We start from the raw sequence: 55,577 nt of genomic DNA on the forward strand, positions 1-55,577 counted from the left end.
TATGACGACCGATCGCCTGCTCGGTATGGTCCCCGATGGTCAGGGCGGGACGCCCGAGGGGCAGGGCAGGCTCGTCGGCCGCCGCTACCGGCTCTTGTCGCCGGTCGGCCGTGGCGGCATGGGAATGGTGTGGCACGCCCACGACGTGCTGCTCGACCGCGACGTCGCGGTCAAGGAGCTGATCCTCCCCTACGGCCTCGACCAGCAGGGCCGCCAGACCGCCCACACGCGCATGCTCCGCGAGGCCCGTTCGGCCGCGCGGCTGAGCCACCCGGGCATCGTGACCGTCCACGACGTCGTCGAGGAGGACGGCCGCCCCTGGATCGTGATGGAGCTGGTCCGGGCCTGGTCGCTGGAGCAGGCGGTGCGCCAGAGCGGGCCGCTGCCGGTCGTCCAGGCCGCCGAGATCGGCATAAGGGTGCTCGACGCGCTGCGCCACGCGCACGCCGCCGGCATCCTCCACCGCGACGTCAAGCCGGGCAACGTGCTGCTGACGGCCGACCGCGTGGTCCTCACCGACTTCGGCATCGCCGCCATCGAGGGCGACGTGTCGATCACCCACCCCGGCCTGCTGATGGGCTCCCCGGCGTACATCCCGCCGGAGCGGCTCCAGGGCCGCCCGATCACGTTCGCGGCCGACCTGTGGTCGTTCGGCGCCACCCTCTACGCGGCGGTGGAGGGCCGGCCCCCGTACGAGGGCCCCGACGCCGTCGCCGTGCTGGGCGCGGTGCTGACCCAGGAGCCCAACCGCCCCGGGCGGGCGGGCGCGCTGATGGGCGTCATCGAGGGCCTGCTGCGCAAGAACCCGGCCGACCGGCTGCCCGCCGCGCAGGTGTCCGACATGCTCGAGCACGTGCTGCGCCAGCACGGTCTCGGCGTGCGCCCGACCGCCCCGCCGCAGAGCCCGGCGCAGGCCGCGCCGCAGGGCCCGGCCACGCCCTCCCCCGCGCCGACCCCCGCCGACCAGACCCCGGTTCAGATGCTGCCGCCACTCGACCCGCCCTCCGGACCGATGCCCTCGCGCATCATCGAGACCCCGTCGGGTCCGGTCCGGGTGCCGTACGACCCCAACAGCCCTTCGGGCGGCTACCCGATGGGCGCCGCCAAGCCCGACCCGATGAGCAGCCCGACCGGCGACCTCTCCTCGACGGGCGGCGTGTCGTTCTTCGCGCCGATCACCCCGTCGAAGCCCGGTGGCCCGAGCCGTCCGGCCCCCGCCGTCGCTGCGCAGACCCCGGGCGGCTGGCCGATGCCCGACCAGAAGGACCTGCCCGAGTTCGGCGACCTGGGCAAGGACACCCGCGCCGGGAAGTCGTTCGACGGGCCGGCTGAGAAGGCCCCCGAGCGCAGGCCCGCCGCGCCTCGGCCCTCGCGCCGCCGCAAGGAGCCCGACGACGAGCGCGGCAGCCGCAGCAGCCTGCTCGCGGTGGTCGCGGCCATCGCCGTGATCGCGGTCGTGGTGCTGGTGTTGTTGATCATGGTACCGGGCGACGACGCGCCCGCCGACCCGCGCAACCAGGCGGTGGCGACCGGCCCCGCCGACGGCGGCGCCGACGTGCCGGCCGTGCCCGCGACACCCGAGGGCGAGCTGCCCGAGGGGTTCCGCAACCACACCGTCGGCAACGTCACGGTCGCCGTCCCCGACACCTGGAAGGTCGCCGCGCAGGACGGCGCGGTCGTGCTGACCGGCCCGAAGGACAGCGGGCAGAGCGGCCTGATCGAGGAGATCCCCGACGGCGGCCTCGACGCCCTGAAGACGGCCGAGGGCAAGGCGTCGTTCGAGGAGTACACCCAGTTGCAGCTGGCCGAGGTGGAGTACCGCTGGCCGGCCGCCGAATGGGAGTACACCCACCGCGACGCCGCGAACGTGACCGTGCACACGGCCGTCCGCTACGTCACGGTCGACGGCCGCTCCTACGCGATCACCTTCACCGCGCCCGACTACGACTGGACCGAGAGCGCCGCGAGCGTGCGCGCGACCCTGTGGAACTCCTTCACCCCGGCATAAAACCCGCTTTTTACGCTGTCATGAGCCATGCCAGACTTCGCTCATGACAGCGATCCCCCTCACGTCCCACCAGAAGGTGCAACGCCGGACTCTCGGAGTGCTCTCCCTGGTGCAGATCGTGTCGGGGATGGGCATCGCCGTGGTGCTCGCGCTGAGCTCCCTCATGGTGTACGACCTCTCGGGCTCCGAGGCGATCAGCGGCCTGGCCGGCACCGCCACGGTGCTGGGCACCGCGTTGATGGCGCTCCCGGCGGCCAGGGCGGCCGACGGCGGCGGCCGTAGAGCGGGGCTGTCGCTCGCCTACGGAGCCGCGTTCCTCGGCTGCCTGGCGGCGGTGGCGTCGATGGAGCTGGGATCGTGGCCGCTGCTGCTGCTCTCGCTGATCCTCATCGGGGCGGGCAGCGCCGGAAACCTGTCGGCCCGCTACGCGGCCACCGACCTGGCCCCACCGGGCCGCACCGCCCGCCACCTGTCGCTCGTCGTCTGGGCGGCCACGATCGGCAGCGTCGCGGGCCCCAACCTGGCCGACCCGGCCGACGCGCTCGGCGTCGAGCTGGGGCTGGCGCCCACGGCCGGCCCGTTCGCGCTGGCCGCGACCGCGTTCGCGGTCTCCCTGCTGGTGATCAACGCGGGGCTGCGGCCCGACCCCCTGCTGCTGGCCCGGCAGGCCCGCGCGGTGCCGGTCGCCCGGCGGCGGCAGCCGCTGCGTGAGGCGGTGGCGACGGTGCGGGCCACCCCGGCGGCCCGGATCGGGCTGCTGACGATCGCGGCCGGGCACACCGCGATGGTGTCGGTGATGTCGATGACGCCCGTCCACCTCGCGCACGGGCACGCCGAGATCTCGGTCATCGGGATGGTGCTGAGCCTGCACATCGCCGGCATGTTCATGTTCTCGCCGCTGGTGGGCTGGGCCGCCGACCGGCTCGGCCGGGCCGTGGTCGCGACCGCCGGGATGGGCATCCTGGTGGCCGCCGGGCTGCTGGCCGCGTTCGGCGGGCACAACGTGCCGGTGATCACGGCGGGCCTGATCCTGCTCGGCCTGGGCTGGTCGTGCTCCCTGGTCGCGGGGTCGGCGATGCTGACCGAGGCGGTCGACCTGGAGCGCCGCCCGGCCGTGCAGGGCCTCTCCGACCTGACGATGAACGTGTGCGGGGCCGCCGGCGCGCTGCTGGCCGGCGCGATCGTCGGCACGATCTCCTACCTGGCCCTCGGCCTGATCACGGCGGCGCTGACCGGGCTGACCGGGGTGGTCATTTGGCGTCGGCGTAGCACCGCACCGGCGTCGCGCCCATCGGGAACCTGACCGGGGTCGCGCCGAACAGCAGGCGGGTCGCCTCCTCGGCGCTGGCCGCGATGGCGGCGGCCACCTCTCCGGCCTGGTCTTCGGGGCAGTGCACCATGACCTCGTCGTGCTGGAAGAACACCAGCCGCGCCGCGCCGGTCAGCCGCCCGCGCAACACGGCCATCAGGGTGAGCGCCCACTCGGCGGCGGTGGCCTGGACGACGAAGTTGCGGGTGAACCGCCCCCGGTCGCGGGCCGCGCGGCCCCCGTCGGGCCCGGAGACCACCGCCCGCCAGCGGTCGGACGGCGGCGGGCTGGTGCGGCCCAGCCACGAGCGCACCACGCGGCCCTCCTCCCCGGCCCGCGCGGCGTCTTCGACGAAGGCGTAGGCCTGGGGGAAGCGGGAGCGCATCACGGCCAGCAGTTTGGGGGCGTCGCCGCTGGTGCCGCCGTACATGGCCGACAGCATGGCGATCTTGGCGGTGTCGCGCTGGCCGCCGAACGCCTGGGCCAGCGCGGCGTAGAGGTCGATCTCGCCGGCGGCGCGGGCCAGCCCCCGGTCGCCGGCCATCGCGGCCAGCACCCGCGGTTCGAGCTGGGCGGCGTCGGCGACCACGAGCGTCCACCCGTCGTCGGCGACCACCGCCTTCCGCATCACCTTCGGGATCTGCAGCGCCCCTCCCCCGCTGGTCGCCCACCGCCCGCTGACCACGCCGCCGACGACGTACTCGGTCCGCAGCCGGTCGTCGCGCACCCACTGGTCGGCCCACGCCCACCCGTGGGCGCTGAACAACCGCGCCAGCTCCTTGTACGCCAGCAGCGGCGCCACCCCCGGGTGGTCGACCTGCTTCAGCACGTGGGACCGGGTGGACGGCACCTCGACCCCGGCCGCCTTGAACGCCTTCACGAGCTGCTGCGGCGAGTCGGGGTTGACCGCCCGCCCGAACGCCGCCGCCACCTGGTCGGCGAGCGCCTGGAGCCGGGCGGGCCGCATGCCGTGGGCGGGCCGGGGCCCGAGCAAGTCGGTCAGCAGCGCCTCGTGGACCGACTCGCGCCAGGGCATGCCCTCGTGGCGCATCTCGGCGGCGACCAGCCCGCCGGCCGACTCGGCCGCCACCAGCAGCCGGAACCGCCCGGGTTCGGGCAGCGCCGCGATGCGGGCGGCCTGCGCGGCGGCCACCTCGTCGACGAGCGCGGCCCCCGGCTCGGCCGGCGCGGGCGCGGGGTCGAACAGCGACCCCTGGGCGGCCTCGGGGGTCTCGTGGCGGTCTTCGGGCACCGGCAGGCCGTGGAGCCGCGCGTGGGCGGCCTCGGCCGACCGGGGTTCGCCGTAGCGGCCCTCGGCGGCCAGCAGCAGGTTCTCGGTCAGCGCGACGTCGTGGCAGCGGCCCACCCGCACGCCCCGGGCCAGCAGCCCCGGGTAGATCCGCCGCGTGTCGGCCCACACCCACCGGGGCGCCTCCCGCGCCTCGACCTCGGCCACCGCCGCCGGAAGGTCGGCCACCGGGCCTCCGGGCAGCAGCTCACCACTGCCGTCTTTCAGCCCGGAGACCACCACTTGCACGGTTCCACCCTGCCAGGCCCCACCGACAGTTCGTCGTCTGCCAGGCGGGCCCGGCGCCGGAGGACGGCCGGAGGTCGGGCGGGAGCCGTAAAGGAAGCCGGCATGAGCGGGACCTAAGCGGCCGAGCGGACCGGAGCCGAGCGGACCCCGGAAACGGAACCACCCGGTTCAGGCCAGCGGGATGATCACTTCGTCCTCGACCGGGGGTTCGAGCTCCTGGGCCAGGCACCCCGTCGCGGCGAAGCAGCGGATGCGCAGTTCGGTCGGGGTGACCGAGACGTGCAGGAAGCTCTTGAAGAACGGCGGGGTGTCCCAGTCGGTCAGCTCGGAGATCCAGCGGTGGAAGAAGCGGCCGACCGGCAGGTGGAAGGGCATCGGCCAGCCGCCGAGGAACCGGGCCGCCCACTTCATCCGGGCGGTGATCTTGACGGGCGGGGTGTCGCGGACCGGCTCGTTGCCGATCTGCCGCGACATCAGCGCCACGGCCTCCTCGGGCGTCAGGTAGAGCCACTTCATCCGCAGCTTGCGCGAGTAGAGCAGGCTGTAGAACGACAATGAGTCGCCGCGCAGCGGATAGCAGCGGAAGTCGTCTTCGTGCACCTTGTCGACGCGCGGGATCGTGTGGGTGGCGTGCATGAACGCGCCGCCGCCGCCCGAGACGAGGTACTGGATCACCCGCCCGTCGACGTCGACCGGGAAGCGCTGGTAGTTGTGCACGTCGCCGCCGATCGCCGCGACGTAGTTGCAGGCCGGGTCGCGCACGATCTCGTCGACGGTGCCGCCGCCCTCGATCGGGCAGGGTTTGTAGTCGTTGCGCACGTAGATCGGCTTGCCGGTGATGAGCACCTTGGGCCGGGTGTCGGCCGACGAGACGTGGCGCAGCCACTCGCCCTGCTCGCGGTCGAGCGAGCCGGTGATGCCGGTGTCGATGCCGACCAGCACGAGTTCGCCGAGGTCGAGCACCCAGTAGGGGGCCGGCTGCCGGGCCTCCTGGGTGGGCCTGCCGCGCATCTTCCACGCCTCGGCCAGCGCGGCCTCGTCGATCGCCTCGGGCTTCTTCCAGAGCAGGCCGCGCAGCCCCGCCGGGGAGAGCCGGAAGCCCTCGCGCTCGACCTTGAGCGGCTTGGCGCCGCAGAAGACCCGCATGAAGCCGCCCAGGCCGTCGTACCAGTCGTGGTTGCCGGGGATGGCGTAGATGGGGGCGTCGTAGTCCTTGAACGGGCGGAAGAACTTGTCGCAGTAGTCGCTCGCGGCGCCCGTGGGGTAGATCACGTCGCTGGCGATGACCGCGAAGTCGGTCGCGCCGCCCACCTTCAGCAGGCCGGGGACGACGGCGTACTGGGAGGCGTCGCCCTCGCCGGTGTCGCCGATCACGACGAACGAGTACTCCGGGCCCATCAGGCGGGTCATCCGGAAGTCGGGCTCGGCGCCGTTCTCCCGCATGGACGCCACCCAGCGGCGGCGCACCTCCGCCGACGGATCGCCGAACAACCCGGCGAGGATCTCGTTGCGCGACCGCCACAGGGTCTTCGGGTGCAACCACGTGAAGGTGTTCTTGTTGGGGCGCAGCGCCTGGAAGGTCCCGATCTCCTGGCAGTGCCACCCGGCGCCGTGTTCGGAGACCCGGGAGGAGACCTGCTTCCCGCGCGCGGCCGCAGCCTCGACGCCGATGTCCGCCATACGGTCAATCTTGCTCGGTTTCAGGGGACGAGGACACCGGGGTTGAGAATCCCCATCGGATCGAGACTTTTCTTGATCGCCCGCATGACGCCGACGCCCACCGGGCCGATCTCGGTGGCGTAGGCGGCGCGGTGGTCGCGGCCCACCCCGTGGTGGTGCGAGATGGTGCCCCCGGCCAGCCCGATCGCCTCCGACGCCTTGGCCTTGGCGGCCTCCCAGCGGGCCAGCGGGTCGTCTCCGGCGGCGGTGACGACGGTGAAGTAGAGCGACGCGCCGGTCTCGTAGAGGTGGGAGACGTGGCACATCACGATCAGCCGGCCGAGCGAGGCCTCCAGGGCGAGCCTCACGGCCTCGTAGAGGCGGGGCAGCACCGACCAGTGGGCGGCGGTCTCCAGCGTCTCCACGGTCGCCCCGGCGGCGATGAGCGCGTCGCGCAGGTAGGGGCCGCCGAACCGGCCCTCGGCCCAGCGCTCGGCGGGCTCGGCGCCCAGGTGCTCGGCGTCGGCGAACCGCGGCGGCTCGTCCTCTTCCCAGCCCACCACCATCAGGCAGCCGGAACCGCCGCCGATCATGGTCTCGGTCTCGTCGGACAGGCGCAGCACCGCCGGCAGCCGCCGCTCCTGGGCCAGGACGCGCATCGCGTCGCGCCCGGCCGCGAACGACGGGAACCGCCAGGCGTCCCAGCCGCGCCGCGCGGGCAGCCGGCGCACCCGCAGCCGCATCGAGGTGATCACCCCGAACGCGCCTTCGGAGCCCAGCACGACGTGCCGCAGGTCGGGCCCGGCGGCCGAGCGCGGCGCCCGGCCAAGCTCCCAGTCGCCGACCGGCGTGGCCACGGTCAGGCCCTCGACCATGTCGTCGAACCGCCCGTAGCCGGCCGACGCCTGCCCCGACGAGCGGGCGGCGGCGAACCCGCCGAGGGTGGCGTACTCGAACGACTGGGGGAAGTGCCCCAGCGTCAGCCCCCGGGCGTTGAGCAGTTCCTCGGCCTGCGGCCCGCGCAGCCCCGGCTGGAGCTCGGCCAGCATCGACTCCTCGTCGACCGAGATCAGCTTGTCGAGCCGCCGCAGGTCGAGCGCGACCGACCCGGAGTAGCCGTCCCACTCGCAGGTGACCCCGCCGACGACGGACGTCCCTCCCCCGAAGGGCACCACCGAGACCATCTCGTCGCCGCACAACCGCAGCACCTCGGAGATCTGGTGGTGGGAGCCCGGCAGCACGACGATGTCGGGGGCGTCGTCGGCGTCTCCCATGCGCATCTTCAGCAGGTCTGGCGTGGATTTGCCCCGCGTGTGGCGAATCCGGGCATCGGCGTCGGTACGCACGTTCTCTGCGCCTACGATGGTCCGGAGCGAGTCCAGCACGAAGGGTGACAGACCGGTCGCGGGGAGCCGGACCTCCCCGAACCCCGCCGGTTCCTCGGTGGGCGGCGTGACGCCCAGCGCCTCCGCGAGCAGCTCCAGCACTTCGGGAGCGAGCCCGGTCGCCCTGTCGGGGTCACCCCAGCCCGACCAGAGCATGGGCTGCACGGGGGTACGCGGAGTCTCCACAGGATGCCGGCCTCTCGATAGGTTACCCAAGGGTAGTGCCCGTCCCGATCAAGGAACCGCATGGAGTCTTCCCTCAACGCGGCCCGCCGCGCCCGTGATCTCGACGACGCGCGCGAGGAGGTCGCCGACCTCCTCGTCGTGGGCCTGGGCGCCACCGGGGCGGGGGTGGCGCTCGACGCGGCCGCCCGCGGGTTGTCGGTGGTCGCGATCGACGCCCACGACCTGGCGTTCGGGACCTCCCGCTGGAGTTCCAAGCTCATCCACGGCGGGCTGCGCTACCTCGCGTCCGGCCAGATCGGGCTGGCCAGGGAGAGCGCCGCCGAGCGCCACGTGCTGATCCGGCACACCGCCCCCCACCTGGTGAAGGCGCAGCCCTATCTGCTGCCGCTGACCCCCGGCGTCTCGGCGGCGACGGCCCGGAAGCTGATGACCGGCTACCGGCTGGGCGACCTGCTGCGCGCCGCCGCGGGCACCCCGAAGAAGCTGATCCCGGGCCCGGCCCGGCTGGGCGCGGCCGAGGCGCTCGACCTGGTCCCGGCGCTGGCCGCCGACGGGCTGCGGGGCGCGCTGCGGTCCTACGACGGCCGGGTGGTCGACGACGCCCGGCTGGTGGTCGCGCTGGCCCGCACCGCCGCCGGGCACGGCGCGCGGGTGCTGACCCGCTGCCGGGCGCTGGGCCTGGCCGGCGACGGCGCCGAGGCGCGCGACGAACTGACCGGTGAAACCTTCACGATCAGGGCCAAGGCGGTGGTGAACGCCACGGGCGTGTGGGCGGGCCTGCTCGCCCCCGAGATCACCCTGCGGCCCTCACGTGGCACCCACCTGGTGCTGCGCGAGGGCGTGCTGGGGCCGCTGCGGGCCGGGCTGCACGTGCCGATCCCGGGCGAGTCGAGCCGGTTCCTGCTGGTGCTGCCGCAGAGCGACGGCCACGTCCTGGTGGGGCTGACCGACGAGCCGGTCGAGGGGCCGGTGCCCGACGTGGCCGACGTGCCCGAGAGCGACGTGGAGTTCCTGCTGGCCACGCTCAACGGCGTGCTGGGCGTCCCGGTGACCCGCGACCAGGTCGCGGGCGCCCACGCCGGGCTGCGCCCGCTGCTGGACACCGGCTCCGGGCGCGGCACCGCCGACCTGTCGCGCCGCCACGCGGTGCTGCGGGGCCGGGACGGCGTCGTGACCGTCGTCGGCGGCAAGCTCACGACCTACCGCCGCATGGCCGAGGACGCGGTCGACGCGGCCTGCCCGCACGCCCGGCGCAGCACCACCGCGCGGCTCCCGCTGGTCGGCGCCGCCACCCGCGGCATCCGGGCCCCGTGGCGGCTGATCGAGCGCTACGGCGCGGAGGCCGAGGACATCACCGCCCTCATCGAGTCGAACCGGGCGCTCGGCGCGAGGGTCCTGCCGGGCGAGCCGACGACATGGGCCGAGCTCCTCTGGGCAGTACGCCACGAGGGCGCCCTCGACGAGGACGACCTGCTCGACCGGCGTACCAGGATCGGGCTCATCGCGGAAGACCGCCGGACGGCGCTGAAAGTCGCACGGCACGTTCTGTCACTTCAGCCCTGAACGTTTGACACCATCGTCTAAGGTTAGGATTACCTAACCGAAGATGATCACGAGGACGGAACGGGCACATGAGCAAGGGTTGCGACCACGCGGCGGGCTTGCACACCGGCGACGCGCCGGTGCTCGCCAGCGCCACGGTCGGCGCCCGCCGGTGGCTGCTCATCGAGCACAACGGCCCCTGGGCCGCGTACCTGCCCGAATGCCGCCTTCCGCAGAGCGTGCTGGCCCTCATCGACCGCGCCACCGCCCTCGGCATCCGTTCGCAGCTCATCCGCCGCCCCGACCGCGAGACCACGCCGGGCCCCGGTGCGCTGCACGTTTTCGTCGGATCGTCCACGGGGAGTGACCCCTGGCTGGCAGAGGCCTGGCTCGACCACCCCGACGATCTTGACCTGGGCGCACTTGTGGACGGAGCGCTTCCGGAGTCCTGCATACTTGTCAGTGAGCCGGTATTTCTGGTCTGCACGCACGCCAAGCGCAACGCGTGCTGCGCCCGCTTTGGTCTCCCGATCGCGAGATCACTATCCCGGAAACACCCCGGGAATGTGTGGGAAACCACACATGTTGGCGGCGATCGATACGCCGCCAACCTCGTGTGCTTGCCACACGGGCTTTACTACGGCAGCATGTCTGAGGCTGCCGCGATCGCGGCGGCACACGCCTACCGTGACGGCAAGATCGTTCTTGACCGTTTCCGGGGGCGCGCGGGTCTCCCTGAGCCATCGCAAGCCGCCGAGCATTTTGTCCGGTCACACACGGGCGAGCTCTCGGTCGGCGGAGTGGCCGTGGAATCCTCCCGGTCGGAAGGTGACTCCACCGTGTGCGTTGTGCAAACCAACGCGCGTGGTGGAACGTCCCGTTTTCGGGTAGTGGTCGAGCCTTCGGTGTTCGCGGCACCGTGCGGTCTCGCCTGCGCCGAAGAGATCACGACCTACAGGTTGGCCGAGCTCAAGCAGCTCACCCCGGCTTTGACCTGAGGCTTCGCAAGAAGCCGGGAACACCACGGACGCTCCTCGCGTTGCAAAAGAGGAACCCATAAGCGTCCATTGCGGCACAAACACTGAAATACCTCTTCTCACCAAAGGTGGTTTCTCATGTCTCAGGTACGTCGGCAGCTCGCCCGCCCCCGCCCCAGTTGGGGTTGGCAGGATGATGCCGCGTGCCGGGGAGAGGACCTTGTGCTGTTCTTCGGCCCTGACGGGGAGCGCCAGCCTGAGCGCGACATCCGCGAGCGGAAGGCGAAGGCGATCTGCGCCGGTTGCCCGGTCCGCGCGGAGTGTCTTGACTACGCGCTTTCCCGCCCTGAGAAGTACGGCACCTGGGGTGGCCTGAACGAGGACGAGCGCGCCTCCGAGCGTCGCCGTCGGATGCGGCGCGCCGCGAGCGCCGGCATCAGCGCCGTCGCCTAGCACCACCCTCCCCGGCATTTCGCCAATCCTCCCTGGTCAGTGGCTTGCTGGGATGTTCCGCACACCGATGCGGCGGCGGAACACCCAGTAGGTCCACGACAGGAACACGACCGCGACCCACGTCATGATCTGCACGGTCTTCGACGTGGACGCGGCGTTTTCTGTGTCCGGCCCGTTCTCCGAACCGGCCGTCGACGGCAGCACCTCGGGATAGAGGGCCGCGAACAGGCTGATCGTGGCCGCCCCGATCGCGGCGGCCGAGCCGAGGAAGGCCCAGCACTCCCGGCCGAAGAAGTTGGCCGCCATCCCCGCGCCCCATGCCCCGATCGCGGCCACCGTGAGCAGAACACCTGCGAACGACCCTTCCATGGCCTGTGCCCAGGTCAGGAATGCGATGACCAGAACCGCCGCGACCACCCCGCTTTTCTCCGCGACGCCCTTCGCCTTCCGGCGAATCCTCCCCCGCGTCCTCAGCGCCAGGAACACCGCGCCGTGCGTGCCGAAAAGGGCCGTCGTCGTCAATCCGCCGAGTAGCACGAACGGGTGCAGCAGATCCCGGAATTCCGGCTTCTCGTCCAGGGCGATTCCGCGCACGACGGCGGCGAACATTACGCCCCACAGGAACGCGAGAACCAGCGAACTCCAGAAAAGGCAGCGGTCCCACTTTTTCCCGGGATGTTCGCCCCGGTAGACCAAGGCCACCCCGCGCACGATGAGCGCGAGCAGAATCACCAAGAAGCCGTCGGCCAGGGTGGCGCACCACTCGGGGAAGGCGGCGAACACCACGCCCCCGGCGGCGATGAGCCAGACCCCGTTGCCGCCCCACACGGGCTTGATCGTGCCGACCATCACCTGGCGTTCCCGCTCCTCCTTCGGCAGGTACGCCAGCAGCACCCCCACCCCGAGGTCGCAGCCCTCCCGGACGAAACAGCCCGTGAAGAGCACGGCCACGGCGGCGAACCAGATGTCGTCGAGCGTCACGGCGTCCTCTCAGCGGGCCGGGCCGGCTGCGTGGGGATGCCGAACCGCCACCGGGCCAGGTCACCGACGTCCATTCAGTCACCGTAAGTGAGCGTTGGTCACACGGAGCGGAGGCACGCCCGGGTTTCGTCGTCGGTGAGCTGCTCGAACCGTTCGTACCAGCCGCCGACGGAACCGAAGTCCTCGGGCGCCATGACCGCGATCACCTCGTCGGCCTCGTTTTCGAGTGATCTGACCGCCGCCGCGGCGCCCACCGGGACGGCCAGGGTGACCCGGCGCGGGTGCTGCGCCCGTATCGCCCGCAGGGCGGCGCGGGCCGTGCCGCCGGTGGCCAGGCCGTCGTCGACCACGATCACGTCGCGTCCGCGCAGGTCGGGAGGGGGCCGGCCGTCGCGGTAGGCGTCGACCCGGCGGGCCAGCTCGGCGCGTTCGGCCGCCACGACGTCGTCGAGGTCGCTCTCGTGGTAGCCGGTCCGGCGCAACATCGCCCGGTCGAAGACCGGTTCGCCGCCCTCGGCGATGGCGCCCAGGCCCAACTCGGGCTGGAGGGGGTGCCCGAGCTTGCGGGTCACCAGGACGTCGAGCGGCACCCCGAGCGCCCGGGCGACCACGGCGCCGACGGCCACCCCGCCGCGCGGCAGGGCGAGCACGATGTCGGCGGGCGTGCCCGCCAGCGCCTCCGCGAGGAGGGCGCCGGCGGTCGTGCGGTCCGGGAAGGAGTCCACCTTCCGGGTCCTACCCACCCGGTCAGGGACGGCTGCGGCCCCGCATGCCCTTGTGGATGATTTTCCACTTCCGGGTCTCCTCGGCCTGGAGCCGGGCGTCGCTGCGCCGCGCCATCCAGGCCGCCTCGCGCTGGAGCTTGCGCCAGCTCTCCAGCCGCCGTTCGGGCAACTCGCCGCTCTCCAGCGCCGCCATGACCGCGCAGCCCGGCTCCGACTCGTGGGAGCAGTCGCCGAAGCGGCACTGTCCGGCCAGGTCCTCGATCTCGGAGAAGACCCGGTCGACGCCGTCGGACATGTCGTACAGGCCGACCCGCCGGATGCCCGGGGTGTCGATGACGATGCCGCCGCCGGGCAGCGGGATCAGCTCCCGGTGCACGGTGGTGTGGCGGCCCCGGCCGTCGCCGGCCCTGACCTGCTGGGTCTCCATGACCTCGCCGCCCGCGAGGGCGTTGACGAGGCTCGACTTGCCCGCGCCCGAGGCGCCCAGGATCACGGCGGTCCGGGAGCCCATCAGGTAGGAGCGCACGGCGTCGACCCCGTCGCCGGTGAACGACGAGACGGCGTGCACGTCGACGCCCGGCGCGGCGTTCCCGACGTCGGCCAGGAGGTCGTCGAGGCCCTGGTCGAAGAGGTCGGCCTTGGTGATGACGACGACGGGCGTGCCGCCGCTCTCCCAGGCCAGCGCGGTCAGCCGCTCGATGCGGCCGAGGTCGGCGAAGTCGGTCGCGTGCATGGCCGGTTCGGCCACGAACACGACGTCGACGTTGGCGGCCAGCACCTGGCCCTGCCCGTCGCCCGACAACCCGCCCCGCGAGTCGCGGGAGACCCCGCCCCGGACGAACGCGGTCGCCCTGGGCAGCACCTCGTCGAGTTCGTGCCGGCCCTCGGCGAGCAGCCGCAGCGCCACCCAGTCGCCCACGCAGGGCAGCCGGGTGGGGTCGGCGGCGGATTCACGGCGCACGCGGGCGCCGTAGTGGGCCTGGATCTGGCCCTGTTCGGTGATGACCTCGGCGGCGCCGCGGTGCACCCGGGAGACCCGGCCCGGGATGGTGTCCGCGGGGAGGGTACGGGTGTCGTCCCAGCCGAGGAGAGAAAGATCGAAAACGAGAGGATCGAAGAACACTTCGGGTGAAACCCTTCAGGATGGAACAGGCCCCGCGTACGTCAGCGGGCGGCCCGGAGGTTGATGGACGGCATGCTCAAGAGAAAGACCCGCATGTTGTCGCCACCTCCCTGAAGGAAAGAACCGGTCGTTCCGGCCTCGCAGCACGATACGCACCCCCGGACGCCCCCCGCAACGGGATTTCCCCCCGCCGCGGGCCCGCCTTCCCCGGAACCCTGCGCGTCACCCATATCCCCACATACCCGGATACGCGAAAGCCCCGGTCACCGTGCGGAGACCGGGGCTTTCGCGCCGAAACGGGACTAGCTCAGGCCGGGGGCCGGGAAGTGGGTGGTCAGCTCGCGGACCTCGGCGTGGACGCGCACGATCGTGTGCTTGGCCTCGTCTTCGCCCTTGGCCAGGGCCGAGACGACCTGGTCGATCCAGGCGCCGATCTGCCGCATCTCGGTGACGCCCATGCCGCGGCTGGTGACGCCGGCGGTGCCGATGCGGATGCCCGACGGGTCGAACGGCTTGCGGGTGTCGAACGGCACCGAGTTGTAGTTGGTCTCGAGGCCGGCCTTGTCGAGCGCCTGGGCGGCCGGCTTGCCGCCGACGCCCTTGGGCGTGAGGTCCATCAGGATCAGGTGGTTGTCGGTGCCGCCCGAGACCAGGTCGAAGCCGCGGCCGAGCAGCTCCTCGGCGAGGGCCCGGCTGTTGACGACGACCTGGCGCGCGTAGTCCTTGAAGTCGTCGGTCGCGGCCTCGCGCAGCGCCACCGCGATGGCGGCGGTGGTGTGGTTGTGGGGGCCGCCCTGCAGACCCGGGAAGACGGCCTTGTTGAGCGCGGTGGCGTGCTCGTCGGAGGTGGCCATGAGCATCGCGCCGCGCGGGCCGCGCAGGGTCTTGTGGGTGGTGGTGGAGATCACGTCGGCGTGGCCGACCGGCGAGGGGTGGGCGCCGCCCGCGACCAGGCCCGCGATGTGGGCGATGTCGGCGGCCAGGACCGCGCCGACCTCCTTGGCGATCTCGGCGAAGGCCGGGAAGTCGATCGTGCGCGGGATGGCGGTGCCGCCGCAGAAGATCAGCTTGGGGCGCTCCTTGAGGGCGAGCTCGCGGACCTCGTCCATGTCGACCATGCCGGTGTCGCGGCGCACGCCGTAGCGGACCGGGTTGAACCACTTGCCGGTGGCGCTGACCGACCAGCCGTGGGTCAGGTGGCCGCCGAAGGGCAGGCCCATGCCCATGACGGTGTCGCCGGGCTGCACGAACGCCATGTAGATCGCCAGGTTGGCGGGCGAGCCCGAGTAGGGCTGGACGTTGGCGTGGTTGACGCCGAACAGCGACTTGGCCCGCTCGATCGCCAGGGTCTCGATCTGGTCGATGACCTGCTGGCCCTCGTAGTAGCGCTTGCCGGGGTAGCCCTCGGAGTACTTGTTGGTGAGGACGGTGCCGGTGGCCTGGAGGACCGCCTTGGAGACGTAGTTCTCCGAGGCGATGAGCTTGATGGTGTCGGTCTGGCGGCGTTCTTCGGCCGTGATCAGTTCGGCGATCTCTGGGTCGACGGCGTTGAGCGTGTTCTCAGACATTGAGCGCCTTCCTCGGAACTCGACGACAGCGTCGACCCAGGCGCACGGCCGACGCGGTTTCCGCTCCCCGGTGGTGACCCACCTCATAGCGCCAGTAGCGAGAACCCCACCTTATCGGCTGTCAGTGCTGCCGGGTGTTACCCGCGAGCGGCCACAGGCGGTCGACCTCGGCGTTGAGGGTGGCCCCGATCAGCACCGCGAGGGCGGTGATGTAGAGCCAGAGCAGCACCGCGATCGGCGCGGCCAGCGAGCCGTAGATGGACAGCGGGTCGAACCAGGCGGCCAGCACCTCGCGCAGCACGGCCGCGCAGATGATCCAGATCACCAGGGCCAGCAGCGCGCCGGGCACCTCGCGCCACCACCGGGTCCGCATCGGCACGCTCACGTGGTAGAGCAGCGTGAGCATCAGCACCGAGCCGGCCACCACCACCGGCCAGTAGAAGATCGAGATGAGCGGTTCGTAGTCGGGCAGGGCGGTGGCCAGCAGGGACGGCCCGACCACCAGGATCGGCATGACGACCAGGCCGATCAGCAGGGCCGCGAGGTAGAGGCCGAAGCTGAAGATCCGGGTGCGGATGATGCCGCGGGTCTCGCCCATGCCGTAGGCGATGGAGATCAGGTCGACGTACACGAAGAGGGCGCGGGAGCCCGACCACAACGAGAGCAGGAAGCCGACCGAGATCAGCGAGACCTCGCCGCCGTTGAAGACGTTGTCGATCAGCGGCTCGACCACCCGCTGGACCGCGTCGGGGGTGAACAGCAGGTCGGCGTGCTCGATCACCGACGTCTTGATGTCGGCGATCGTGTCGGGGCCGAGCAGCCCGGCGAGGTGACCGAGGACACCCAGGAGCCCGAGCACGAACGGCGGCAGCGACAGCAGGGCGAAGAACGCCGCCTCGCCCGCCAGGCCGGTGACCCGGTAGTTGACCCCGGCCATCGTCGTGGCCTTGACCAGCGCCCAGAAGCCGCTGCCGACGAAGCGCTCCATGCCCGCGCGGGCGCGCGCCATGCCGGCGCGGGACTGGTGCCCGAACCAGTGGCGGCGGGACCGGCGCCGGGGCGCGTTCGCTGAGGTCATCGGCGTTAACATTACGTGTCTCGCGAAGGGGTCCACACTGTGGACGCAAACTTGGACATCAAGTACCCGCAAGGTATTGTTACGGACATGCCAGTGGACCCGATGCTCGTCGTGCGCCGTCACGTCGACCTTCAGCGCGTCCGCAGCGCCATCTGTATCGACGCCCGTTGATCGCCGCCCCTTCTTTCTGTTAAGGGCGCGTGACAGGCGTCTTTTTTCATGCCCCCGCACTCAGCGCCGAGGCGGGAGGAAAAGCCTGGACGCGCGCGACCACCACTGGAAAGGTCCCGCATGAGCACCCCGGCCCGCCCGGCGAACCGCCACCACAAGCGCCCTCGCGGCGAAGGTCAGTGGGCTCTCGGCTATCGCGAGCCCCTGAACAAGAACGAGGAGAACAAGAAGAACGACGACGGGCTCAACGTCCGTCAGCGGATCATCGACATCTACTCCAAGCGCGGCTTCGACTCGATCGACCCCGCCGACCTGCGCGGACGCATGCGCTGGTACGGCCTCTACACGCAGCGCAAGCCCGGGATCGACGGCGGCAAGACCGCGATCCTGGAGCCCGAGGAGCTCGACGACCGCTACTTCATGCTCCGCATCCGCATCGACGGCGGCCAGCTCGACCTCAACCAGCTGCGGGTGATCGCGGGCATCTCCAACGACTTCGGCCGGGGCACCGCCGACATCACCGACCGGCAGAACGTCCAGCTGCACTGGGTCGAGATCGAGTCGGTCCCGGAGATCTGGGAGCGCCTCGAAGCGGTCGGCCTGTCCACGACCGAGGCGTGCGGCGACACCCCGCGCGTGATCCTTGGTTGCCCCCTGGCGGGCGTCGACGCCGACGAGGTGATCGACGGGCGCGAGCAGATCCGCGAGGTGTACGACCGGTTCATCGGCGACAAGGCGTTCTCCAACCTGCCCCGCAAGTTCAAGTCGGCGATCAGCGGCTGCGGCGCCCACTGCACCGTCCACGAGATCAACGACGTGGCGTTCGTGGGCGTGGTGAACGAGGCCGGCGAGGCCGGGTTCGACGTCTGGGTGGGCGGCGGCCTGTCGACCAACCCGATGATCGGCAAGCGGCTCGGCGCGTTCGTCCGCCCCGACCAGGTGGGCGACGTCTACGGCGGCGTCATCGGCATCTTCCGCGACTACGGCTACCGGCGGCTGCGCCACCGGGCCCGCATCAAGTTCCTGGTGAACGACTGGGGCGCCGAGAAGTTCCGGCAGATCCTCCAGGACGAGTACCTCGGCCACGCCCTGCCCGACGGCCCCGCCCCCGAGCTGGCCGACGAGACCCGGCGCGACCACGTCGGCGTCCGCCGCCAGAAGGACGGAAAGTTCTACGTCGGCTTCGCGCCCAAGGTCGGCCGGGTCGACGGCGACACCCTGGCGAAGATCGCCGACCTGGCCGAGGCCCACGGGTCGAACCGGGTCGCGATGACGGTCGAGCAGAAGATGGTCGTGCTCGACGTGCCGGAAGACCGGGTCGAGTCGCTGGTCGACGGGCTCGACGCGATCGGCCTGAAGGTGCGCCCCTCGACGTTCCGGCGGCAGACGATGGCCTGCACCGGCATCGAGTACTGCAAGCTCGCGATCGTCGAGACCAAGGCGACCGCGACGACGCTGATCCACGAGCTGGAGAACCGGCTGCCCGACTTCGAGCACCCGCTCACGATCAACGTGAACGGCTGCCCGAACTCCTGCGCCCGCATCCAGGTCGCCGACATCGGCCTCAAGGGCCAGCTCGTCGTCAACGAGGCGGGCGAGCAGGTCGAGGGCTTCCAGATCCACCTGGGCGGCTCCCTGGGCGCCACCCCGGGCTTCGGCCGCAAGGTCCGCGGCCTGAAGAGCACCGCCGAAGACCTGCCCGACTACGTCGAGCGGGTGGCCTCCAACTACGCCAAGCAGCGCAGCGACGACGAGTCGTTCGCGGCCTGGGTGCAGCGGGCCGACGAGGCTGATCTCAAGTGAGCGAGCGGGCCGCTCCGTACTACTGCCCGTACTGCGGTGAAGAAGATCTCGAACCGTACGTCTCCGAAGAGGAGCCCTACGGCTGGTACTGCCGGAGCTGCGCCCGGGCCTTCCGGGTGAAGTTCCTGGGGATAGGCGTTCGATCGTGACCCCCCGTGAGGAGAGCGTGATGACCCTGGTGGACATCGAGGTTGAGCTAGAGCGCCGGCGCGGCGTGCTCGACCTCCAGAGCATCGTCGAGTCGGCGGCCGAGTTCCTCGAGGACGCCCCCGCCCGAGAGATCATCCGCTGGGCGGCGGCGACCTTCGGCGACCGCATGTGTCTCACCTCCTCGATGTCCGACGCGCTGCTGATCGACCTGGTGAGCCGGGTCAAGCCGGGCGTCGACGTGCTGTTCATCGACACCGGCTACCACTTCGCCGAGACGATCGGCACCCGCGACGCGGTCGAGGCCGTCTACGACGTCAACCTGATCAACATCACCCCGTCGCGGACCGTCGCCGAGCAGGACCGCGACCTCGGGCCGCGCCTCCACGGCCGCAACCCCGACCTGTGCTGCTTCCTGCGCAAGGTCGAGCCGCTGAACCGGGCGCTGGAGCCCTACCTGGCGTGGATCTCCGGCATCCGCCGCGACGAGTCGCCGACCCGGACCAGCACGAAGGTCGTCGAGTGGGACGCCAAGCGCCAGATGGTCAAGGTCAACCCGATCGCGCGGTGGACCCAGGAGGACGTCGACAACTACATCGCCGACAACGGGGTCCTGATCAACCCGCTCCACTACGACAACTACCCCTCGATCGGCTGCGCCCCCTGCACCCGCAGGGTCGCCGACGGCGAAGACGCGCGGTCGGGCCGCTGGGCCGGACTGGGCAAGATCGAGTGCGGTATCCACCTTTGATCCCCATGGTGGCCGTGGCGCACGGGTCCCGCGACCCGCGCGCCGCCGCCGTGGCCGAGGCCCTGCTCCACCGGGTACGCCTGGCGCGTCCCGGCCTGGACGTGCGGGTCAGCTACCTCGACCACGTGCGACCGGCGCTGACCGAGGCGCTGGCCCCGCTCGCCGAGGCGGTCGTGGTGCCGCTGCTGCTGACGGCGGCCTACCACAGCAAGGTCGACATCCCGGGCGCGCTGGCCGGGGTCGGCGCCCGGGTCGAGGTCAGCCCCACGCTGGGCCCCGACCCGCTGCTGACGGCCGCCCTGGAACGCCGCCTGGCCGAGGCCGGGGCCGTCGTGGGCGACCCCGAGACGGCGGTCGTCCTGGTGTCGGCCGGGTCGAGCGACGCCTCGGCCAACTCGACGGTCCGCACGATCGCCCGCGAGTGGGCCCGCGCGCGGCCGTGGTGGGCGGTCACGACGGCGTTCGCCAGCGCCTCGGGCCCCCGTCCGGCGGAGGCGGTGGCGATGGTGCGCGCGGCGGGGGCGCCCCGCGTGGTGGTCGCCCCCTACCTGCTGGCGCCCGGCTTCTTCGCCGACAAGGTGGCCAGGGAGACCCTGGCGGCCGGCGCCGACCTGGTCGCCGACAGCCTCGGACCGGCGCCGGAACTGGTCCGGATCGTGCTCGACCGCTACGACGCGGCCGCGGCTCAGTCGACGTCGCAGCGGACCGGCTTGAGCGTCTCCTGCGTTCCGTCGGGGCGCTGAAGCACGAGGGGCTGCGCGCAGTCGGCGGGCGGGCTGTAGACGCCGGGGTAGCGGTAGACGTGCACCATGACGCCCATCCGGTAGTCCTTGGCCTCCTCCGCGCGGGCCAGCAGTTCCTCCTCGGTGAGCAGGCCCCCCTCGTCGTAGGGGAAGGCGCGGACCCGCACGTCGACCATGCCGTCGTCGCCGGTGGGGCGGTCGGCGACGGCGTGGTCGTCGTAGGTCAGCGCGGTCACCGGCCCGCACGGGCCCTGGGCGACCAGCCTGCCCTCGATCCACAAGCCCGCGTGCGCGGCGAACCCGGGGCAGTTCACGTAGATCTGCACCGGGCCCTCGCTCCCCGGGTAGAACAGTCCGTCGAGGATGCCGGGCGTGGCCACCGACCGCTCGGCCAGCATGTAGACGGTCTGCGGGGCCGGGGCCCGCTGGGCCATGGTGACGTCCGGGTCTCCGGGTCTCTCCATCGGCAGCAGCACGAACCCGGCGGCCACCACGGCGGTCGCGGCGGCGGTGGCCAGGGCGGCGCGGCCCCGCCTGATCCGCCCGGCCCGCCGGTCGATCTCCCGCAGGGAGATCCGGTGGGTGGGGGCGTTGAAGGTGTCGTCCTCGAAAAGCTCGCGGATCATCGCCTGCTCCAGTCCATGGCGGGGTCGACGCGCAGTTTCGCCAGGGCGCGACTGGCCTGGCTCCGGACGGTGACCTCCGAGCAGCCGAGGATCGCGGCGATCTCGGGGTCGGAGAGGTCCTCGAAGTAGCGCAGCACCAGCACCGCCCGCATGCCCGGCGGCAGCCCCGCCAGGGCGACCCGCAGCACGTCGCGGTCGTCGGCGGAGCGCTCGCCGTCGGGCGCCGCCGACTCGGGCAGCTCGCCCGTGGGCACCTCGCGCCGCCACATGCGGCGCCACCACGAATTGTGGGTGTTGACGAGGATGCGGTAGACGTACGCGTCGGGGTTGTCGCCGATCCGCCGCCAGGCGAGCCACGCCTTGGCGAGCGCGGTCTGCGTCAGGTCCTCGGCTGTGGCCCAGTCGCGGCACAACAGGTAGGCGGTGCGCAGCAACCGGGACGACCGCTGCTCGACGTACCGCTCGAAGTCGGCGCGGTCGCGCATGTCGGGGTCCTCACCGTCGGAGAAATCATGTCACCGACGATGACGCGGCGGCACCGGCGATCCGTTGCACCGGCCCTCAGCGTTCTTTGTGCCGCCGCAGGGAGTCGTTGACCATGCGGTTGGCGTCGCGGATCGAGTCGTTCACCGCCTGGTTGACCGCCTGGTTGATCGCGCCGTGCATGGAGCCGTGGCCGAGGCCGCGGCGGTTGAGCCACCACTCGGTCCAGGCCAGGGCGTTGCGCCGGATGGGCTGGGCGTGGGAGTCGCCGAGGATCTTGATGTCGCCCATGACGACGTAGCCGCGGATCCGGACGATCGGGGCGTGCTGGCCGGGCGGGGCCTCGACCACCTTGACCTTCTTGTCGCCCATGATCGTCACCCCGCTGAGCTGCACGTCGACGCCGTCGGGGACGATGATCTTGATGTCGCCCATCACGCAGGTCGCCACGATGTCGATCTCGTTGGAGCGCACCTCGGCCTCGCGCAGGTCGATGGTCACGTCGCCCATGACGGCCACCGCGCCGATCTCGTTGTCGACCCGCCACTTGCCCTTGCGCTTGGTGTCGCCCATCACGGCGACGAACCACTGGCGGGCCTTGCCCGGCGGCTTCGCGGGGGTGTACGCGGGAGCGGCCGCGCCGCCGGGGAGGTCGGCTGTCAGCTGGGCCAGCTCGCCCTGCGTCTGGGCCAGGTAGGCGGCCTCGGTGCGGTCGGTGAGTTCGGCGAGCGTCAGCCGGCCTTCGGTGGAGGCGACCCGCAGGCGCTCGACGACGGCCTCGCGCTCGCTGTCGGACGCGCGCATGCCGGCTGGTTCGGTCATGGCTACGAATCTAGCCCTCCGGGAGCTCCCGCTCGATCCTCCCTGGGGACGATTCCTACCTCACCCTGGCCCTCATCCTGGCCCGCACCCGCACCGCCACGAAGACCGCCACGGCGACGGCGCACACCGCGATCACCCCGTTGGTGAGCCAGCCCGAGTAGCGCTGGACGACCTCCCAGTTCTCCCCGAGGAGGTAGCCCGCCAGCACGAAGACGGAGTTCCAGATGAGGCTGCCCAGCGCGGTGAGCAGGGTGAACACCCCGATCGGCATGCGCTCGACCCCGGCCGGGATCGAGATGAGGCTGCGGAAGACCGGGATCATCCGGCCGAAGAAGACGGTCTTGCGCCCGTGGCGGGCGAACCAGTCCTCCGACTTCTCGATGTCGGCGGCGGTGACGAACGGGACTCGGGCCAGCAGGGCGACGGTGCGGTCACGGCCGAGGAGGGCGCCCAGGCCGTACAGGACCAGAGCACCCGCGACCGAACCGGCCGTGGTCCAGGCGATGGCGGCGACCAGGCTCATGTTCCCCTGGCTGGCGGTGAACCCGGCGAGCGGCAGGATGAGCTCGCTCGGGATCGGGGGCGCCAGGTTCTCGATCGCGGTGGCCAGCCCCGCGCCGGGCGCGCCCAGGGTCTCCATCAGACCGACGACCCAACCGGCGATTCCGTCTAGTTTCTCCATGGCGATCACGGTAGGGAGATCCTTCCGGCCGGTTGAGCCGGAAAGCCACCGTTTCGACCGGGGGACAGCCTCACCCCGCCAGCCCACAAACTGGACATATCACCATAAAGTACCCTGGAGAGGTGACGATCAGTGAGCTGATGCTCGCCGTGGCGCACGACGACCTGGAGCGCGCCCGCGAGGCGCTGCGGCGCGAACCCGACCTGAACCGCGGCCGCGGCACCCTGCCGCTCTACCGCGCGGCCCAGCGGGGCAACGCCGCGATGGTGACGCTGCTGCTCGAACACGGCGCCGACCCGAACCAGGCCTCCCACGGCGAAGAGGAGGGCCTGCCCCTGTGCGCGGCGGCCTCCTGGAACCACGAGGAGGCGCTCCGCGCCCTGCTGGAGGGCGGCGCCGACCCCGACCTGATCGAGTGCGACGAGTGGACCCCGCTGATGTGGACGGCCACCCTCGGCCACCTGGAGAGCGCCGACCTGCTGCTCGACTTCGGCGCCGACCCCGACCTGTGCTCGCCGCTGGTCGCCGCCGCCCGGTTCGGGGCCTACGGAGTGGTGTGGAGCCTGCTCGAACACGGCGCCACTCCTCTGTACGAGGCCCTGGAGGTCGCCCGCGCCCTCGCCACCCGCGACCTGACCGAGCTGGTCGACGGTTGCGACCCCCCGGCCGAGGTGTCACTGGCGGCCGACGGCACCACCCTGGTCTCCACGCCCTCCCCCGAGGGCGCCGAGGTCTCCCAGCGCGGCCACGCGGCCATCGCGACCCTCCTGGAGGACGCCCTCGGCGAGCGCCCGCCGGTCGAGGAGCTGATGCGGCGCGCGGTGCCCTACCGCGACGTCGACGAGGACGGGGAGACCTGGTGGGCGGCCGTGCACGCCATTCAGCGCCGCGCCGACGACGAGACCTTCGCCTCGGCGGTCGCCCTGGTCGGCCGCGACGACCCGATGGAGCGCGACTTCGGCGTGGACGTGCTGTCGCAGTTCGGCTTCACCGCCGGCACCCGCCCCTACCTCGACCGCACCCTGCCGGTCCTGCGCGACCTGGCCGAACACGAGCAGGACCCGCGCGTGATCGACTCGATCCTGCGCGCCCTGGGCCAGCAGGGCGACCCCCGGGTGCTGCCCGACGTGCTGGCGCTGATCGACCGCCCGGGCCGGGTGCACACCGTGCGCGACCCGGTCGCCCTGTCGGCCGTGCTGCCGGGCGAGGACAAGGACGGCCTGGCGGCGCTGATCACCCTCTCGCGCGACCCGTCGGCCGACGTGCGCGATTACGCGACCTTCGGCCTCGCGGCCCTGGACGCCGACGGCGACGACCTCCGCTCGGCCCTCGCCGCCCGGCTGACCGACCCCGACCTGGTCACCGCGGCGGAGGCGACGCGCGGCCTGGCGATCCGGGGAGACGACCGGGCGGTGCGGGGGGTGCACCGGGTGTTGTCGGAGAGCGCGGACGTCTACGCGCGCGACGTGGTCCTGCAGGCGGCCGGCACGCTGGGCCTGGACCTGTGAGAGCTCACGGCCCCGACAACGCGGGGGCCGCCGCCCTCAGGTCGGCCGCCAGGGCCTGGTCGCCCTCGGCCTCCCAGGTGTAGCCGGCTCCCCGCCCGCCCAGCACGAAGCAGTATTCGGCCGCGTCGGCCCGGAGCGTGAGGGCGACCTGCTGGCCCCCGTACCCGGAAGCGGGCCGCCCCGGAGCCAGGGGAAGGTGCCAGTCTCCTCCCCCGTCGCCGGTCAGGGTCAGCCGGATCGACCGGTCGCCCAGGTCGAGGCCGCTCAGCAGGGCCGTGGCCGGCAGCAGGCGGGCGCACAGGTCGGCCATCGGGTGGAGTTCCTCCGCCGTCGGCTTCGGGAGGTGCAGGCCCTCGGACACGGCGGTGTCGTGGGTGTGGATCCACGTCTCCAGGGCGCGGCCGAGGAGCTGGTCGCCGACGGGCAGGGGCAGGCCGCCCGGGGTGATCATCCGGGCCGGGTCGGCGCCCGACAGGGCGTGGCAGAGGGCGTCGGCCTGGTCGCGCCACGACCGGCGGGTCTCCAGCAGGGAGCGGGAACGTTCGTGGTCGTGGACGGCGGCCGTGCGGGCCATGGGCTCGTCGTCGGTGATCGGGGGGCCGTGGACGGGCGCGCCGACGGCCGCGGCGACCAGGCCGTCCTTGGCCATCAGGTGGCCCAGGAGCTCCTGGAGGTTCCAGCCTTCGACGATCTCCACGTCCCACGCGGTCGCCGAGGCGAAGACGGCGTCCATGGCGGCCACCCGGCCCGCGTAGGGGCGGGCCCACGCGACACAGGTCGCGGCGGGGCGGCGGCGGGCGGCGGCCGTGGCGAGCAGGCGGGCGCGCCCTCCCGACGGCGGGGCGACGGGGGCCTCGTCGAGCAGGTCGAGGTAGAGGCGGTCGAGGCTCACAGCGCCTCCTCGTTCAGCGTCTCGGCCAGGCGGCGCAGGGCCAGCCGGATGCGGGACTTGGCGGTCCCCTCCGGTACGCCGATCTCCACCGCCACCTCGCGATAGGTGCGGCCGCCGTAGTAGGCCAGCTCTACCACCTGGCGCAGGGCGTCGGGCAAGCCTGCCACCGCCTCCCTGACCCGTTTGATCTCGTCGGCGGCCACGACGCCCTCTTCGAGGTCGTGGGGGCGTTCGAACAGGCGGGGGGCCAGGGCGCCGACGCGGCGGCGCTCCTCCGACCTGACGTGGTCGACCGAGCGCCGGTGGGCGACGGTCGCCAGGAAGGTGCGCAGGCTGCCGCGGGCGGGGTCGAAGCCCAGCGGCCGCTCCCAGAAGGCGGCGAAGACCTCCTGGGTGATGTCCTCGGCGGCGACCCGGTCGCGGGTCACCCGCAGCGCCAGGCCGTAGAGCAGGGCGGAGAAGCGGTCGTACAGCTCGCCCAGCGCGGATTCGTCGCCGCTCACGACCCGGCGGTGGAACAGGTGGTCGTCCACGGCGGCTCCCCCACTCGTCGACCCGAGCATCGCATTATTCGCCCGGGATGGTCAGATGGATGACATGAGCCATGAAGTCATGAACCAGGTGCCGCCGCTGTCCGGTCACGACGTGGCGGCCGACCCGGCGCTGGCGGCGGCGCTGGCCCGGGAGGGCGCCGACTGGGCCGAGGGCGAGTTGCGGCAGCTGGGCATGCTGGCGGGCACCGCGAAGGCGCAGGAGTGGGGGCGGCTGGCCAACGAGCACGAGCCGATCCTGCGCACGCACGACCGCTACGGCCACCGGATCGACGAGGTGGAGTTCCACCCGGCGTGGCACGAGCTGATGACCGTCGCCGTGGAGCACGGGCTGCACGCCGCGCCCTGGACGATGGCCCGGCCGGGCGCCCACGTGGCGCGGGCGGCCAAGTTCTACGTGTGGTCGCAGGTCGAGGCGGGCCACGGCTGCCCGATCTCGATGACGTACGCCTCGGTGGCCGCGCTGCGGCACGCCCCGGCGCTGGCGGGCGAGTGGGAGGCGGCGCTCGCCTCCCGTACCTACGACCCCGGCCTGCGCCCCCTGGCCGACAAGCGCGGGGTGCTCGCCGGGATGGCCATGACCGAGAAGCAGGGCGGCAGCGACGTCCGGGCGAACCTGACGGCCGCCGAGCCGCTCGGCGACGGGACCTATGCCCTGACCGGCCACAAGTGGTTCAACTCCGCGCCGATGTGCGACGTGTTCCTGGTGCTGGCCCAGGCGCCGGGCGGGCTCTCCTGCTTCCTGCTCCCCCGGGTGCTGCCCGACGGGACCCGCAACGCCATCAGGCTCATGCGGCTGAAGGACAAGCTCGGCAACCGGTCGAACGCCTCGGCCGAGGTCGAGTACGACCACGCGGTCGCCTGGCTGGTCGGCGAGGAGGGGCGCGGGGTCCGGACGATCATCGAGATGGTCAACATGACCCGGCTTGACTGCGTGATCGGCTCGGCGGCGGGCATGCGGCTGGGGCTGACCCAGGCCGTCCACCACGCCCGGCACCGCACGGCCTTCGGCCGGCTCCTGATCGACCAGCCGCTGATGCGCAACGTGCTGGCCGACCTGGCGCTGGAGTCCGAGGCGGCCACGGTGCTGATGATGCGCCTCGCCGGGGCCACCGACCGGGCCGTCGCCGGCCAGGCGCACGAGGGGCTGTTCCGGCGGGTGGCCCTGGCGGCCGGGAAGTACTGGGTCTGCAAACGCGCCGCCGGGCACGCCGCCGAGGCGCTCGAGTGCCTGGGCGGCAACGGCTACGTCGAGGAGTCGGGCCTGCCACGGCTGTTCCGCGAGTCGCCCCTGAACGGCATCTGGGAGGGCTCGGGCAACGTCGCCGCGCTCGACCTGACGCGGGCCCTCACCCGCGAGCCCGAGGCCGCCGAGGCGTTCTTCACCGAGGTCGAGCTCGCCACCGACCCGCGCGTGTCCGAATCGGTGAGCCGGGTGCGCAAGACCCTGGCCCACGCCACCGAGGCCGACGCGCGGCGGCTCGCCGAGGAGATGGCGCTGGTGCTGCAGGCGTCGCTGCTGATCAGGTTCGCCCCGGCGAGCGTGGCCGACGCGTTCTGCGCCTCGCGGCTCGGCGGCGGCTCGGGCCGCGCCTACGGCGCCCTCGGGCCCGGCCCGGACCTCGACGCGATCCTGGCCCGGATCTGAGTCACCCGACCGCTACGCCCCGGAAACACGGAGGAAACGGCCCGGCGCTCTCATGAAGGGGACTCACCGGAGGGTGAGGCGCACCTAGGGTTCCGCTCGGGTTCCGAGGCTGGTCCGAGAGGTGCAGGCGGCCGTCAGGCCGTTCCACGGCGGGAGAAAAGCCCGGGAGACAGTCACGTGTCGGCTGCCTCCCGACGTGAGGCTTTTCCCGAAAAGGAGTGCCCGTGGGACACCTCCACGACAACTACGGCCCCGAGGCCCGGTCGGCCGTCGAGCGCGAGGCCGCGCTGCCCACCACCATGCACCGGCGCGAGATCGAGCGCGGCCTGGAACTCGGCCTCCAAGGGGCCGACTCGATCGTCGACCGGACCATCCCCACCTTCTCCCGGGGCGAGCTGCCGCACTTCGCCGGCATCAACACCTTCCTCAAGGCCCCGTACGTCGAGGACGTGCGCAAATGCGGCGACTACGACGTGGCGGTGATCGGCGCGCCCTTCGACGGCGGCACCACCTACCGGTCGGGCACCCGGTTCGGCCCCCAGGGCATCCGTAAGATCAGCGCCCTCTACGGCCCCTACAGCTTCGAGCTCGGCGTCGACCTGCGGGAGTCGATCACCATCTGCGACCTGGGCGACATCTTCACCATCCCGGCCAACATCGAGAAGACGTTCGACCAGATCAGCAAGGGCGTCTCCCACGTCTACGCGTCGGGGGCGTTCCCCGTCGTGCTGGGCGGCGACCACTCGATCGGCTACCCGACCGTGCGGGCGGTGGCCGAGCACCACACCGGGAACGTCGGGATCATCCACTTCGACCGCCACGTCGACACCCAGGAGACCGACCTCGACGAGCGGATGCACACCACACCCTGGTTCCACGCCACCGACCTGCCGAACGTGCCGCCGAAGAACCTCGTCCAGATCGGGATCGGCGGCTGGCAGGCGCCTCGGCCGGGCGTGAAGGTCGGCCGCGAGCGCGGCACCACCATCATGACCGTCACCGACTGCGTCGAGATGGGCATCGAGGCCGCCGCCGAGCGGGCCCTGGAGGTGGCCTGGGACGGGGCCGAGGCCGTGTGGTTGTCGTTCGACGTCGACTGCCTCGACGCCGCGTTCGTGCCCGGCACCGGCTGGCCGGAGCCGGGCGGCTTCCTGCCGCGCGAGGTGCTGAAGTTCATCCAGCTCATCGCCGACGCCCGGCCGCTGGCCGGCATCGAGGTGGTCGAGTGCGCGCCGCCCTACGACAACGCCGAGATCACCTCCCTCATCGCCACCCGCGTCATCTGCGACACCCTCGGGTGCCTGGTCCGCGCGGGTCACCTCCCCAAGAAGAAGGGAGCGGCGTGATGTTCCGTCGCGTGCTCTTGGTCTTAGTGCTCTGTACGGCCTGCGCCGCCGCCCCGGCCGAACCCGCCACGCCCTCGGCCGCGCCGATCACGCTCGGCTTCAGCGCCTGGCCCGGCTGGTTCCCCTGGCAGGTCGCCCAGGAGCAGGGCCTGTTCGAGAAGAACGGGGTGACGGTCGAGCTGAAGTACTTCGACAGCTACACCGACTCGCTGAACGCCCTGGCGACCGGCACGATCGACGCCAACAGCCAGACCCTCAACGACACGCTCGCCTCGGTGGCCGGCGGGGCGCAGCAGAGCATCGTGCTGGTCAACGACAACTCGACCGGCAACGACCAGATCATCGCCGCGCCCGGCATCACGACCCCGGCCGACCTGAAGGGCAAGACGGTCGCCGCCGAGCAGGGCACGGTCGACCACTACCTGCTGCTGCTCGCCCTGGAGAAGGCCGGCCTGTCGGAGGCCGACGTGAAGTTCACCCCGATGCTGACCGACGCCGCCGCCGCGGCCTTCGTCGCGGGCCAGGTCGACGCCGTCGGCGCGTTCGCGCCCTTCACCTCGACGGCGCTGGAGCGCGAGGGCAGCACGGCCGTCGCGACCTCGGCCGACTTCCCCGGCGCAATCCCCGACCACCTGGTGGTCACCCGCGACCTGCTCTCCCGCGACGAGAAGGCGGTCCAGGGCCTGGTGAACACGTGGTTCGACACGATCGAGTGGATCGGGGCCAACCGGGCGAAGGCCGTGGAGATCATGGCCAAGCGCGGCGGGGTGACGCCGGCGGAGTACGAGACGTACGACAAGGGCACCACGATCTTCACCCTCGACCAGAACCGGACCGCCTTCACCGGCGCGCTCGACCAGCAGGCGAAGCTGATCTCCGACTTCCTGGTCGCGACCGAACTCGTCGACGCGGCCCCGCCGCTCGAAGGCCTGTTCATATCCAAGTTCGTGGAGGCCGTCCAGCCATGACCCTCGCCAACCGCCACCGCGTCCGCGTGACCTCGTCCGGGACGACCGCCCGCACCGCGAACACCCGCCGCACCACCGGCACTCCCGACGGCGCCCCGGCCGTGACCCACGAGTTCGCCCCGGCCCTGCCGCCGGGGCCGGTGGCCAACGCGGCCCGCCAGGTGGTCGTCGCCGTGACCGACGGGTCGTGGCAGGTCGAAGCGTCGGGCGAGGGCAGCGATGGCTGACGCGGCACCAGAACGAGGTGCCCGAAATTTCGTGACATCGGGTGCGTGCTCGTCAGGAGGTGCGTCATGGTGAGCGTGGACTCGCCTCCCGTCGAGCGGGCCGCCTCCCCCGCGCCGCGCGTCAAGCTCCTCAAGACCGAGGTCTCCCGCCGGACCGCCTGGATCCTGCGGGTCTCCTCGGTCGCGGTGCCGCTCGTGGTCTGGTGGGCGGTCAGCGGTTCGGGGATCGTGCCCGACCGGTTCCTGCCCGCGCCGCCCGAGGTGTGGGCCGCCTTCGCCGAGATGGCCGCCAGCGGGGACCTGCAGAACGACCTGCTGGCCAGTCTCGGCCGGATCGGGGCCGGATTCGCGCTGGCGGTGCTGATCTCCGTTCCGCTGGGGTTCCTGATGGGCACCGTCGGCTGGGCGCAGCCCCTATTCGAGCCGATCATCGGGATCCTGCGTTACCTCCCGGCCTCGGCGTTCATCCCGTTGCTGATCATCTGGCTCGGCATCGGGGAGACGTCCAAGATCGCTCTGCTGGTGCTCGGAGTGGTGTTCTTCAACACCCTCATGACCGCCGACGTCGTGCGGCAGGTTCCGAGGAGGCTGCTCGACGTCTCGGCCACGCTCGGGGCCGGGCGGGCCCGGGTCGCCGCGCGGGTGGTGTTCCCGCACTCGCTCCCGGGCATCCTGGACGCCCTCCGCGTCAACGCCGCCGTCGCCTACAACCTCGTCGTCGTGGCCGAGCTGATCGCGGCGACCTCCGGCCTGGGCTACCGGATCACCCGGGCCCAGCGGTTCCTGCAGACCGACAAGATCTTCGCCATCCTCATCGTCATCGGCCTCATCGGCCTGACCATCGACGTCACGCTGAGAGTCCTGCGGGCCCGGGTCGGCAGGTGGTCGGCGTGAGCCTGCGCTTCGAGGGCGTGTCGATGGCCTACACCCCCGGCGCCCCGGTGCTGACGGACATCGACCTGGAGATCCCGCCCGGCGAGTTCGTCACCGTCGTCGGGGCCAGCGGCTCGGGCAAGTCGACCCTGTTGTCGCTCGTCGCGGGCCTGACCAGACCCACCAAGGGCCGCATCACCCTCGGCGGCCAGGCCGTGGAGGGCCCGGGCCCCGACCGGGGCATGGCCTTCCAGTCACCCAGCCTCTACCCGTGGCGCACGGTCGAGCGGAACGTCGCGTTCGGCCTGGAGACACGAGGCATCTCGCGCCAGGCCAGGAGGGAACGGGTCGCCTGGCTGCTCGACGAGGTCGGCCTCACCGAGCACGCCGGGAAACTGCCCGGCAGCCTCTCGGGCGGCCAGCAGCAGCGGGTCTCGATCGCGCGGGCGCTGGCCCGCTCCCCCGAGGTCCTGCTGCTCGACGAGCCGTTCGGGGCGCTCGACGTCCAGACCAAGGAGGACATGCAGCTGTTCATCCGCCAGATCTGGCGCGATCTGGGCACCACGGTCGTCATGGTCACCCACGACGTCGAGGAGGCGGTGTTCCTCGGCAGAAGGGTGCTGGTGCTGGCCAGCGACCCCGGCCGGGTGGCCCGTGACCTGCGGGTCGAGCCCTTCGGCGAGGGGCTTGAGGTGAAGCGGACCGCCGCGTTCCTGGCGGTCCGGGCGCAGGTGGAGGACCTGGTCCGGCGCGAACACCGTGCCCACCTGGCAGCCGCGCACGCCTGAGGCGTTATGTTCGTCGGTGGCATCACCGTTATCGAAGGGATATCGCTATGGCGACCACTCGTACCGCGACGACCCAGTGGAAGGGCGCGCTCCTCGACGGCTCCGGCTCGGTGTCGCTGGACACGTCCGGCGTCGGCACGTTCGACGTCAGCTGGCCGTCGCGCGCCGAGGCGGCCAACGGTAAGACCAGCCCCGAAGAGCTCATCGCGGCCGCGCACTCCTCGTGCTTCTCGATGGCCCTGTCGCACGGCCTCGCCCAGGCGGGCACCCCGCCGCAGACGGTCGAGACCAAGGCCGACGTGACCTTCCAGCCCGGCCAGGGCATCACCGGCATCGTCCTGTCGGTCAAGGCCCAGGTCCCCGGCATCACCGCCGAGGAGTTCCAGACCGCCGCCGAGAACGCCAAGGCCAACTGCCCGGTCAGCAAGGCCCTCACCGGCACCGAGATCACCCTGAACGCCGAGCTCCTCAGCTAGGCCGTTCGAGCCAGAGAGCCCCCGTTCACAAGGCGGGGGCTTTCTTTCTTTCCGTTACGGCTCCCGCCTACCCCGGCCCCGCCCGCCGTCTCCGCCCCGCGCCGCATCCGGCGCCGGGCACCCGCTCCCGCACCCCGCCGCGACGCCGGATCACCAGAACCGGAAGCGCAGGATCTGGCCTTCCACAGGGTGCACGGCGAACTCCGGCCGGAGCGCCTCCCGGAGCGACCACCAGTCGACCCGGCAGTTCCATTCGACCCCGGCCTGGCCGAGGTCGAACTTTTCGTAGGTCTCGCCGTCGTCCTCGAGCGTGTAGGCCGTGATCCGGCCCGACACCAGGTAGAGACGCCCCGTCCAGCTGCGCTCCGCGGGGTCTCCCGGGTCCTGGTCCCAGTGTTCCCACCGCAAGTGGAAGGGGCCCGGACCGGACACGTCGAGCATGATGGCGTTCCGGCCGGCGGTCAGCCAGCCGGGTTCCTCATCCCACCAGTTGATGTCATAGACCGCGGGCTCGTCGGGAAAGCCCTCGGCTCCGGCGTCGGTCACCCCATAGAGACCGTCGAGCGAGACGACGTCGGATAATCCGGCGAGCAGTCTCATCGGGCCAGGATGTCGTCGAGGTTGTAGGCCACCGGCACCTCCAGCTGCTCATACGTGCACGACTCGGGGGTGCGGTCGGTGCGCCAGCGCCGGAACTGCGCCGTGTGCCGGAACCGCACCCCTTCCATGTGGTCGTAGGCCACCTCGATCACCAGCTCGGGCCGCAGCGGGATGAACGACAGGTCCTTCTTGGCGTTCCACCGCGAGACCGCCCCGGGCAGCCGCTGCCCCTCGGGGCCGCCGCCGACCCCGGCGCCCGCCCAGGCGGCCCACTCGCCCCACGGGTGGTCGGCGGGGTCGTCGACCTTGTAGGGCGCGAGCTCGGCCACCAGCTCCTCGCGGCGCTTCATCGGGAACGACGCGGACACCCCCACGTGGTGGAGCTTGCCGTCGTCGCCGTAGAGGCCGAGCAGCAGGGAGCCCACGATCGGCCCCGACTTGTGCTCGCGGTATCCGGCCACCACGACGTCGCAGGTGCGTTCGTGCTTGACCTTGAACATCACACGTTTGTCCTGCTCATAAGGCAGGCCGCCCGGCTTGACGATGATGCCGTCGAGGCCGGCGCCCTCGAACATCTCGAACCATTCGAGCGCCTGCTCGTGGTTGGTCGTGATCGGGGTGAGCCGGATCGACTCGCCGGCCTCGGCGGTCGCCTCGACGAGCAGCCGCCGCCGCTCGGAGAACGGCCGGTCCATCAGGTTCTCCTCGCCCAGGGCGAGCAGGTCGAAGGCGATGAACGAGGCGGGCGTCGACTCCGACAGCAGTTTCACCCGGGAGGCGGCGGGGTGGATGCGCTGCTGGAGCTGGTCGAAGTCGAGCGCGGGGCCGCGGGTGACCACGATCTCGCCGTCGAGCACGCACCGCTCGGGCAGCTCGCGCTTGACCGCCTCGATGACCTCGGGGAAGTAGCGGGTGAACGGGCGTTCGTTGCGGCTGCCGAGGAACACCCTGTCGCCGTCGCGGAACACGATGCAGCGGAAGCCGTCCCATTTGGGTTCGTAGAACAGGGTGCCGTCCTGTTCCGGCATCTTCTTGACCGCCTTGGCCAGCATCGGCGAGACGGGCGGCCGGACGGGCAGGTCGAGCGCAGCCGGATCGGGCTCGGCCGCCTTGGCGTCTTTGGGCTCGCGCGTGGTCATCGAGCCTCCTCCTGGTGTGGGTCGCGGACATAGCGGCAGAACAGCGAGCCCTCCTCTTCGAGCACCCCGGCCAGCGCGAACCGGGTGTGGGAGGCGGTGCCGTTGAGCACGCGGGCGGCGTCGCCGCCGATCATCAGGGGGGAGACGGTCAGGCACAGTTCGTCGACCAGGGAGGCCGCCGCCAGGTGGGCGTTGAGGCGCGGGCCGCCCTCGCACAGGATGCGCCCGAGGCCCCGGGAACGCAGTTCGGCGACCGCCTCGGCCAGGTCGACCCGCTGCTCCCCGGCCACGATCACGTCGGCGTGGCGGGCCGCCTCGGCCCGCCGGTCGGCCGGGGCCGACTCGGTGGTGATCACGATGGTGCGCGACTCGGGCGCGCACTCGGTGAACAGGGCGCCGCCGAGGTCGAGGTCGATCTTGCGGGTGATCACGGCCACCGGCGGCGCGGCGGAGCGCCCCGCACGCAGCGGCCGCCACGTGTCACGGGGCTTGGACGGGCCGTAGCCCTCGATGCGGACGGTCGCCCCGCCCGCCACCACGACGTCGGCGAGACCACGCAGGACCATGAAGATCCGCCGGTCGCCCGGCGAGGACAACCCCTTGGACAGCCCCTTCAACCAGGCGCCGCCGTCGGCGCTGGCCACCATGTTGAGGCGCAGCCACTCGGCCTGAGGGTAGGCGTAGACCGACGGGAGGTCGGGGTCGTCGGCCGGCTCGGGATGTATCTGGCGCACGTCCCCACCCTGTCACAGCGGTCCGACAACCGGGGAGGACCTCCCGGGGAGTAACGGTTTGATGTCAAGCGGTCGCCGATTGTCAGGTTCGGTGTTGGATCGAACCAGATGTGGTCGGAGGGGGTTTTCGTGCCGCTTGTGGTGTTGATCGTGTGGTTGATCGCCGCATCCGTCGGGGTCTACCTGCTCTACCTGTGGTTACGCGGCGGAGGGCTGCGCCAGCAGGCCACCAAGGTGACCCGGTTCCCGAAAATGTTGATCTTCAGCCATCCGCTGTTGGCGGTGACCGGGCTGGGTTTGTGGGCGGCCTTTATGGTCACCCGGGTCAGCGCCTACGCCTGGGGGTCGTTCGGCGCGTTGTGCCTGGTGGCCCTGCTGGGGTTCGTGATGTTCACCCGCTGGCTCGGCGGCGGCCGGCACGCGCGCGGGGCCGAGCACCGGTTTCCGGTGGTGGCGGTGGGGCTCCACGGGCTGGCGGGGGTCAGCACGTTCGTGCTGGTGCTGCTGACCGCGACCGAGCTGACCCGCTAGCGGCGTACGGCCCGCAGGACCCGGAACGACCGCGCCGCGACCTCGACGTCGGCCCCCGTGTGCCGCACGTCGGCCGGGGGCTGCCCGGCGCCGCCCGCGACGACGGCGGTGTCGAACAGGGACTTCCAGCTGATCGCGAAGTCGCGGCCCGGGAGGGTGAACGTCAGGCTCTCGTGGTGGGCGTTGATCAGCAGCAGGAACGAGTCGTCGGTGATGCGCTCGCCGCGCGGGCCCGGCTCGCTGATCGCGTCGCCGTTGACGAACACCGCCACGGCCTTGGAGTAGCCGGCGTGCCAGTCGGAGTCGTCCATCTCCTTGCCCGCCGGGGTGAGCCACACGATGTCGCGCACCCCGTCTGACTGCTCGCGGCCCGAGAAGAACCGCCGCCGCCGGAACACCGGGTGGTCGCGCCGGAAGGCGGCGATCTCGCGGACGAAGCCGAGCAGCTCCGACTCGGTGTCGGCCAGCGACCAGTCGATCCAGGAGACCTCGTTGTCCTGGCAGTAGGCGTTGTTGTTGCCGCCCTGGGTGCGGCCGAACTCGTCGCCGGCGGTCAGCATCGGCACGCCCTGCGACAGGAACAGGGTGGCCAGGAAGTTGCGGCGCTGGCGGTGGCGCAGGGCGGTGACGTCGGGGTCGTCGGTGGGGCCCTCGACCCCGCAGTTCCACGAGCGGTTGTCGTCGGAGCCGTCGCGGTTGCCCTCGAGGTTGTCGTCGTTGTGCTTGCGGTCGTAGGAGACCAGGTCGGCGAGGGTGAAGCCGTCGTGGGCGGTGACGAAGTTGATGCTGGCGATGGGGCGGCGGCCGGAGGTGGCGTACAGGTCGGAGGAGCCCGTGAGCCGGGAGGCGAAGTCGGGCAGCGTGGCGGAGGAGCCGCGCCAGAAGTCGCGGACCGTGTCGCGGTACTTGCCGTTCCACTCGGTCCACAGGGGCGGGAAGTTGCCCACCTGGTAGCCGCCTGGGCCGACGTCCCACGGCTCGGCGATCAGCTTGACCTGGGAGATCACCGGGTCCTGCTGGATGAGGTCGAAGAAGGCCGACAGCCGGTCGACGTCGTGGAGCTCGCGGGCCAGCGCGGCGGCCAGGTCGAAGCGGAAGCCGTCGACGTGCATCTCCAGCACCCAGTAACGCAGCGAGTCCATGATCAGCTGGAGGGCGTGGGGGCTCCGGACGTTCAGGGAGTTGCCGCAGCCGGTGTAGTCGAGGTGGTAGCGGCGGTCGGCGTCCTGCAGCCGGTAGTAGGAGTTGTTGTCGATGCCGCGGAAGCCCAGCGTGGGGCCCATGTGGTCGCCCTCGGCGGTGTGGTTGTAGACCACGTCGAGGATCACCTCGATGCCCGCCTCGTGGAGCGACTTGACCATGGCCTTGAACTCCAGCACCTGCTCCCCGCGCTGCCCCGAGGAGGAGTAGGCGTTGTGGGGGGCCAGGTAGGCCATCGTGTTGTAGCCCCAGTAGTTGGTCAGCCCCCGGGCGACCAGGAAGTGTTCCGGCACGTACTGGTGGATCGGCAGCAGCTCGACCGCGGTGACGCCGATCGACTTCAGGTGGTCGACCACGGCCGGATGGGCCAGCCCCGCGTAGGTGCCCCGCTGCTCCTCGGGCACGTCGGGGTGGAGCCGGGTCAGCCCCTTCACGTGGGCCTCGTAGATGACCGTCTGGTGGTAGGGAATGCGCGGCGGCCGGTCGTTGCCCCAGTCGAAGAAGGGCGAGACGACGACGTTCTTCGGCATGTAGGGGGCCGAATCGCCGAGATTCAGCCGCCGGGGGTCGGCGAAGTCGTAGGAGAAAAGCGCCTCGTTCCATTTGACCTCGCCCTCGATCGCCTTGGCGTAGGGGTCGAGGAGGAGCTTGGCGGCGTTGCTCCGGTGGCCCTGGCGCGGGCTGTAGGGGCCGTGGACCCGGTAGCCGTAACGCTGGCCTGGGGTGATCCCGGGCAGGAAGCCGTGCCAGACGAAACCGTCCATCTCGGGGAGGTCGAGGCGCGACTCCTCGCCCGCGTCGTCGAAAAGGCACAGCTCGACCCGCTCGGCCACTTCGCTGAACACCGAGAAATTGGTGCCCACACCATCCCAGGTGGCGCCGAGCGGATAAGGCTCTCCAGGCCAGACGTCGCGCATGCAGGTCCCATTCTCGCTTCCCGGGATTTTCCCTACCCGTTCATCCGATTTAACACAGGTGGGAGCCCAGCCCAAAAGGAGCCGGGAAGGCCACAAGAACGGATCATCGGTCACGGTCCTTCGAGGGCTGCACCCGCTTGGGCTCCCCCGGCATCTTCGGATAGTTGGGCGGATAGGGCATGTCGCCCCGGCCGTCCTTCTCGTAGACCTCCAGGAGGCCCGTCAGGTCGCAGGCCACCTCGTCGATGGCCTCGTGGGGGTCGCCGATCGCGGCGAACCGCGCGGGCATGGTGCGGAGCGTGAAGTCGGCGGGGTCGCACGACTCGAGTTCCTCCCACGTCACCGGGGCCGAGACCTGCCCGTCGGGCCGCGCCCGCACCGAGTATGCCGCCACGACGGTCCGGTCGAGGGCGTTCTGGTTGAAGTCGATGAAGACGCGCTCGCCGCGCTCCTCCTTCCACCAGGCCGTGGTCGCCAGGTCGGGGATGCGCTTCTCGACCTCCCGGGCGAAGCCGATGCCGGCATATCTGACCTCGGTGAACGTCCAGTTCGGCTGGACGCGGACCGAGATGTGCACGCCCCGGTTCCCCGACGTCTTCGGGAAGCCCGTCAGGCCCAGGTCGGCCAGCACCTCGCGGGCCGTGAAGGCGACCTTGCGGGCCTCGTCGAAGCCGGTGCCGGGTTGCGGGTCGATGTCGATGCGCAGTTCGTCGGGGTGGTGGAGGTCGGGCACCCGGGCCGCCCAGGGGTGGAAGTCGATCGTGCCCAGGTTGGCGCACCAGGCGATGCCGGCCACCTCGGTCGGGCGGAACGCGTCGGCGGTGCGGCCGCTCGGGAAGTGGACCTCGGCGGTCTCCAGCCACTCGGGGTGCTTGGGCATGCGCTTCTGGTAGATCGCGTCGGTCTGCACGCCGTCGGGATGCCGTTTGATGTACGTCGGCCGGTCGCGGACCGCCCGCATGATGCCGTCGCCGACGCTCAGGTAGTACTCGACGAGGTCGCGCTTGGTCGCGCCGATGCCCGGGAAGTAGACCTTGTCAGGGTTGGTGACCTTGACGGTCCGTTCCCCGGCCTCGATTTCGATGAACGGCGAAGGCATGTTCGAACCCTACCCATCGGGAAGGTTCCACCCCCCGAGTGGGTTGGATCAGGTGGAATCCCGTCCAGAAAAGGCTGGTGGCTGATGAACAAGGTCATGAAGACGGACGCCGAGTGGCGCGCCCAGCTCAGCCCCGAGGAGTACCGGGTGCTGCGCCAGGCCGGCACCGAGCGGCCCTTCACCGGGGAGTACGTCGACACCAAGACCGAGGGCGTCTACTCGTGCCGCGCCTGCGGCGCGGAGCTGTTCACCTCGGACGCCAAGTTCGAGTCGCACTGCGGCTGGCCCTCGTTCTACGAGCCCAGCGCGGGCGACCACGTGACCCTGATCGAGGACCGCAGCCTCGGCATGGTGCGGGTCGAGGTGCGCTGCGCCTCCTGCGACTCCCACCTGGGCCACGTCTTCCACGGTGAGGGCTACCCGACCCCCACCGACGACCGTTACTGCATCAACTCCGTCGCGATCTCGCTCAGGACTTCGGCTTCGGATAAGTGACCCGGCAGTCGTCGTCCTTCGGGCCGAGCACGTTGGCCAGCACCGGGTTGCCGTTGCCCCCGGTGCGGGCCTGCACGAAGACCACCCGCTTCTTGACGCCCAGCTCCGCCAGGTACCGCATGCCCCGCTCGCACAGCCGCAGCGAGGCCGGGGAGTTGTCGGACGACTCGGGTAAGTCGGTGTAGATGCGCAGGTAGGTGCCGGTGGTGCGGATGTCGGTGATGTGGCGGTGCGTCTCGTCGTCCCAGCGTTCGTCGAAGTAGGCGAGCGCGTCCTTGTCGGAGTACTTCGACTCCTTGCGCTTGGCCGCCTTCTTCTCGTCCTTCTCCGCCGGCGGCGGGGCCTGCGCCGCCGGGACGACCGCCGCCGTCGTGGGCTCCTCGATGGAGGCGATGCGGACGGGGGCCGGTTCCCCCCGCGTCGCCAGGAGCGGCACCACGACGGCCGTCACTCCGAGCCCCAGGCACGAGACCCCGACGACCACTTCGGCGGTCCGAGATCGCGACCTGCGGCGTTTCCCCGTGGATCGTGCCATTTTCATCATTTGCCCACGAGTATGCCAAGAACTGAGGCTTACGGCAGGGCGTTGACGAGTTCGGTGACCGGTTTGCGCGACCCGGTGTAGAAGGGGATCTCCACCCGGGTGTGCTCACGGGCCTTCGCGCCACGCAGGTGGCGCATCAGGTCGACGATGCGGTGCAGCTCGTCGGCCTCGAAGGCGAGCATCCACTCGTAGTCGTTCAGCGCGAAGCAGGCGACCGTGTTGGCGCGCACGTCGGGGTAGTCGCGGGCCATCTGGCCGTGCTCGGCCAGCATCGCCCGGCGCTCGGCGTCGTCGAGCAGATACCACTCCAGCGACCGCACGAACGGGTAGACGCACACGAAGCCGCGCGGCTCCTCCTCGGCCAGGAACGCCGGGATGTGGGACTTGTTGAACTCGGCCGGGCGGTGCAGCGCCATCGCCGACCAGACCGGCTCGCTGGCCCGCCCGAGGGCGGTGCGGCGGAACCGGGCGTAGACCTCCTGGAGGTCTTCGGGGGTCGGGGCGTGCCACCAGAACATGTAGTCGGCGTCGGCGCGGAACCCGGCCACGTCGTAGGCGCCGCGGGTCACCACGTCTTTCTGCCCGAGCTGGTCGAGCAGCTCGGCCACCTCTTCGGCCACGGCGTCGCGTTCGGCCGGGAGGCCCTCGCGCAGCCGGAAGACCGACCACATGGTGTAGCGGATCACATTGTTGAGGTCACGCGCCTTGAGCCGCGGGGTGCCGTCCGTCATGCCGCCATTCTGCCCGGGGATCCAGGTGGTCGAGAATCCGGGCGGCCGCCGCGCGGGCGGTCGCGGCCGTGGCGGGGATGCCGACGCCGTCGTAGGCCGCGCCGCAGACGGCCAGGCCGGGGACCGCCGCCACGGCCGCGCGGACGCGGGCGACCCGGTCGTTGTGGCCGACGTCGTACTGCGGCAGGGCGCCGCCCCAGCGGGTGACCCGGGTGTCGGCCGGGAGGCCGCGTACCCCCATGATCTCGGTCATCTCGTTCATGGCCAGGGCGACCAGCTCGGCGTCGTCGCGCTGGAGCAGCCGTTCTTCGCCCAGGCGGCCGAGCGAGCAGCGGACGAAGACGTAGCCGTGACCCGCCAGGTGGGGCCACTTCACGCTGGAGAAGGTGACCGCCTTCACCGCGCGGCCCTCGACGGGCGGGGTCAGGTAGCCGCTGCCGCTCGGGAGCTGGGGGAAGGCCTCGATCGGGTAGGCGAGGGTGACGATCGCCATGCTGGCGTACTCGATCCGGGCCAGTTCGGCGGCGGCCTTGGGCGCCTCGCGTTCGAGGAGGCGGGCGGCCGGGGTCGCCGGCACGGCCACCACGACGGCGTCGGCGTCGAGGGTGTGCTCGTCGCGGGTGGGGCCGGTGGTCAGCCGCCAGCCGGAGGGCGTACGGGACAGTTCCCGGACCATCACCCCGGTGCGGACCTCGGCGCCGGACGCGGCGGCCAGCGCGGGCGGCAGGCTCCCCATGCCGTTCTTCAGCGAGGTGAACACGTGGCCGGCGTTCGCGGGCGCGGCGCCGGAGATCTCGCGCACGGCCCGCAGCAGCGACGCCTCGGACCGCGCCGCCGCCGCCACCGCCGGCATGGTCGCCTCCAGGGAGAGGCGGTCGGCGAACCCGGCGTAGACGCCGCCGAGCAGCGGCTCGACCAGCCGGTCGACCACCTCGTCGCCCATCCGGGCCCGGATGTAGGAGCCGACCGAGACGTCGGTCGTCACAAGGGTCGCGGGCAGCACCTGGTCGAGCGGCACCCGGGCCAGCCCGGCGGCCGACAACACGCCCGAGCGGGCCAGCGCCACCAGGTCGGACGGCACGCCCATGACCTGGCCCTTCGGCATCGGCCGCAACTCGCCCCGCGACAGGATGGAGGCGCCGGTCGTGCCGGGGTCGACCAGGTCGCCGCCGAGCCCCGCCAGGCGGGCCAGCTCGACGCCCTCGGGACGGCGGGCCAGCAGGGCCTCGGCGCCCGCGTCGACCGGCACCCCGGCCACGTCGGTGGCGACCAGCTTGCCGCCGATCCGGCTCGCGCCGTCGAGCACGGTCACCCTGATCCGGTCGTTCCTCAGGTGCCATGCGGCGGCGAGCCCGGCGATGCCGCCGCCCACGACGACCACGTGAAAGCGCTCCATGAGCATCACCCTAAGGCCGTGACTGAGTCGTGACGCGCCGCCCAAAACCGTTCACGCACCGCGAACGTCAATGGGGCATGAACACTTTGCGCTCACGCGCGGTACTGCCGCTGGTGCTGGCGGCGTTCCTCCTGACGGCGTGTGGGGCCGACGGCGGTGAGTCGGCGAGCGGCGTCGCCGACATGCCCGCCTCGGCGCCTTCGGCCGCGGCCGAAGAGGCCGCACCCGCCGCGGCCCCCCGCGAGAACCTCTCCGGCGGCGCCGGAGAGAACAACGCGAAGGCGGAGCCCGCCGACGCCAACGTCACGGTCGCCCCCGCCGACCGGGCGATCATCTACACGGCCGAGATGACGGTCCGGGCGAAGGACGTGGCCGCCGCCGCCGAATCGGCCAAGCGCATGGTCACCGAGGCCGGCGGCTACGTCGCGGAGGAGCGCTCCAACTCCTTCTCGTCCCGCCAGGAGTCGACGATCACGTTCAAGATCCCGCCGGGCCAGTACCCCGGGACGCTGAGCCGCCTGGGCAAGGAACTCGGCGAGACCGAGCAGCTGCACCAGGGCACCCAGGACGTCACCGGCGAGGTCGCCGACGTCGCGGCCCGGGTGAAGTCGGCCGAGGCCGCGGTGGCGCAGTTCCGCACGCTGCTGACCAAGGCCGAGAAGATCGGCGAGATCATGGACATCGAGCGGGAGATCCAGTCCCGCACCGCCGACCTGGAGGCCCTCCAGGCCCGGCAGAAGTCACTGGCCGAGCAGACGGGCATGGCGACGGTGACGATCACCCTGGTCGGCCCGTCGGCGCCGCCGGTCAAGCCGGTGGAGGAGGAGACGGGCTTCCTGGCCGGCCTGAAGGCGGGCTGGACCGGCCTGAAGAACTTCGCCGAGGCCCTGTCGACCATCGTGGGCGCGCTGCTCCCGTGGCTGGTCGTGCTGGCGGTCCTGGGCCTGCTCGCGCTGCCGTGGTGGCGGCGGATGCGCCGTCGCCAGCAGGTTCCCGCGCCGGCGCCCGCGCCGATGCCCGCAGTGCAGGAGCGGGACGAGGAGCTAGTCGAAAAGGAATGACCTCCAGTGCGGTGGTCCGGCGTCGCGGGACTCGTACCAGCCCTGCTGGTTGCGGATCCGGGCGTCGGACCACAACAGCACCCAGGAGGCGTGGCTCGGCATCAGATGCCGGTCGGCGGGGTTGTAGACGACGAACTCCCTGGTCCCGAACGCGTCGAAGAAGAACCTGGGGAGCTCGAACGACAGGTCGTACGACTCCCCGCCCTTCGCGTAGTGGTAACGCTCGACCCCCCGCACCCCGGGCCGGTAGTCGGGCCAGACGGCGGTGAGCGCGTCGGGGTAGCCGCCGTGGTCGGCGTGCCGCTTCTCGACGGCGGCGATCATCTCGGCGGCGTTGGCGACGGCGGTGTCGCGGGCGTAGGCCGTCAGCGGCCGGTTGAGCGCGGCCTGTCCGGCCAGCGCGACGAGCGGCAGCAGCACGAAGTAGACGGGCGGGGGCCGCCGCGCCAGCACGGCCACCCATGACGCGAGCGCCCCCAGCCCGAGGAGCGGCCCCGACTCGGCGGCCGCGGCGGCCGAGACCGCCAGCGCGGTGATCGTCAGGGCGACCGTCTGGGCCACCCGCAAGAACCGGTTGCGCGGCCAGACCAGCAGCGGCGCCGAGGTGACCACGGCGAGCAGGCCCACCGCCCCGAAGATCTGCACCAGCGTGGAGAGGGGCAGCGCCAGGGGGTCGTACCCGCCGGGCAGGAAGGGCGAGGCGATGAGCAGGAGGAGTAACGCCGAGAGCAGAGCGGCCCGCATGGGGTCACCCTGTCAGACCAGCTCCCGGGTCATGAAGACGCTCAGCGGATCAGGCAGGTAATCGGCGAACGGCTCGCAGTAGGTGAAGCCGAACTTCTCGTACAGGGACCGCGCCGGGGCGAAGAACTCGGCCGAGCCCGTTTCGAGGCTCAGCCGGGTGAAGCCCATGCGGGCCGCCTCGGCGATGAGGTGGCCGAGGAGCAGCGACGCGACCCCGCCGCGCTTGCGCGCCGCGGCGGTCCGCATCGACTTGACCTCGGCGTGGACGTCGTCGAGCGCCTTGATCGCCCCGCAGCCGACGATCACGCCGCCGTCGCGGACCGACCAGAAGGTCACCTCGGGGCGGCGCAGGCCGTCGAGGTCGAGGGCGTGCTTGCTCTCGGGCGGGGTGGTCGCGCGCATCTCCCGGATGTGCTCCTCCAGGAAGGCCGCGATCTCCGGCCCCGAGAGGTCGTCGACGGCGATCACCATCAGCGGGCGCTGAACTCGTGCACGAACTCGGTCAGCCGGGCCACCTGGTTGGGGTCGGTCGACGGCAGCACGCCGTGGCCGAGGTTGAACACGTGGCCCTCGGCCACCCGCCCGGCCTCGATCACCTCGCGGGCCCGCTTCTCGACGACCTCCCACGGCGCGAGCAGGATCGCCGGGTCGAGGTTGCCCTGCAGCGCCTTGCCGGCCCCGACGCGGGTGGCCGCCTCGTCGAGCGGCACCCGCCAGTCGACCCCGACGACGTCGGCCCCGGCCTCGCCCATGATCGGCAGCAGCTCGCCGGTGCCGACCCCGAAGTGGATGCGCGGGACGCCGAGCTCTTCGAGCCCGGCGAAGATCTTCGAGGTGTACGGCAGCACGAACTCCCGGTAGTCGCGCGGCGCGACCGCCCCGACCCACGAGTCGAACAGCTGCAGCGCCGAGGCGCCCGCGTCGGCCTGCACCTTCAGCCACGCCAGGGTGATGGTGGTCAGCCGGTCCATGAGCGTGTGCCAGAGCTCGGGGGCGCCGTACATCATGGCCTTGGTGTGGTCGTGGTTCTTCGAGGGCCCGCCCTCGATCAGGTAGGACGCGAGGGTGAACGGCCCGCCCGCGAACCCGATCAGCGGGGTCGCGCCGAGCTCGGCGACCAGCTCGGTCACGGCCTCGGTGATGTAGGGGACGTCGCCGGGCTCCAGCGGGCGCAGCCGCCCGACGCCGGCGGCGTCGCGGATCGGGTCGGCGACGACCGGGCCCACGCCGGGCTTGATGTCGATGTCGATCCCGATGGCCTTGAGCGGCACCACGATGTCGCTGAAGAAGATGGCCGCGTCGACGCCGTAGCGGCGGACCGGCTGCATCGTGATCTCCACGACCAGGTCGGGGGTCGCGCACGCGGCGAGCATCTCGGTGCCCTCGCGGACCTTGCGGTATTCGGGCAGCGAACGCCCCGCCTGACGCATGAACCAGACGGGCGTGTGGGGCACGGGCCGGCGGCGGCAGGCCAGCAGGAAGGGCGACTCGGCCAGCTGGGGATTCACCTCACCAGAGTCCCACGCCGGGGGGCCGGTCGGTGCCAGGACCCCGGGTACAGGACCACCCAATGATCGGTATCGTTGGGCCCTCGCGACACCCCGGTCAAACGCCTCGCGAGCGCCGCTCTAGGCAAAGTGTTCGCCAAATGGGGCTCCGGCATCGATTCCAATACCACTTTCGAGACACGCCGAGCGCGATGCGGGGTTTTGTCGGCGCGACGTGCCACCGTCGGACGGACCGGTTCCGATGAAAGGGCGATGACTTCGATGTGGAGTTCCCCCGAACACCGCACTGAGCGCTGTGCCTCCTGCGACACCGAGCGCGAGTTCACACAGCCGCCCTGCGAGGAGGGTCACGAGGTGTGCCCCGAGTGGTCGTGCGTGATCTGCGGGAGCGCCCTGTTCCTGGCGATGGCGGCGGCTTGATCACCACAGATGACCGCGACGACCACCCCCCTGCTCCGTCTCGTCCCGCGACCCGCCTCCGCGCCCGTCATGTCGATCGGTGACCGCCCGGGGCCGCCGGAGGCGTTCGCCCGTGCCATGGCCACGCTGCGCCCGGCGACCGTACGCCCCGAGATCGAGCTCGAAGACATCCCGGCGCCGCAGCGGCTGGCCCCCTATTCGGGCGCCGTGGGCGCGTCGGTCTACCGCGACGACGACGAACTGGCCGTGGGCCGGCTCATCGTGCTGTTCGACCCCGACGGCCAGCGCGGCTGGGAGGGCCCGTTCCGGCTGGTCGCCTACGTGCGCGCCGACATGGAGCCCGAGATCACCTCCGACCCCCTGCTCGGGCCGGTGGCGTGGAGCTGGCTCACCGACGCGCTGGAGACCCACGGCGCCGGGTTCGCCGCCGCGGGCGGTACGGTTACCAGAGCGGTGTCGGAGGGTTTCGGGAACAAGGACAACGATCCCGTCACGACCGAGCTGGAACTGCGCGCGTCATGGTCGCCTCTCGACGAGGATCTTTCCGCGCACGTCGCCGCCTGGTGCGACCTGATGTGCATCGCCGCCGGGATACCTCCCCTGCCGCCCGATGTCACGGCCCTGCGGCCGAGACGCACCGATGAAGAGACAGACCGGAAGACCAGTACGTGACCGATGAGACAGCCGTTCAGCCTCTGCTGGAACCTCGCGAAGGGATCCCGCCCGTCATAGCGGAGGCCGCCGACCTCGCGACGGCGGTGCGCGCATTCGCGGGCGGGACCGGCCCGGTGGCCGTCGACGCCGAGAGGGCGTCCGGCTACCGCTACAGCGGCCGGGCCTACCTCGTGCAACTGCGCCGGTCGGGCAGTGGGAGCGCGCTCATCGACCCGATCGCCTGCCCCGACCTGTCTGAGCTCGACGCCGCCCTGTCGGGCGCCGAGGTCGTGCTCCACGCCGCGACGCAGGACCTGCCGTGCCTGGCCGAGATCGGCTTCAGGCCGAGGCGGCTGTTCGACACCGAGCTGGCCGGCCGGCTGCTCGGCTACGAACGCGTCGGCCTCGGCACCATGGTCGAGGTCGTTCTGGGCTTCGGCCTGGTGAAGGGCCACTCGGCCGCCGACTGGTCGACCCGCCCGCTGCCCGAAGACTGGCTCCGCTACGCCGCCCTCGACGTCGAGGTGCTGATCGAGCTGCGCGATGCCCTCCACGACGAGCTGATCGAGACGGGCAAGCTCGACTGGGCGATGGAGGAGTTCGCGGCCATCCTGACCGCCCCCACGGCTCCCCCGCGCACCGACCCGTGGCGCCGCACCAGCGGCATCCACCGCGTCCGGGCCCTGCGCGGCCTCGCGGTGGTACGCGAGTTGTGGACGATCCGCGACGCCCTGGCCCGCGAGACCGACCTGGCCCCGGGCCGGGTGCTGCCCGACTCGGCGATCGTCCAGGCGGCCCTCGACCTGCCCCGCACGACCAAGGCGCTGACCGAGATCGCCCCCTTCACCGGCCGCAGCGCCCGCCGCCACCTGCGCGAGTGGCTGGCCGCGATCACCCGCGGCCGCACCATGCCCGAGTCGGAGCTGCCCCAGCCCCTCGGCCCCGGCGACGGCCCGCCCCCGGCAAACCGCTGGGCCGACCGCGACCCGGCGGCGGCCAAACGCCTCGCCGCCGCCCGCGCGGTCGTCGCGGCCCTGGCCGACGAGCACCGCATGCCGACCGAGAACCTGCTCCAGCCCGACGCCGTGCGACGGCTGACCTGGGAGCCCCCGGCCGAGCTCGACGAAGACGCGATCTCGGAGCGGCTGCGGGCGCTGGGGGCCCGTGAGTGGCAGATCGGGCTGGCGGCCCACCCGATGTCACGCGCGCTCCAGCGGCTGGAGACCAAGGGCGAGATCTAGCCGAGGGGCATTTCATCCCAAAACGGGATGGGTACTGCGTTTTCGCGGCCGTCGGCGACCCAGCGGGCCGCCCAGCGGTCGGCCTCATCGCGGCTCATGCTGCCGTCGAGAACCGCGATGAAGCACTGCTCGATCTCGTCCAGACCCGGCTGCTCCGTCGTCGCCACCCGGATCCGCCCCGAACCTACGACCGCAACCAGACCGCCGTGTCCTGGGGCAGGCCGCCCTCCAGCGGTCCGCTCGCCAGGATGACCTCGCCCTCGATCGGCAGGGTCTCGGCCGACAGGTTGACCACGCAGGTGAAGCCGTCGCCACGGGTGAAGGCGATCACCTCGTCGCCCCGGTCGAGCCAGGTGAAGGCCCCCCCGCGCGGGCGGGCCGCGATGGCCCGCTTGTAGAGGTTGAGCGTCGAGCCGGGGTCGGCCTGCTGCGCCTCGACGGTCAGCGGGGCCCAGTTGGCCGGCTGGGGCAACCAGGTCGACTCCCCTTCGGTGAAACCGTAGGGCTTGGCCGTACCGGACCAGGGGATGGGCACGCGGCAGCCGTCGCGGCCCAGGCGGGCGCCCGCCGTGCGGTGAAAGACGGGGTCGTCGCGGAAGGCGTCGGGGATGTCGATGACCTCGGGGAGGCCGAGTTCCTCGCCCTGGTAGACGTACGACGAGCCGGGGAGCGCGAGCAGCAGCAGGGCGGCGGCGCGGGCGCGGCGGGTGCCCAGGGCGAGGTCGACGTCGAGGTCGCGGCTGGCCAGCGGGCCGCCGCCGTAACGGGTGACCGGGCGGACCACGTCGTGGTTGCTGATCACCCAGGGGGCGACGACGTCGGATTCGGCGGCCAGGCCGATCGAGGTGGTGATGGTGTGCCGGAGGGCGGCGGCGTCCCAGGCGGTCTGGAACAGGAAGAAGTTGAACGCCTGGGGCATGCCGCCGGGGCGGAAGTAGGGCTCCAGGTGGGTGATCTCGGTGCCCCAGAACTCGCCGACGGCGGTGCGCTCTCCCGGGAAGACGTCGGGCGAGTAGGAGTCGAGGATCGCCCGCCACGACGCGTAGTGGCCGATCAGCTCGGGCCGGTGGAACCACGGCGAGGGGCGGTCGGAGGGGGCCGGGTCGGGCACGCTCGGCAGTTCGGGGTCCTTGAACAGGCCGTGGGCGACGTCGACGCGCAGGCCCGCCACGCCCCGGTCGAGCCAGAAGCGGATGACCTTCTCGAACATCGCCGGGACGGCCGGGTTGCGCCAGTTCCAGTCGGGCTGGGAGGAGTCGAACAGGTGCAGGTACCACTGGCCGTCGTCGACCTGCGTCCAGGCCGGGCCGCCGAAGATCGACTGCCAGTTGTTGGGCTCGTCGCGGAACATGAACAGGTCGCGTTCGGGGCTGCCCGGACCGGCCTCCAGGGCTGCCTGGAACGCCGGGTGGGCCGACGAGCAGTGGTTCGGGACGATGTCGACGATCACCCGGATGCCGTGGGAGGCCGCCGCGGCGACGAAGGCGTCGAAGTCGGCGAGGGTGCCGAAGCGGGGGTCGACGTCGCAGTAGTCGGCCACGTCGTAGCCGCCGTCGGCCAGCGGCGAGGGGTAGAAGGGCGAGAACCAGACGGCCTCGACGCCCAGATCGGCCAGATAGGGCAGCCGGGCCAGCGCTCCGGCGAAGTCGCCGGTGCCGTCGCCGCTGCCGTCGGCGAAGCTCCGGGGGTAGACCTGGTAGACGACGGCGTCACGCCACCACTGACTCAACACACACTCCCTTTTTGCTGGTCGTTTGCCTAGTTAACCAGACCCCTTGCGCTTCGGGAGAGGGCCGACGTACCGTGCGGAAAGCGCTTTCCACCTAAGGAGGACCGTATGGCCGAGCTCGGCGTGGTGATGAACGGGGTCACCGGGCGGATGGGATACCGGCAACACCTGGTGCGATCGGTTCTGGCGATCAACGCCGAGGGCGGGGTCGTGCTGGCCGACGGCTCGAAGGTCAGGCTGCGGCCGGTCCTGGTCGGGCGGAGCGAGACCAAGCTCAAGGAACTGGCCGCCAAGCACGACGTCGCCGACTGGACGACCGACCTCGACGCCGCCCTGGCCGACCCGGCCAACACGATCTACTTCGACGCCCAGATCACCCACGCCCGGGTCGCGGCGACCAGGAAGGCGATCGCGGCCGGCAAGCACGTCTACTGCGAGAAGCCGACCGCCGAGACCTCGGCCGAGGCGCTGGAGCTGGCCGCCACCGCCGAGGCCGCCGGGGTGAAGAACGGCGTCGTCCAGGACAAACTGTTCCTGCCGGGCCTGCTCAAGCTGAAGCGGCTGATCGACGGCGGGTTCTTCGGGCGCGTCCTGTCGATCAGGGGCGAGTTCGGCTACTGGGTGTTCGAGGGCGACTGGCAGGCCGCGCAGCGCCCGTCGTGGAACTACCGCGCCGAAGACGGCGGCGGCATCGTGCTCGACATGTTCCCCCACTGGGCCTACGTGCTGGAGAACCTGTTCGGCCCGGTGACCTCGGTCTACGCCCACGTCACCACGCACGTCCCCGAGCGGTGGGACGAGCGCGGGCAGGCGTACGCGGCGACCGCCGACGACGCCGCCTACGCGGTGTTCGAGCTCGGCGGCGGCGCGGTCGCGCAGATCAACTCGTCGTGGGCGGTCCGGGTGAACCGCGACGAACTGGTGGAGTTCCAGGTCGACGGCACCCACGGCAGCGCGGTCGCCGGGTTGCGGAACTGCCGCGTCCAGCACCGCAGCGCCACCCCCAAGCCGGTCTGGAACCCCGACCTGCCCGCGACGGCCCGCTTCCGCGACGGCTGGCAGGAGGTGCCCGACAACGCCGAGTTCGACAACGGCTTCAAGGTCCAGTGGGAGCGGTTCGTCCGCCACGTCGTCGACGACGCGCCGTTCCCCTACACGCTGCGCTCCGGGGCGCGCGGCGTCCTGCTCGCGGAGCTCGGCCTGAAGTCGGCGGCCGAGGGCCGCCGCATGGCGGTGACCTCGTGACCGCCTTCACCAGCAGGGTCGTGTACGCCGCCGCGCACGTCGTGGCCGACCCCCTCGCCGACAACACGCCGGGCAGACCGGCGGTCGTCGACTGGGAGGCCACGCTGCGCTTCCGCCGGCACCTGTGGTCCCACGGCTTCCGCGTCGCCGACGCCATGGACACCGCCCAGCGCAACGCCGGCCTCGACTGGGCGGCGACCAAGGAGCTGATCAGGCTGAGCGCGGCCGAGGCCCCCGACCTGGTGGCCTGCGGCGCCGGCACCGACCAGCTGACCGGCCCGGCCGACCTGACCGACATCCTCGACGCCTACCTGGAGCAGATCGACTACATCCAGTCGGCCGGGGCGGGTGTGATCATCATGGCGTCGCGGCAGCTGGCGGCGGTCGCCGGGCATCCGGAGGACTACCACCGGATCTACGGCCGCCTGCTGGCCGAGGTCGACCGCCCGGCGATCCTCCACTGGCTCGGCGAGATGTTCGACCCCAACCTGGCCGGCTACTGGGGTTCGCGGGACGTCGAGAAGGCGACGGCCGAGTTCCTGACCCTGGTCAGGGAGAACGCCGGGAAGATCGAGGGCGTGAAGGTCTCGCTGCTCGACGAGGCCCACGAGGTCGCGCTGCGCGCCGCGCTGCCCGAGGGGGTGCGCCTCTACACGGGCGACGACTTCAACTACCCGTCCCTGATCAAGTCGGGCTCCCACGCCCTGCTCGGCATCTTCGACGCCATCGCCCCCGTGGCGGCGGCGGCCCTGACCGCCCTGGACGCGGGCGACCTCGACGAATACGACCGCATCCTGGCCCCCACGGTCGACCTGTCGCGGAAGATCTTCGAAGCCCCGACCTTCCACTACAAGACGGGCATCGTCTTCCTGGCCTGGCTCAACGGCCACCAGGACGCCTTCGTCATGGTCAACGGCGCGCAGTCGGCGCGCTCGCTGCCGCACCTGCGCGAGGTGTACCGCCTGGCCGCCCGCGCGGGCCTGATCGCCGACCCCGACCTGGCCGCCGCCCGCATGCGCTCCCTGGAGGCGGTGTACGGCCGATGAGCCTGTCCCTGAACCAGTGGACGACCAAACGGTGGACCGTCCGGGAGGCCGTCGAGGGGTGTGTCCGGCACGGCGTCGAGGCGATCGGCCTGTGGCGGCAGAACGTCGCCGAACAGGGCCTGGAGGAGTCGGTGAAGTTGGTCCGCGACGCGGGCCTGCGGGTCTCCTCGTTGTGCCGGGGCGGCTTCCTGACCGGCGGCGACGCCCTCGACGACAACCGCCGCGCCATCGACGAGGCGGCGGCGCTGAACGCCTCGTGCCTGGTCATGGTGGTCGGCGGCCTCCCCGGCGTTACGCCCGGCGAACCGCTGGGCCGGTTCTCCCGCGACCTGCCCGCCGCGCGGGCGAGGGTCGCGGAGTCGCTGCGGGTGCTCGCCCCCTACGCCGAGCAGGCGGGGGTACGCCTGGCGCTCGAACCCCTGCATCCCGTCTACTGCGCCGACCGGGCCGTGTTGTCGACCCTGCGGCAGGCCAACGACCTGGCCGAGCCGTTCGCCAACGTCGGGGTGGTGGTCGACACCTTCCACGTGTGGTGGGACCCGGAGGTCCTCACCGAGATCGCCCGCGCCAAGATCTTCAGTTACCAGGTGTGCGACTTCCTGGTCCCGCTGCCGGTCGACGTCCTGCTGGGCCGGGGCCTGATGGGCGACGGCGTGATCGACTTCGGCCCGCTGACCGGGGCGGTGCGCGCGGCCGGGTACGACGGCGACGTCGAGGTCGAGATCTTCAACGCCGACGTCTGGGCCCGCGACCCCGACGAGGTGCTGACCGAGGTGATCAGCCGCTACCGACGACTGATCGCACCCATTCCCGCGCCCCGGGGATGACCTCGCCGAGGGCTTCGACCTCGGGATGCCAGGCCTTCTCCCACTCCAGGGACAGCCACCCGGGGTAGCCCCGGAGCAGGCCGCCGACGACGTCCAGCGGCACCTCCCCCTGCCCCATCGGCCGGGGGGTGGTGCCGACGGCGTCCTTGATCTGGACGTAGGCCAGATGCGGCGCGAGCGCGGCGAACGTGGCGGCGGGCTCCTCCCCGTTCCGCCACGGATGCAGGACGTCCCAGATCGCCCCGGCGACCTCGGGCCGCCCGAACCGGTCGAGCAGCGCGGCGACGGCGGCCCCGGTCGGCAGGTGGTCGTGCGTCTCGACCAGCACCCGCGCCTCGGCCTCCCCCGCGACCGCCTCCAGCCGCCGCAGCGCGGCCTCGACGTCGGAGCCGCCGGGGAAGACCCGCACCCCGAGCGCCCCGAACCGGTCGGCCAGCACGAGCTGCTCCCGCAACGCGGCGATCACCGGCCCGTCGGCCCCGGCCTCGGCGATCCGGACGTATCCGCAGATCGAGACGACCTCGACCCCGGCGTCGCGAGGGTCGGCGTCCAGCGGCATGTCCTCATGGAGCCGCAGCTCCAGCCCGTCGACCCCGTGCCGGACGGCCAGCTCGACCGCCTCGGACAGGGACGCCCCCGGCAGCCCGAGGGTGCTGACCGCGAATCTCATCGGGCGCGCACACTCTCCCTGATCACGACCTCGCCCTCCACGTGGACGACCGACGGCCCGGCCTCCTCCGACAGGGCCAGTTCGACGGCCCGGGCCCCCATCTCGGCCAGCGGCAACCGCACGGTCGTCAGCGCCGGGACCAGGTCGCGCAGGGTCGCGATGTCGTCGAACCCGGCCAGCGACACGTCCTCCGGCACCCGGATCCCCCGGTCGCGGAAGGCCGCCAGCGCCCCCACCGCCATCACGTCGTTGACCGCGAACACGCACGTCACCCCCGGGTCGATCGACAACGCGGCCCCGTAGCCGCCGTCGCGGTCGAAGGCCCCGTGCACGACCTGCGGCGAGAGCCCCGGCAGCGCCCCGACGAATCCCTCGCACCGCTCGGCGGCGGTGATCAGCCGCGGCGGCCCGGCCAGCACGGCGAACTCCCGGTGCCCCATGGCGTGCAGCGCCTCCGCGAGCGCGGCGGCCCCGGCCCGGTTGGCCACGGCGACGGTGTCGGCGCCGAGGAGGTCCTGCCCGATGACCGCGACCCGGCCGCCCCCCGCGCGGTAGCGGTCGAGCTCGGTGCGCAGCCCGGCGGCCGAGGGGTCGTCCATGCGCGAGCCCGCCAGGATCACCGCCCGCGCCCGCTGCGCCCCGAGCGAGGACACGTAGGCGATCTCCCTGACGGGATCGCGGTGGGTGGTGCCGACCATGACGACCATCCCGTGGTCGTCGGCCGCCTTCACCGCCCCGTCGGCGATGGCCGCGAAGTAGGGGTCGACCAGGTCGTGCACGACCAGCCCGATGACGTTCCCGGCCCCCCGGGCCAGCGTCTGGGCCGCGACGTTGGTGCGGTAGCCGAGTTCGGCCGCCGCCTGCTCGACCTTGGCCCGGAGCCCGGCCCCGACCTGACGGGCGCTCCCGTTCAGGACGCGCGAGGCGGTCGCGAGGGACACCCCGGCGTGCCGTGCGACGTCTTCCAGCGTGACCACGAGTGAGAATCCTCCCGGAAAGCGATTTCCAAGTATGCCTCAGCCGTCACGGTTCCAGATCTCGGCCAGGCTCCGGGTGAACCCGGCGATCGAACTCCGCTCCCCGTGGACGCGGACCGCGTCGTCGGCCACCCGGGCGCACAACCGGCGGGCCCCGCCTGGGTCGCCCGAACGTCCGATCTGATGCCCGAGTACGGCTTCGACCCGGAGAACCTCGCGATCACCCGCGCCCAGGCTTCGACGCCCCGATTCCACCAGCTGCCCGGCCATTTCGCGGGCCAGCCGGTGGTCTCCCGCGCCGCCGCGGACCACAGGCGTTCGATCCTGATCTCGGTGGCCAGCCGGATCACGTCGCCCGCCGGCCGGTGGTGCTGGGCCTCATCCGAACCGGCCGACGCGCCGTTCCTGGGGCTGTGGCGGGCCCGTTCGTGCGACCGCATCGTGGCCAGCACGACCCGGTGGCGGTCGGGGTCGGCGAACAGCGGGCTGAGGGCCGACGCGGTCAGCCCGTTGACGCCGAGGTAGTTGTCCAGTTCGTCCAGCCACACCACGCAGCGCCGCTGCCGCTGCGCCCGGGCGAGCGCCTCGGGGAGATCCTCCCTGCCCGCCGGCCGGATGAACACGTGGCCGGGCAGGCAGGCTCGCATCGCCTCATACGCCGCCCTTGACTTGCCCGCCGTGGACTCACCGACGACCAGCACGAACCGGCTCGTCTTCAGCGCGTCCTCCAACCGGGCCCCGGCGTCCCGGCGGACGAAGGCGGGCGTCAGGTTCACGCTCCCGTCCGGCAGGGTCATCGGCGGGGCGAGATGCACTCCGAGGGCGAGGGGGTCGTCGAGGTCGCGGACCCGCACGGTCCCGCCGCCCAGCCGCTTGGGCGCGGCGTCGTCTCTCTCGATCAGCTTCTCCGCCCTGACGGCGAGCGCCCCGGCGACGGCGCTCGCCGTGCCGACCAGGACGGACCCCACGAGGACGGGAAGCGAGGAGGCGATCATCAGGAGCCACCAGCCGCGCAGTCGCCACCTGGACTCAGGCCTTCGATCGTCTACGCGCATACTGCCCGAGGTCGGATCCGCCCCGTGGTTACTGACGAGTAGCATTAGGGTGTCAGCCCACGCAGATAGGGAGATACCGTGCCCGCGTCACGTGAAGTCGTCTTCGTCGACGGCGTTCGCACGCCGTTCGGCAAGTCGGGGCCGAAGGGCCTCTACGCCGAGACCAGGGCGGACGATCTCGTCGTCCGCGTCATCCGCGAACTGCTGCGCCGCAACCCGTCGTTGCCGCCCGAGCGGGTCGACGAGGTCGCCGTCGCGGCCACCACCCAGATCGGCGACCAGGGCCTGACGATCGGGCGCTCGGCCGCGATCCTGGCCGGTCTGCCCAAGACCGTCCCCGGTTACGCCATCGACCGCATGTGCGCGGGCGCGATGACCGCCGTGACGACCGTGGCGGGCGGCATCTCCTTCGGGGCCTACGACGTCGCCATCGCCGGCGGCGTCGAGCACATGGGCCGCCACCCCATGGGCGAGGGGGTCGACCCCAACCCGCGGTTCCTGTCCGAGAGCCTGGTCGACGGCTCCGCGCTGGTCATGGGCATGACGGCGGAGAACCTGCACGACCGCTACCCCGCCATCACCAAGCAGCGGGCCGACGCCTACGCCGTGCTCTCGCAGGAGCGGGCCGCCAAGGCCTACGCCGACGGGGTGATCCAGCCCGACCTGGTGCCGATGGCCACCCGCAAGGCCGCCGAGGGCTGGGGGCTGGCCACGGCCGACGAGGCCATGCGGCCGGGCACCTCCATGGAGGGGCTGGCCAATCTCAAGACCCCCTTCCGCCCGCACGGCAACGTGACGGCGGGCAACGCCTCCGGCATCAACGACGGCGCGACCGGCTGCATCGTGGCCGCCGAGGACGTCGCGGCCGAGCTCGGGCTGACCGGGCGCATGCGCCTGGTGTCCTACGCGTTCGCGGGCGTCGACCCCGAGCTGATGGGCGTCGGGCCGATCCCCTCGACCGAGCGGGCGCTGCGGCTG

At 71.9% G+C, this 55,577-nt stretch carries 57 protein-coding genes and 2 riboswitches (1 of these 59 running past the window's edge); of the genes, 27 read left to right on the plus strand and 30 right to left on the minus strand.

Going from position 1 to position 55,577, the window contains the following annotated elements:
* The first annotated feature begins 1 nt into the window (after position 1).
* Positions 2–2,008: a serine/threonine-protein kinase gene (locus AW271_RS42235; protein ID WP_062333923.1), complete on the plus strand. Its 2,007-nt coding sequence runs from the start codon at positions 2–4 to the stop codon at positions 2,006–2,008.
* Between the two features lie 43 nt (positions 2,009–2,051).
* Complete coding sequence (locus AW271_RS07385; RefSeq protein ID WP_062333926.1) at positions 2,052–3,311, plus strand: MFS transporter; 1,260 nt, start codon at positions 2,052–2,054, stop codon at positions 3,309–3,311.
* Here AW271_RS07385 and AW271_RS07390 read toward each other — a convergent pair.
* The 3 genes from AW271_RS07390 to AW271_RS07400 all read right to left on the minus strand — a co-directional run bounded on the left by AW271_RS07390 (position 3,259) and on the right by AW271_RS07400 (position 8,054).
* A complete protein-coding gene (locus tag AW271_RS07390; RefSeq protein ID WP_062333928.1) occupies positions 3,259–4,854 on the minus strand; it encodes a bifunctional 3'-5' exonuclease/DNA polymerase in 1,596 nt (531 codons plus the stop codon). The genes AW271_RS07385 and AW271_RS07390 overlap by 53 nt on opposite strands.
* A 168-nt stretch (positions 4,855–5,022) precedes the next feature.
* Complete coding sequence (locus AW271_RS07395; protein WP_062333931.1) at positions 5,023–6,534, minus strand: metallophosphoesterase family protein; 1,512 nt, start codon at positions 6,532–6,534, stop codon at positions 5,023–5,025.
* 20 nt (positions 6,535–6,554) lie between these two features.
* A complete protein-coding gene (locus tag AW271_RS07400; RefSeq protein ID WP_062333936.1) occupies positions 6,555–8,054 on the minus strand; it encodes an FAD-binding oxidoreductase in 1,500 nt (499 codons plus the stop codon).
* 90 nt (positions 8,055–8,144) lie between these two features.
* Here AW271_RS07400 and AW271_RS07405 point away from each other — a divergent pair, with 90 nt between their 5' ends.
* The 3 genes from AW271_RS07405 (at position 8,145) to AW271_RS07415 (ending at position 11,056) form a co-directional block, all read left to right on the plus strand.
* On the plus strand, positions 8,145–9,647 hold the full coding sequence (locus AW271_RS07405) for a glycerol-3-phosphate dehydrogenase/oxidase (protein WP_062333939.1): 1,503 nt from the start codon (positions 8,145–8,147) through the stop codon (positions 9,645–9,647).
* A 68-nt stretch (positions 9,648–9,715) separates the two neighbouring features.
* The gene (locus AW271_RS07410; protein ID WP_062333942.1) at positions 9,716–10,624 is read left to right on the plus strand and encodes a ferredoxin family protein; all 909 of its coding nucleotides are present in this window, start codon (positions 9,716–9,718) and stop codon (positions 10,622–10,624) included.
* Between the two features lie 117 nt (positions 10,625–10,741).
* Positions 10,742–11,056, plus strand: coding sequence for a WhiB family transcriptional regulator (locus tag AW271_RS07415; protein ID WP_081898622.1), 315 nt, complete (start codon positions 10,742–10,744; stop codon positions 11,054–11,056).
* A gap of 36 nt (positions 11,057–11,092) precedes the next feature.
* Here the strand turns inward: AW271_RS07415 and cydB are convergent, their stop codons facing one another.
* The 5 genes from cydB to AW271_RS07440 all read right to left on the minus strand — a co-directional run bounded on the left by cydB (position 11,093) and on the right by AW271_RS07440 (position 16,531).
* Positions 11,093–12,037 carry a cytochrome d ubiquinol oxidase subunit II gene (cydB, locus tag AW271_RS07420; RefSeq protein ID WP_062333945.1) on the minus strand — a complete coding sequence of 315 codons (945 nt, stop codon included), beginning with the start codon at positions 12,035–12,037 and terminating at the stop codon, positions 11,093–11,095.
* A gap of 98 nt (positions 12,038–12,135) precedes the next feature.
* A complete protein-coding gene (locus tag AW271_RS07425; protein ID WP_062333948.1) occupies positions 12,136–12,762 on the minus strand; it encodes a phosphoribosyltransferase in 627 nt (208 codons plus the stop codon).
* A gap of 22 nt (positions 12,763–12,784) precedes the next feature.
* Entirely contained in the window at positions 12,785–13,885 is a 1,101-nt protein-coding gene (gene rsgA / locus AW271_RS07430; protein WP_062333951.1) for a ribosome small subunit-dependent GTPase A, read from the minus strand.
* Positions 13,886–14,187: 302 nt separating this feature from the next.
* Complete coding sequence (gene glyA, locus AW271_RS07435; RefSeq protein WP_062333953.1) at positions 14,188–15,453, minus strand: serine hydroxymethyltransferase; 1,266 nt, start codon at positions 15,451–15,453, stop codon at positions 14,188–14,190.
* Positions 15,454–15,480: 27 nt separating this feature from the next.
* Positions 15,481–15,562: riboswitch (ZMP/ZTP riboswitch) on the minus strand.
* Between the two features lie 12 nt (positions 15,563–15,574).
* Positions 15,575–16,531 carry a YihY/virulence factor BrkB family protein gene (locus AW271_RS07440; RefSeq protein ID WP_083976267.1) on the minus strand — a complete coding sequence of 319 codons (957 nt, stop codon included), beginning with the start codon at positions 16,529–16,531 and terminating at the stop codon, positions 15,575–15,577.
* Between the two features lie 87 nt (positions 16,532–16,618).
* Here AW271_RS07440 and AW271_RS43085 point away from each other — a divergent pair, with 87 nt between their 5' ends.
* Genes AW271_RS43085 through AW271_RS07455 form a run of 5 tightly spaced genes read left to right on the plus strand, consistent with a single transcriptional unit; the run spans position 16,619 to position 20,146 of the window.
* Positions 16,619–16,702, plus strand: a complete 84-nt coding sequence (locus tag AW271_RS43085) for a putative leader peptide (RefSeq protein WP_353051387.1) — start codon at positions 16,619–16,621, stop codon at positions 16,700–16,702.
* A gap of 48 nt (positions 16,703–16,750) precedes the next feature.
* Entirely contained in the window at positions 16,751–18,505 is a 1,755-nt protein-coding gene (locus tag AW271_RS07445; RefSeq protein ID WP_062333956.1) for a nitrite/sulfite reductase, read from the plus strand.
* Complete coding sequence (locus AW271_RS38300; RefSeq protein ID WP_081898693.1) at positions 18,502–18,654, plus strand: Insertion element protein; 153 nt, start codon at positions 18,502–18,504, stop codon at positions 18,652–18,654. Before AW271_RS07445 ends, AW271_RS38300 begins: the two co-directional genes overlap by 4 nt.
* A gap of 20 nt (positions 18,655–18,674) precedes the next feature.
* Positions 18,675–19,403: a phosphoadenylyl-sulfate reductase gene (locus AW271_RS07450; RefSeq protein WP_062333959.1), complete on the plus strand. Its 729-nt coding sequence runs from the start codon at positions 18,675–18,677 to the stop codon at positions 19,401–19,403.
* Between the two features lie 5 nt (positions 19,404–19,408).
* Positions 19,409–20,146, plus strand: coding sequence for a sirohydrochlorin chelatase (locus tag AW271_RS07455; protein WP_062333962.1), 738 nt, complete (start codon positions 19,409–19,411; stop codon positions 20,144–20,146).
* Here AW271_RS07455 and AW271_RS07460 read toward each other — a convergent pair.
* From AW271_RS07460 to AW271_RS07475, 4 genes are all read right to left on the minus strand, one after another.
* Positions 20,089–20,772 carry a hypothetical protein gene (locus AW271_RS07460; protein ID WP_062333965.1) on the minus strand — a complete coding sequence of 228 codons (684 nt, stop codon included), beginning with the start codon at positions 20,770–20,772 and terminating at the stop codon, positions 20,089–20,091. The two genes, AW271_RS07455 and AW271_RS07460, sit on opposite strands and share 58 nt — an antisense overlap.
* Positions 20,769–21,257: a SigE family RNA polymerase sigma factor gene (locus AW271_RS07465; protein ID WP_062333969.1), complete on the minus strand. Its 489-nt coding sequence runs from the start codon at positions 21,255–21,257 to the stop codon at positions 20,769–20,771. Before AW271_RS07465 ends, AW271_RS07460 begins: the two co-directional genes overlap by 4 nt.
* Before the next feature lie 76 nt (positions 21,258–21,333).
* On the minus strand, positions 21,334–22,077 hold the full coding sequence (locus AW271_RS07470) for a DUF1707 SHOCT-like domain-containing protein (RefSeq protein ID WP_063817905.1): 744 nt from the start codon (positions 22,075–22,077) through the stop codon (positions 21,334–21,336).
* Positions 22,078–22,132: 55 nt separating this feature from the next.
* Entirely contained in the window at positions 22,133–22,759 is a 627-nt protein-coding gene (locus tag AW271_RS07475; RefSeq protein WP_062335272.1) for a DedA family protein, read from the minus strand.
* Between the two features lie 122 nt (positions 22,760–22,881).
* Here AW271_RS07475 and AW271_RS07480 point away from each other — a divergent pair, with 122 nt between their 5' ends.
* Complete coding sequence (locus tag AW271_RS07480) at positions 22,882–24,267, plus strand: ankyrin repeat domain-containing protein (RefSeq protein WP_157553954.1); 1,386 nt, start codon at positions 22,882–22,884, stop codon at positions 24,265–24,267.
* 4 nt (positions 24,268–24,271) lie between these two features.
* On the opposite strand, the gene AW271_RS07485 is transcribed toward AW271_RS07480, so the two are convergent.
* Positions 24,272–25,159 carry a maleylpyruvate isomerase N-terminal domain-containing protein gene (locus AW271_RS07485; RefSeq protein ID WP_062333973.1) on the minus strand — a complete coding sequence of 296 codons (888 nt, stop codon included), beginning with the start codon at positions 25,157–25,159 and terminating at the stop codon, positions 24,272–24,274.
* The gene (locus tag AW271_RS07490; protein WP_218007992.1) at positions 25,156–25,692 is read right to left on the minus strand and encodes a sigma-70 family RNA polymerase sigma factor; all 537 of its coding nucleotides are present in this window, start codon (positions 25,690–25,692) and stop codon (positions 25,156–25,158) included. Before AW271_RS07490 ends, AW271_RS07485 begins: the two co-directional genes overlap by 4 nt.
* Before the next feature lie 64 nt (positions 25,693–25,756).
* Here AW271_RS07490 and AW271_RS07495 point away from each other — a divergent pair, with 64 nt between their 5' ends.
* From AW271_RS07495 to AW271_RS07525, 7 genes are all read left to right on the plus strand, one after another.
* Positions 25,757–27,358, plus strand: coding sequence for an isovaleryl-CoA dehydrogenase (locus tag AW271_RS07495; protein ID WP_062333979.1), 1,602 nt, complete (start codon positions 25,757–25,759; stop codon positions 27,356–27,358).
* A 73-nt stretch (positions 27,359–27,431) separates the two neighbouring features.
* Positions 27,432–27,529, plus strand: a riboswitch (guanidine-I (ykkC/yxkD leader).
* Between the two features lie 53 nt (positions 27,530–27,582).
* The gene (locus AW271_RS07500) at positions 27,583–28,704 is read left to right on the plus strand and encodes an agmatinase family protein (RefSeq protein ID WP_218007993.1); all 1,122 of its coding nucleotides are present in this window, start codon (positions 27,583–27,585) and stop codon (positions 28,702–28,704) included.
* An 11-nt stretch (positions 28,705–28,715) separates the two neighbouring features.
* A complete protein-coding gene (locus tag AW271_RS07505; RefSeq protein WP_218007994.1) occupies positions 28,716–29,672 on the plus strand; it encodes an ABC transporter substrate-binding protein in 957 nt (318 codons plus the stop codon).
* Positions 29,669–29,899, plus strand: a complete 231-nt coding sequence (locus AW271_RS07510) for a hypothetical protein (protein WP_062333987.1) — start codon at positions 29,669–29,671, stop codon at positions 29,897–29,899. The genes AW271_RS07505 and AW271_RS07510 overlap by 4 nt, the downstream gene beginning before the upstream one ends.
* Positions 29,900–29,965: 66 nt before the next feature.
* Positions 29,966–30,793, plus strand: a complete 828-nt coding sequence (locus AW271_RS07515; protein WP_062333990.1) for an ABC transporter permease — start codon at positions 29,966–29,968, stop codon at positions 30,791–30,793.
* A complete protein-coding gene (locus tag AW271_RS07520; RefSeq protein WP_062335274.1) occupies positions 30,790–31,560 on the plus strand; it encodes an ABC transporter ATP-binding protein in 771 nt (256 codons plus the stop codon). Before AW271_RS07515 ends, AW271_RS07520 begins: the two co-directional genes overlap by 4 nt.
* A 47-nt stretch (positions 31,561–31,607) precedes the next feature.
* Positions 31,608–32,036, plus strand: coding sequence for an OsmC family protein (locus AW271_RS07525; protein WP_062333993.1), 429 nt, complete (start codon positions 31,608–31,610; stop codon positions 32,034–32,036).
* A gap of 150 nt (positions 32,037–32,186) precedes the next feature.
* Here the strand turns inward: AW271_RS07525 and AW271_RS07530 are convergent, their stop codons facing one another.
* The 3 genes from AW271_RS07530 to AW271_RS07540 are packed head-to-tail and all read right to left on the minus strand — an operon-like array spanning position 32,187 to position 34,509.
* Entirely contained in the window at positions 32,187–32,636 is a 450-nt protein-coding gene (locus AW271_RS07530) for a hypothetical protein (protein ID WP_062333996.1), read from the minus strand.
* A complete protein-coding gene (locus tag AW271_RS07535) occupies positions 32,633–33,775 on the minus strand; it encodes an ATP-dependent DNA ligase (protein ID WP_062333999.1) in 1,143 nt (380 codons plus the stop codon). The genes AW271_RS07530 and AW271_RS07535 overlap by 4 nt, the downstream gene beginning before the upstream one ends.
* Positions 33,772–34,509 (minus strand): pyrimidine reductase family protein, encoded by a 738-nt coding sequence (locus AW271_RS07540; RefSeq protein WP_062334003.1) that lies wholly within the window; start codon positions 34,507–34,509, stop codon positions 33,772–33,774. Before AW271_RS07540 ends, AW271_RS07535 begins: the two co-directional genes overlap by 4 nt.
* A gap of 129 nt (positions 34,510–34,638) precedes the next feature.
* Between AW271_RS07540 and AW271_RS07545 the strand changes: the two genes are divergently transcribed.
* Complete coding sequence (locus tag AW271_RS07545; RefSeq protein ID WP_062335275.1) at positions 34,639–35,040, plus strand: hypothetical protein; 402 nt, start codon at positions 34,639–34,641, stop codon at positions 35,038–35,040.
* Here AW271_RS07545 and glgX read toward each other — a convergent pair.
* Both glgX and ligD read right to left on the minus strand, forming a co-directional pair.
* Entirely contained in the window at positions 35,037–37,157 is a 2,121-nt protein-coding gene (gene glgX, locus AW271_RS07550) for a glycogen debranching protein GlgX (protein ID WP_062334006.1), read from the minus strand. The genes AW271_RS07545 and glgX overlap by 4 nt on opposite strands.
* Positions 37,158–37,260: 103 nt before the next feature.
* Entirely contained in the window at positions 37,261–38,256 is a 996-nt protein-coding gene (ligD, locus tag AW271_RS07555; protein WP_062334008.1) for a non-homologous end-joining DNA ligase, read from the minus strand.
* An 84-nt stretch (positions 38,257–38,340) separates the two neighbouring features.
* Here ligD and msrB point away from each other — a divergent pair, with 84 nt between their 5' ends.
* Positions 38,341–38,751: a peptide-methionine (R)-S-oxide reductase MsrB gene (gene msrB / locus AW271_RS07560; protein ID WP_062334011.1), complete on the plus strand. Its 411-nt coding sequence runs from the start codon at positions 38,341–38,343 to the stop codon at positions 38,749–38,751.
* Here the strand turns inward: msrB and AW271_RS07565 are convergent.
* From AW271_RS07565 to hemG, 3 genes are read right to left on the minus strand one after another with little or no spacing between them, the layout of a single operon-like run.
* A complete protein-coding gene (locus tag AW271_RS07565) occupies positions 38,726–39,286 on the minus strand; it encodes a hypothetical protein (RefSeq protein WP_157553955.1) in 561 nt (186 codons plus the stop codon). The genes msrB and AW271_RS07565 overlap by 26 nt on opposite strands.
* 38 nt (positions 39,287–39,324) lie before the next feature.
* Positions 39,325–40,026: a hydrogen peroxide-dependent heme synthase gene (gene hemQ, locus AW271_RS07570; RefSeq protein WP_030454332.1), complete on the minus strand. Its 702-nt coding sequence runs from the start codon at positions 40,024–40,026 to the stop codon at positions 39,325–39,327.
* Positions 39,992–41,422 (minus strand): protoporphyrinogen oxidase, encoded by a 1,431-nt coding sequence (hemG, locus tag AW271_RS07575; protein WP_439648962.1) that lies wholly within the window; start codon positions 41,420–41,422, stop codon positions 39,992–39,994. Before hemG ends, hemQ begins: the two co-directional genes overlap by 35 nt.
* Before the next feature lie 77 nt (positions 41,423–41,499).
* Between hemG and AW271_RS07580 the strand changes: the two genes are divergently transcribed.
* Positions 41,500–42,483, plus strand: coding sequence for a DUF4349 domain-containing protein (locus AW271_RS07580; protein WP_083976269.1), 984 nt, complete (start codon positions 41,500–41,502; stop codon positions 42,481–42,483).
* Here the strand turns inward: AW271_RS07580 and AW271_RS07585 are convergent.
* From AW271_RS07585 to hemE, 3 genes are read right to left on the minus strand one after another with little or no spacing between them, the layout of a single operon-like run.
* Complete coding sequence (locus AW271_RS07585; protein WP_062334021.1) at positions 42,466–43,227, minus strand: hypothetical protein; 762 nt, start codon at positions 43,225–43,227, stop codon at positions 42,466–42,468. The genes AW271_RS07580 and AW271_RS07585 overlap by 18 nt on opposite strands.
* A 12-nt stretch (positions 43,228–43,239) precedes the next feature.
* Positions 43,240–43,698: a GNAT family N-acetyltransferase gene (locus AW271_RS07590; RefSeq protein WP_062334024.1), complete on the minus strand. Its 459-nt coding sequence runs from the start codon at positions 43,696–43,698 to the stop codon at positions 43,240–43,242.
* Complete coding sequence (hemE, locus tag AW271_RS07595) at positions 43,698–44,735, minus strand: uroporphyrinogen decarboxylase (protein WP_083976270.1); 1,038 nt, start codon at positions 44,733–44,735, stop codon at positions 43,698–43,700. The genes AW271_RS07590 and hemE overlap by 1 nt, the downstream gene beginning before the upstream one ends.
* A 489-nt stretch (positions 44,736–45,224) precedes the next feature.
* Here hemE and AW271_RS07600 point away from each other — a divergent pair, with 489 nt between their 5' ends.
* Both AW271_RS07600 and AW271_RS07605 read left to right on the plus strand, forming a co-directional pair.
* On the plus strand, positions 45,225–45,827 hold the full coding sequence (locus AW271_RS07600; protein ID WP_062335277.1) for a DUF3000 domain-containing protein: 603 nt from the start codon (positions 45,225–45,227) through the stop codon (positions 45,825–45,827).
* Complete coding sequence (locus AW271_RS07605) at positions 45,824–47,050, plus strand: HRDC domain-containing protein (protein WP_062334027.1); 1,227 nt, start codon at positions 45,824–45,826, stop codon at positions 47,048–47,050. Before AW271_RS07600 ends, AW271_RS07605 begins: the two co-directional genes overlap by 4 nt.
* Here AW271_RS07605 and AW271_RS39530 read toward each other — a convergent pair.
* Together AW271_RS39530 and AW271_RS07610 are read right to left on the minus strand one after the other, a co-directional pair.
* Positions 47,047–47,217, minus strand: coding sequence for a hypothetical protein (locus AW271_RS39530; protein WP_157553956.1), 171 nt, complete (start codon positions 47,215–47,217; stop codon positions 47,047–47,049). The two genes, AW271_RS07605 and AW271_RS39530, sit on opposite strands and share 4 nt — an antisense overlap.
* 17 nt (positions 47,218–47,234) lie before the next feature.
* Complete coding sequence (locus AW271_RS07610) at positions 47,235–48,782, minus strand: alpha-amylase family glycosyl hydrolase (protein WP_062334030.1); 1,548 nt, start codon at positions 48,780–48,782, stop codon at positions 47,235–47,237.
* Positions 48,783–48,887: 105 nt separating this feature from the next.
* Between AW271_RS07610 and AW271_RS07615 the strand changes: the two genes are divergently transcribed.
* Genes AW271_RS07615 through AW271_RS07625 form a run of 3 tightly spaced genes read left to right on the plus strand, consistent with a single transcriptional unit; the run spans position 48,888 to position 51,897 of the window.
* Positions 48,888–50,024 (plus strand): Gfo/Idh/MocA family protein, encoded by a 1,137-nt coding sequence (locus tag AW271_RS07615; RefSeq protein ID WP_062334033.1) that lies wholly within the window; start codon positions 48,888–48,890, stop codon positions 50,022–50,024.
* Positions 50,021–51,070 carry a DUF993 family protein gene (locus tag AW271_RS07620; protein WP_083976272.1) on the plus strand — a complete coding sequence of 350 codons (1,050 nt, stop codon included), beginning with the start codon at positions 50,021–50,023 and terminating at the stop codon, positions 51,068–51,070. The genes AW271_RS07615 and AW271_RS07620 overlap by 4 nt, the downstream gene beginning before the upstream one ends.
* Complete coding sequence (locus AW271_RS07625; protein WP_062334036.1) at positions 51,067–51,897, plus strand: sugar phosphate isomerase/epimerase family protein; 831 nt, start codon at positions 51,067–51,069, stop codon at positions 51,895–51,897. Before AW271_RS07620 ends, AW271_RS07625 begins: the two co-directional genes overlap by 4 nt.
* Here the strand turns inward: AW271_RS07625 and AW271_RS07630 are convergent.
* Genes AW271_RS07630 through AW271_RS07640 form a run of 3 tightly spaced genes read right to left on the minus strand, consistent with a single transcriptional unit; the run spans position 51,848 to position 54,539 of the window.
* Positions 51,848–52,567, minus strand: a complete 720-nt coding sequence (locus AW271_RS07630; RefSeq protein ID WP_062334039.1) for a sugar phosphate isomerase/epimerase family protein — start codon at positions 52,565–52,567, stop codon at positions 51,848–51,850. The genes AW271_RS07625 and AW271_RS07630 overlap by 50 nt on opposite strands.
* Positions 52,564–53,544, minus strand: coding sequence for a LacI family DNA-binding transcriptional regulator (locus tag AW271_RS07635; RefSeq protein ID WP_083976275.1), 981 nt, complete (start codon positions 53,542–53,544; stop codon positions 52,564–52,566). Before AW271_RS07635 ends, AW271_RS07630 begins: the two co-directional genes overlap by 4 nt.
* Positions 53,478–54,539 (minus strand): hypothetical protein, encoded by a 1,062-nt coding sequence (locus AW271_RS07640; protein WP_062334045.1) that lies wholly within the window; start codon positions 54,537–54,539, stop codon positions 53,478–53,480. Before AW271_RS07640 ends, AW271_RS07635 begins: the two co-directional genes overlap by 67 nt.
* A gap of 138 nt (positions 54,540–54,677) precedes the next feature.
* On the opposite strand from AW271_RS07640, the gene AW271_RS07645 reads away from it, so the two are divergent.
* Positions 54,678–55,577 carry the 5' portion of a thiolase family protein gene (locus AW271_RS07645; RefSeq protein ID WP_062334049.1) on the plus strand. Its footprint extends 285 nt past the window's final position, so 900 of the gene's 1,185 nt are visible here — the first part of the coding sequence; the start codon lies at positions 54,678–54,680; its stop codon lies off the right edge, out of view.

The sequence above is a fragment of the Herbidospora sakaeratensis genome (genome assembly GCF_001570525.1).
In the GTDB taxonomy this organism is placed as follows: Bacteria; Actinomycetota; Actinomycetes; order Streptosporangiales; family Streptosporangiaceae; genus Herbidospora; species Herbidospora sakaeratensis.

Coding starts and splice junctions, on each gene's coding strand:
- AW271_RS42235 (WP_062333923.1), top strand. CDS start 2: ATGACGACCGATCGCCTGCTCGGTATGGTCCCCGATGGTCAGGGCGGG.
- AW271_RS07385 (WP_062333926.1), top strand. CDS start 2,052: ATGACAGCGATCCCCCTCACGTCCCACCAGAAGGTGCAACGCCGGACT.
- AW271_RS07395 (WP_062333931.1), bottom strand. CDS start 6,534: ATGGCGGACATCGGCGTCGAGGCTGCGGCCGCGCGCGGGAAGCAGGTC.
- AW271_RS07400 (WP_062333936.1), bottom strand. CDS start 8,054: ATGCTCTGGTCGGGCTGGGGTGACCCCGACAGGGCGACCGGGCTCGCT.
- AW271_RS07405 (WP_062333939.1), top strand. CDS start 8,145: ATGGAGTCTTCCCTCAACGCGGCCCGCCGCGCCCGTGATCTCGACGAC.
- AW271_RS07410 (WP_062333942.1), top strand. CDS start 9,716: ATGAGCAAGGGTTGCGACCACGCGGCGGGCTTGCACACCGGCGACGCG.
- AW271_RS07415 (WP_081898622.1), top strand. CDS start 10,742: ATGTCTCAGGTACGTCGGCAGCTCGCCCGCCCCCGCCCCAGTTGGGGT.
- glyA (WP_062333953.1), bottom strand. CDS start 15,453: ATGTCTGAGAACACGCTCAACGCCGTCGACCCAGAGATCGCCGAACTG.
- AW271_RS07440 (WP_083976267.1), bottom strand. CDS start 16,531: ATGACCTCAGCGAACGCGCCCCGGCGCCGGTCCCGCCGCCACTGGTTC.
- AW271_RS43085 (WP_353051387.1), top strand. CDS start 16,619: ATGCCAGTGGACCCGATGCTCGTCGTGCGCCGTCACGTCGACCTTCAG.
- AW271_RS07445 (WP_062333956.1), top strand. CDS start 16,751: ATGCCCCCGCACTCAGCGCCGAGGCGGGAGGAAAAGCCTGGACGCGCG.
- AW271_RS07450 (WP_062333959.1), top strand. CDS start 18,675: ATGACCCTGGTGGACATCGAGGTTGAGCTAGAGCGCCGGCGCGGCGTG.
- AW271_RS07455 (WP_062333962.1), top strand. CDS start 19,409: ATGGTGGCCGTGGCGCACGGGTCCCGCGACCCGCGCGCCGCCGCCGTG.
- AW271_RS07460 (WP_062333965.1), bottom strand. CDS start 20,772: ATGATCCGCGAGCTTTTCGAGGACGACACCTTCAACGCCCCCACCCAC.
- AW271_RS07465 (WP_062333969.1), bottom strand. CDS start 21,257: ATGCGCGACCGCGCCGACTTCGAGCGGTACGTCGAGCAGCGGTCGTCC.
- AW271_RS07470 (WP_063817905.1), bottom strand. CDS start 22,077: ATGACCGAACCAGCCGGCATGCGCGCGTCCGACAGCGAGCGCGAGGCC.
- AW271_RS07475 (WP_062335272.1), bottom strand. CDS start 22,759: ATGGAGAAACTAGACGGAATCGCCGGTTGGGTCGTCGGTCTGATGGAG.
- AW271_RS07495 (WP_062333979.1), top strand. CDS start 25,757: ATGAGCCATGAAGTCATGAACCAGGTGCCGCCGCTGTCCGGTCACGAC.
- AW271_RS07510 (WP_062333987.1), top strand. CDS start 29,669: ATGACCCTCGCCAACCGCCACCGCGTCCGCGTGACCTCGTCCGGGACG.
- AW271_RS07515 (WP_062333990.1), top strand. CDS start 29,966: ATGGTGAGCGTGGACTCGCCTCCCGTCGAGCGGGCCGCCTCCCCCGCG.
- AW271_RS07525 (WP_062333993.1), top strand. CDS start 31,608: ATGGCGACCACTCGTACCGCGACGACCCAGTGGAAGGGCGCGCTCCTC.
- AW271_RS07530 (WP_062333996.1), bottom strand. CDS start 32,636: ATGAGACTGCTCGCCGGATTATCCGACGTCGTCTCGCTCGACGGTCTC.
- AW271_RS07535 (WP_062333999.1), bottom strand. CDS start 33,775: ATGACCACGCGCGAGCCCAAAGACGCCAAGGCGGCCGAGCCCGATCCG.
- glgX (WP_062334006.1), bottom strand. CDS start 37,157: ATGCGCGACGTCTGGCCTGGAGAGCCTTATCCGCTCGGCGCCACCTGG.
- ligD (WP_062334008.1), bottom strand. CDS start 38,256: ATGCCTTCGCCGTTCATCGAAATCGAGGCCGGGGAACGGACCGTCAAG.
- msrB (WP_062334011.1), top strand. CDS start 38,341: ATGAACAAGGTCATGAAGACGGACGCCGAGTGGCGCGCCCAGCTCAGC.
- AW271_RS07565 (WP_157553955.1), bottom strand. CDS start 39,286: ATGGCACGATCCACGGGGAAACGCCGCAGGTCGCGATCTCGGACCGCC.
- hemQ (WP_030454332.1), bottom strand. CDS start 40,026: ATGACGGACGGCACCCCGCGGCTCAAGGCGCGTGACCTCAACAATGTG.
- hemG (WP_439648962.1), bottom strand. CDS start 41,422: ATGGAGCGCTTTCACGTGGTCGTCGTGGGCGGCGGCATCGCCGGGCTC.
- AW271_RS07580 (WP_083976269.1), top strand. CDS start 41,500: ATGAACACTTTGCGCTCACGCGCGGTACTGCCGCTGGTGCTGGCGGCG.
- AW271_RS07585 (WP_062334021.1), bottom strand. CDS start 43,227: ATGCGGGCCGCTCTGCTCTCGGCGTTACTCCTCCTGCTCATCGCCTCG.
- AW271_RS07590 (WP_062334024.1), bottom strand. CDS start 43,698: ATGGTGATCGCCGTCGACGACCTCTCGGGGCCGGAGATCGCGGCCTTC.
- AW271_RS07600 (WP_062335277.1), top strand. CDS start 45,225: ATGTCGATCGGTGACCGCCCGGGGCCGCCGGAGGCGTTCGCCCGTGCC.
- AW271_RS07615 (WP_062334033.1), top strand. CDS start 48,888: ATGGCCGAGCTCGGCGTGGTGATGAACGGGGTCACCGGGCGGATGGGA.
- AW271_RS07625 (WP_062334036.1), top strand. CDS start 51,067: ATGAGCCTGTCCCTGAACCAGTGGACGACCAAACGGTGGACCGTCCGG.
- AW271_RS07630 (WP_062334039.1), bottom strand. CDS start 52,567: ATGAGATTCGCGGTCAGCACCCTCGGGCTGCCGGGGGCGTCCCTGTCC.
- AW271_RS07640 (WP_062334045.1), bottom strand. CDS start 54,539: ATGATCGCCTCCTCGCTTCCCGTCCTCGTGGGGTCCGTCCTGGTCGGC.